Here is a 57,671-nt window from a genome sequence, read left to right as displayed (position 1 = left end):
GTCTGAGGATGAGCAGTCGCCAGACGGTTCCAAGCCGCGTGAGGAATCCGAGCCACCCGGTCGAGCCCACCCGCCCGATCCCGGTTGGCCCACGGAGCCGCCCGCAGACAGAGGGCCTTCAGCACCACCGACCGACCGGTCGTCGGATGGGTCCGGCGAATCGGACCGGTCAGGCGTGTCCGACCGCGGCAGGGAGCCGAATGAGCCGGGCGACAGCAGTGCCGATGCCGCCGAGCCTGCGGATCCTGGAACTTCCACACATATTGTGGCTCAAGGCGAGAGCCTGTGGTCGATCGCTGCCGATCTGGCCGAGACCCATGAAGAGATCCCGCAGCTCGTCGCGCACGTCTATGCTGCCAACGAGGACACCATCGGCCCCGATCCGAGCCTCATCATCGCTGGTCAGAGATTGGAGATCCAGAAATGACCGCCCCACTAACCCTCACCCGACCGCAGGCGTCGGCACCGCCTCGGCGAAAGGTCGCACCGTCGTCCACGGCACCGCCCCCTCGCCGGGTCGACGGGCAGGTCCGGGGCCAGCACGTCGTGGACGACCGGGCGCGGATCGCGGCCACGGCCACCTCGTTGGCGGTAGCCTGCCTCGAAGTCCTCTCGGGCGCCAGACGCAGTGAGACGATCGCCCGATGGGTCCAACCGGAGCTGCTGGCGAAGATCGACCACCGCAGTCAGCTGCGCGCCGAGGTGGCTCCCCACAGGGCGACCGTGCCCGGAGCTCGGACGGTGAGGCCGGGAAAGGCGCACGTCTGCCAGATCAGCCCCGAGATCGCCGAAGTCACAGTCATCGTCGCCGCCGCAAATCGCGTCCGGGCGGTGGCAGTCCGTTTGGAACTGCTCACCACCCGGTGGACGCTGACTGCGCTGCAGACGATGTGAGCCGCTGAGGGCTCGGAGTCAGCTCTTGGCCTTCTTCTTCGCGCGACGTTCGGCGCGATTGGCCGGAGCCGACTCGTCTTCGTCCTCAGTTTCGGAAACCGATGCGGAACCGCCCTCGGACGGCGCCGACAGCTGCATCTTGGGAGTCTTGTGACGCAGCTCCTCAGCGTCGACCTCGACCTCGGGTTCGTCACTATCGGAGCCGGCCGACGAGGTCACCTGAACCTGCAGAGTGTTGGTCAGACGGACGACGTCCTCCTTGATCCCGTCCTGCATGGTGGTGAACATCTCGAACCCCTCACGCTGGTACTCCACCAGCGGATCGCGCTGGGCCATCGCCCGCAGTCCGATGCCGTTTTTGAGGTAGTCCATCTCGTAGAGGTGCTCACGCCAGCGCTTGTCGATGACGGAGAGCACCACGCGGCGCTCGAGTTCGCGGGTGGCGTCCTCTCCGAGTTCCTCTTCGCGCTGGGAGTAGAACAGTGCGATGTCGGACTGGATCTCCTGGTTGAGGCGGTTCTTCGTCAGGTTGCCGAGGCCACCGAGTTCCTCTGCGAGGTCGTCGGGGGTGATCGACGGTGAGTAGATCTTTCCGAGAGCCTCGAAGAGCTCGTCGACCTGCCATTCCTCGACCGGTCCCGTCGTCGCCTGGGCGACATAGGCGTCGATGACCTCTTCACGGAAGTTCGCGACCTGATCTTCGAGGTCGGCGCCGTCGAGCACACGGCGGCGCTCATCATAGATCACAGTGCGCTGACGGTTGAGCACATCATCGTATTTGAGCACGTTCTTGCGCTGCTCGGCATTGCGCTGTTCGATCTGCGACTGGGCCGAGAGGATGGCACGGGAGACCATCTTCGATTCCAGCGGCACATCATCGGGGACGTTCGCTGTGGCCATGATCCGTTCGGCAGCCCCCGAGCCGAAGAGCCGCATGAGGTCATCGGTCAGGGACAGGTAGAACCGGGATTCGCCGGGGTCTCCCTGGCGGCCGGAGCGTCCGCGCAGCTGATTGTCGATGCGGCGGGATTCGTGGCGTTCGGTGCCGAGCACATAGAGTCCTCCGAGCTCGACGACCTCTTCGGCCTCTTCCTTGACTTTGTCTTCGGCGGCCTTGAGCACCTCCGGCCATTCGGCCTCGTACTGGTCCTCGTTCTCGGCGGGGTCGAGGCCTCGACGTTCCATTTCCGCGACCGCGAGGAACTCGGCGTTTCCGCCGAGCATGATATCGGTACCGCGTCCGGCCATATTCGTGGCCACAGTGACGGCGTTCTTGCGTCCGGCCATCGCCACGATCGACGCCTCACGGGCGTGGTTCTTCGCGTTGAGGACCTCATGCTTGACGCCGCGTTTGGCCAGATGCTTCGACAGGTATTCGCTCTTCTCGACGCTCGTCGTGCCGACGAGGACGGGCTGTCCGGTCTCGTGACGTTCGACGATATCGTCGACGACGGCGTCGAACTTCGCGACCTCGTTCTTGTAGACGAAGTCGGACTGGTCGACTCGCTGCATCGGCTTGTTCGTCGGAATCGGGACGACACCGAGCTTGTAGGTCGACATGAATTCCGCGGCTTCGGTCTCGGCCGTACCGGTCATTCCCGAGAGCTTTTCGTAGAGGCGGAAGAAGTTCTGCAGAGTGATCGTCGCCAGGGTCTGGTTCTCTGCCTGGACCTTCACCCCTTCCTTCGCCTCGATGGCCTGGTGCAGGCCCTCGTTGTAGCGGCGGCCCTTGAGCACACGCCCCGTGTGCTCGTCGACGATGAGGACTTCGCCGTCGAGGACGACGTAGTCCTTGTCCTTCTTGAACAGCTCCTTGGCGCGGATGGCGTTGTTGAGGAAGCTGATGAGCGGGGTGTTCTCCGCATCGTAGAGGTTGCCGATGCCCAGGTAGTCCTCGACGCGTTCGATTCCGGGTTCGAGGACGCCGACGGTGCGCTTCTTCTCATCGACTTCGTAGTCGCGATCGGTCTTCAGGCGCTTGACGACCTTGGCGAATTCGCCGTACCAGCGGTTCGCATCGCCTTCGGCAGGACCGGAGATGATGAGCGGGGTGCGGGCCTCGTCGATGAGGATCGAGTCGACCTCGTCGACGATGGCGAAGGCATGACCGCGCTGGACGAGCTCGTCCGCCGACCAGGCCATGTTGTCGCGCAGGTAGTCGAAGCCGAACTCGTTGTTCGTGCCGTATGTGATGTCTGCGGCGTACTGCTTGCGGCGCAGATCCGAGGGCATATTCGCCTGGATGCAGCCGGTCTCCATGCCGAGGAAGCGGAATACGCGGCCCATCAGTTCGGACTGGTAGGTAGCCAGGTAGTCGTTGACCGTGATGATGTGGACCGGATCGCCGGTGAGCGCGTTGAGGTAGGCCGGGGCCGTGGCGACGAGAGTCTTGCCCTCACCGGTCTTCATCTCGGCGATGTTGCCCAGGTGCAGGGCGGCGCCGCCCATGAGCTGGACGTCGAAGTGCCGCAGACCGAGGGTCCGGCTCGATGCCTCGCGAACGGTGGCGAAGGCTTCGGGAAGCAGGGAGTCGAGGCTCTCTCCGTCCTTGTAGCGCTCCTTGAACCGGCCGGTTTCCTCCCGCAGTTCGGTGTCCGTCATCTCGCTGAACTCATCGGACAGCTGATTGATGGCATCCGTGTATCGGCGGAGCTTCTTCAGAGTTCTGCCTTCACCTGTGCGCAGAAGCTTCTCGAGGAAATTAGCCACTTTTCTCCTAATCGGCATGTCTGCCGGACAACGACTCGAACGACTGTATAGCCCCTAGCTTAATGGCAGGTGAGTACCTTCGCGGTCCACGGCAGTCAGTCCCAGCCACTCAGCCATCGTCGTGAGCTCTTCGGCCAGTTCGGTGGTGTGCTCCTCCCCTGGCTCCCATGTCACCCGGTGAGCACGCAGGATGCCCGCCGCCCGGTCCCTGTGCAGGTCGGCTCGCCCGACGAGGCGATCGCCGAGAAGGAACGGAGTGACGTAGTAGCCGTGCACACGCTTGGCGGCCGGGGTGTAGATCTCGATGCGGTAGTGGAAGTCGAAGAGCCATTCGATGCGCGGCCGGTAGAAGACCAATGGGTCGAACGGTGCCAGCAGCGCTCGGGCATTCACGGTGCGCGGGGTCCGAGCCTCATGCCATTTCAGGGCGGCGACACCTTCGACATCGACTTCGCGCAGCTCGCCTGAGGCGATGAGTTCGGTGATGGCGGCGTCGGTCGGTGCCCGCCGTTGCCGAAAGTAGTCGGCGATGTCCTCGGGCCGGGAGATGCCCAGGGCACGTGCCGCGATCCGGGTGAGTTCGAAGACATTGTTCTCGACCCCGGATATTCCGCGTGGCAGCTCCGCATTCGGGTCCAGCCCCAGCCGAGGATCATCCGGCGGCCCGTAGTTCAGCGGCAGCTGCGGCAGCTCGGGTGAGACGTCTCGGGCCAGAGCATAGATGCGTTCGAAGTGGTCATTGCGTCCGGAGGCGCTGATGACTCCGCCGGCGAACAGCGCTTCGAGGGCGACTTTCACCTGGCTGGGATTCCAGCCCCAGTGCCCGCGGTGGATCTCCGGCAGGTCGTGGTCGACCACCTCGGCGACTTCCCGTGCCGTCATCGGCCGGGTGGACAGGGCGGTGAGGACGCGAGTCTGGAGGTTTCGGAACTCCTCGCCGGTCTCCGGGTGGCGCTGTCCGAAGTCGTTGCGCCACCATTCGCTGTGGGCGCGGGCGAAGTGCTTCCATGTCTGCGGCGGCACGAAGGCCGCGGCGTGTGCCCAGTACTCGACACCCATGCGCGGAGAAGAGTAGAAGAGACGGTCGAGGGTCTCCCGCCGGTAGGGACCCAGGCGAGAGTAGAAAGGCAGATAGTGGGATCGGACGACTCGGGCGACCGAGTCGATCTGGGTCAGTCCCATGGTGGCGAAGACATTCTTGAGGTGTCGGGCGGTGACCTTCGCCGGTCGCGGCCTGTCCAGCCCCGTCGCTGCGATCGCCGTTCTGCGAGCCGCAGCCCGTGTCATCCTCTGCATATTCCCCACGCTATCCCCCAATTACTACCTGACGGCGGCCCAGCAACCTCGCGCGAGGTTGCTGGGCCGCCGTCAGGTAGTAATTGGTCAGTCGATGGCTTCTTCGAGGTCGTGGTCAAGGGCGATGACTCCGTAGCTCCAGCCCTTACGGCGATAGACGACGGACGGCTTGCTCGACTCCTCGTCGATGAACAGGTAGAAGTCGTGCCCGACGAGTTCCATTCTGTTCAGCGCCTCTTCGATGCCGATGGGTGAGGCGGTGAAGGTCTTCTCTCGCAGCACCACCGGCGAATCGCCTTCGGCCTTGATACGACCGTTCGTCTGATCGACGCTCTGGTCCGCTGCAGACCTCGCATCATCGGCGTCCGCATCGGGAACCATCGGTTCGGCCACCGGCATCTTCGCCAGCACCTCGGCGGTGGATTCCTTGCGGTGGTGTCCCGACCGCGGCACCTTGTGCCGGTCCCTCGCTCGCCTCAGTCTTTCGACGAGCTTCGCCCATGCCAGATCGAGTGCCGCATATTTGTCGCTTGCCATGGCCTCTGCCCGAATTGCCGGCCCTTTCGCCACTACCGTGAGCTCGACTCGCTCGCTCGTCTCGGGCTGGCGGGAGTTCTTCTCGTGTGTGACATGCACTTCGACACGCTGAGCGCGAGGGGCAAGCTGCTCGACCTTGGCGATCTTGTCCTCGATGTGGGCTCGAAAGCTGTCGGAGATGGTCAGTTGACGGCCGTTGACAACAATGTCCATGATGTGTCCTTAGCGACTCGCTCGTCGGATTCATCCGATCCCATGCCCTTGGATGGGTAAACACCGTTATACAGTAAAGGGAGAGACAAATCGAGTGCCCCCGCGACCGAGACCGAGAACTGCGCCTACAGCGGGTCTGATCTGCACCGATGCTAACAGACGTGCGCTTTCTGCCAAGGTTGCGCCGGTGGTGGAGAAGTCATCGATGAGCAGGTCCGTCGGCGCGGATTCGGTGCCCGACACGGAACCTGCTTCTGAGATCTCAGCGATTCTCCTCCGGTCGAGATATTGGGTCCGCTGAGCATTCTCAGCCCGTTCGATCGCCCCGAGTCCGACCTGGTCACGCGATCGTTTCGCCGCGAGCACATCGTGGACTTCCAGGGGCAGCTCCGGCGACAGTTCCTTCGCCCGATTCGCCAGGGCAGCCGTATGCGATCCGCCTCGACGACGTCTGGCCCGATCCGAACTGGGCGCCGGAAACAATCGGATCGCCCCACCCGAGTAGCCGATGAGGTCGAGGGCGGCGACGATCGAACGGGTCAGAGCCAGGGCCAAGGGGTCGAGGATGTCCCGGCGTCCGTCGTCCTTGAAGCCGACGACCATCTTCGAGATCTGAGAGTTGTATTCGCAGACCCCGACGATCGGAATCGTGCCGTAGCGCGGTTCCATCGCCCGTGGGATCCCACCGAGCAGCTGCAGGCAGCGGGTGCACAGGGACACGTTCTCCCGCCCGCAGCCGGCGCACCGGCGAGGCAGGAGCAGTTCGCCGAACTCCCCGAGCAGCCCCATGGGAGCAATCTACTCCATGCCCAGCTCGGGGTGTCGGCGATGAGCCGCCTTCCAGAACAGCCGCGCACCGCCGCCCGACGGCCCATCCGGGGAGGAAAAGGCTCCATGGCTCAGCCGGGAAGGGAAAGGCTCCGGGGCCTGCTGGGACAGGCAATGCTGTGCGGGTCAACCGGGATAGGAGGGATCCTTCGCTTCGACGTCGACGAGTTTCTGCCAGGCGTTCGAATTGTAGCTGTACAGCGCCCCATCGGCACCGGTGACCAGGATCGAGCGTCCGTCCACTCCACCGGCGATGCGACTTCCGTCCGAGACCTCGCCGAGCTGTTCAGCAGGGCCGGTGACTCCGATGCGGAACGGCTGCGCTGATTCGCCTTCCTCTGCGGCCAGAGCCACGAGAGACGTCGACCCTGCCCATGAGACGTCCTTGATCTCGTGGAAGTTCGCACCCACTTCGATCGGTGTTTCGGAAACATGACCGGACGGATTGCCCGCCTTGTCCCTGGGGATGCCGACCACATCGAGGCGATCCGGTTCCCCTTTGTGGCGACTGAGCAGCACGATACGAGTGCCGTCTCGGGAGACCTCGATATCGATGAGCTGTCGACCGTTGAGGAAATCGGCGGCGACGGTGGAGGATTTGCCGTCACGACCGATGGCCTTGAGCTCGCCTTTGTTCTCAGCCTCACCCGTCCATGTCGTGTTGAAGCGATCGATGCTGGGGCGCACGAGCTTCGTGCCTTTGAGGATCGGAGTGGCGTCGACGGCGTCGGACTTCAACCGCATGAGCTGCTTGCCGTCGTCGGCCAGATAGACGTAGAGAGAGTCATCCAATGACACCGCGGGATCGCTCGCCTTCGCCTTCTTCAGATTCGGGCTGTTCTCGACCTTGGCCACGGTGGTGCCCGAGACCCGAGAGAGGTGATCGTCGGCGAGAACCACGGGTGGCCCGTCCACCTGGACGGACGTATCGGTCTTCGGCTGCAGACTGGCCGGAACCGTCTGCCCGCCGATGCTCAGATCGATTGCCGAGATCGAGGGAATGACCTGCAGGGTGGTGGCGATCTGCTGACGGATCAGTCCCTTTTCGCGGTCGGACGGGGCCGGGTTCTGCGGTCCCAGGGCCACATTGGCGACGCCGTTCTCGATCGTCACCACGTTCGAATCCGAATCGCTGAGCTTGGCACCATCGGGAATCGACGTGATCACCGCTCCCGAAAGGTAGGGGGCGGGTCCGCTGAGCAGCTCGTTCATCAGCACCGTCGGGGTCGAGGAAGACCGGAGGAACCAGCGGGAGTCAGGGACGAGATACGAATAGTCGGAGGTGAAGAACTGCAGCGAATAGTTGAGGAAGATCGTCTGGAAGTCGGTCTGGCTGATGAGCAGCCCGTCCGGCGCCGAGGAGATCCTCCACTCCCCGTTCTCCTGCCGCAGCGAGAATTCCATCGTGGACCGAGTGCCCGGTTCGGTCGAGTTGTACACTCCGGAAGAGTCGACGAGACCGACGACCGGGGGCGAGATGCTCATCGTCTTCTGGTCGGAGGTGGTTCCGACGTTCAAGGAGTCGGGATCTGTGCCGTTGGGCAGGACCGATACCGATTCCTGTGGACTCCATTTCTGTGCCTCACCCTCAGTGAGGAATGACCGGGCGACGGAGAAGTTGTTGCCGGCGCCCGCTCCTGCCCGGAGGAACCCGCGCACGATGTCCGATGGGCTGTCCCCGGGTTCGGGACCGTCGGGGATCCGCGCATTGTTCGCACCCGCATCGCCCGAGTCGTCTTCGATATGGCCGACAGGCGATGACGTCGGGATCGACGAGCAGCCGACGAGGGTCAAGGCGGTGAACACGGAGACCAACATGGTCTTCACTCGCAGAGCTCTGGGCTTCGTGCGCATCATGACCGTCCTCCTTCTCCGTCGTCCATACCGTCACCGTCCAGGTCCGGATCGCCGACGTCCGTGGACCGGGGCCCAGTCTCGGCGGTGCCTGTCTCGGAGCCGTCGGCAGCGGGGCTGTCCGACTCGTCGGCGGCGGCCTCACCGTCCGAGACCGACTCAAAGGCAGTCGTGGTCGTCTCCGGCGATGATGACTGCGGGGCCGCCTCGGCGATGGATTCGTGGTCATCCCCGAGCATCTCCGGCTCGGTTTCGACGACGATCGGTATCGATCCGGTCTGGATGCGGACGGAGCCGTCCGAGGACAGCGGTCCCGCCACGAGCGCGGAACCGCGGATCTGCGCATCCCGCGGCGGCAGAGGCAGGGGCGAGGAGGTGATCTCCTGATCGGGGCGCCTGGGAATCGTCAGCCGGAAGCACGACCCCTCGCCGAGTTTGCCCCAGACCTGCAGCCAGCCATTGTGCAGGTGCGCGTCCTCGAGCGAGATCGCCAGGCCCAGACCCGACCCGCCGAGGGTACGCTTGCGTGCCGGATCGGCACGCCAGAACCGGTCGAAGACGTGCTCGACCTGCTCTTCGTTCATGCCGACTCCGTGGTCGCGCACGCTCACAGCCACCGCCTCGGCGTTGGAAGCGACATAGACGTCGACGGGGTTGTTCTCGCCGTGTTCGATGGCGTTGACGACGAGGTTGCGCACGATCCGGGTGATCCGCACTCGGTCGACCTCGGCCATGACCGGTGAGGACGGAGCGTGGACGACGATGGGGGTCGACATCTGTTCGGCCACCATCGACACGGTCTCGATCACCGAGGTCACGATCGCGCCGATATCGACGGGCTTGGGCACCAGCGCCGCGGCACCGGCATCGTAGCGGGAGATCTCCAGCAGGTCGGAGAGCAGGTTGTCGAACCGCTCTGCCTGCGAGTTGAGCAGTTCCGCGCTGCGCGCGGTGACGGGGTCGAGGTCGTCACGGGAATCGTAGATGAGGTCCGCGGCGGCGCGGATCGTCGTCAGGGGTGTCCGCAGTTCGTGAGAGACGTCGGAGACGAACTGCCTCTGCAGCACCGACAGCCGTTCCATCTGCTCGATCTGGTGCTGGAGGGTGTCGGCCATATCGTTGAAGCTCTCACCTAGGACGGCGATCTCATCGTTGCCGTGGACGGGCATGCGTTCGTCGAGGTCACCATCGGCGATGAGCCGGGCCACCTCGGCCCCGGTGCGCACCGGGGTGACGACGAGTCGGGTGACGATCCAGGCCACGGCACCGACGAGGACGACGAGGACGAGGGCGGCGACGAACATCGACCGTTGCACGAAGTTGAGCGTGTCCTGCTGTTCGCTGAGGTCGCCGAGGTAGTAGAGCTGGAACTGGCCGGCGCCCGGGATCTGCAGCTCCTGGGTGATGAGCAGACCCGGTCCGGTCCCGTCGGGCAGGCTCACCGACTGGTAGAGCTTGTCGTCGGTCGGGGCCTTGCGGATGGCCTCGCGGAGTTCATCGGAGACGGGCACCTGCGTGGCCTCACCGTCTTCGTTCGACCCACCGGCGGTGATCGTCGAGAAGGAGGAGTTCGGGTCCTTCGGCTGCAGGGTCAGCGAATACACCGACCCGGCGGAACGGTTGTAGATCGAGGACAGCTGCGAACTCAGCGTGTCTTGGGTGACCGCCTGCCCGTCGACGGGTGCCAGGGAGCGCAGTTCGGCCAGGATCGACCGAGTCTGAGAGGACAGGGAATCCAGGCGGGTGTCGAAGAGTCCGCGGGCGATCTGCTGGGACATATAGGTTCCGACGCCGAAGATCGCCACCGAAGTGAGCACGATCGTGAGAACGACGATGCGGACCTGCAGGGAGTGGCTGAACGATCGGAGTATGAAGTTCCAGAACGTCTTCAGTGCCGAGGCCGCGGTGCGGACGGGTCCGTCCGCGGCTGACTCGGAGGTCACGCGGCTCGGCCGGCCTTATAGCCGACGCCGCGGACGGTGACGATGATGTCCGGCTTCTCCGGATCGCGTTCGATCTTCGACCGCAGACGCTGCACGTGGACGTTGACCAGTCGGGTGTCGGCGGCATGACGGTAGCCCCACACCTCTTCGAGCAGGGTCTCGCGGGAGAACACCTGCCACGGTTTGCGAGCCAGGGCGACGAGGAGGTCGAATTCGAGAGGGGTCAGCGACACCGGGGATCCGCCCTTGGTCACCGTGTGGCCGGCGACGTCGACGACGACATCGCCGACAGTCAGCAGCTCAGGAGCCTGCGGTTCGGAGATCCGCAGCCGAGCGCGGACACGGGCGATGAGCTCCTTGGGTTTGAACGGCTTCGGCACATAGTCGTCGGCACCGGATTCGAGGCCGAGGACGACATCGACGGTGTCGGACTTCGCCGTGAGCATGATGATCGGCACCGAGGAGATCTCACGGATCTCCCGGCACACTTCGAGTCCGTCCTTGCCGGGCAGCATGAGGTCGAGGAGCACGAGGTCCGGATTGACCTTCTGGAATTCTTCGAAGGCCTGGTCTCCGGTGGCGCAGAAGAAGGGCTCGAAGCCTTCGCTTTTGAGCACAATTCCGATCATTTCGGCCAAAGCCGTGTCATCATCAACTACAAGGATTCGAGCGTTCATGCTCCCATTGTCCCTTATGTTCGCGTGTTCTTCGGTTCTCGACACTCCTAGCCTATCGGGCGTTGTCGACTGCCTCATGCACCGGATCCGCCGACATCGGTGGCCGACGCTTCGGCCACCGCCCCGCACGGCCCCCTGCACCGGGCCGATCACGGCCCGAGGCCGACTGCCGAAACGGCCTCTCAACCTCCCTGCAGACCGTCCCTCAGACCGTCCCTCAGACCGTCCCTCGGACCGACCCCAGACCGCCCCTCAGACCAACCCCGAACCGTCCCCGGGCCGTTACCCCAACGGCCGGGATCGACACGGCCGACGCGCACCGAATCCGACAGGGAGGCCTCTCGGCACTCGCCGGCGAATCATGGCAGGATTGGCGTGATGGGACAGACGAATGCATGGACCTCGGAGGTCGACTGGCACACCGGCCGGTGGCAGCGGCGTTCACCGTCCCCGCCCTCACGCGGATGGCAGCCGCCTCCCCCACGCGGGCTCCTGCCCAAACGTCCGCTGACATTCATCGAGGCGCTGGATTCGGGCTTCCGCCTGCTGCGATTCGTCCCGACTCTGTCCATCGGCTCCTCTCTCATCGTCTTCTCCCTCTGGAGCCTGCTGCTCACCGCGATCGGTGCCCTCATCGCAGTGCAGTTCCTGCCGTTCTTCAACGACCTCAGCGGCAACGAGGATGCCGCCTCCGGTTTCATCGCCCTGGCCCAACTCGGGTCGGTGGCACTCAGCCTGCTCAGCCTCGGTTTGGCCCATCTGCTCTCCGGCATCATCGCCACCGGCACCCGCGCCTCCTTCGGCGCCCGCAGGACCACTCTGTCGATGGCGTGGAAGTCCCTGTCCGGTCGCCGCCTGCGCCTCATCCTGGCCACACTGCTGATGAGTGGAATCAACCTCGGCCTGCTGCTGGCCCTCACCGCCCCGACGCTGCTGTTCCTGGGCGCCGATTCGGCGATCCTCGCCTTCGTATGGGCCGCATTGGCCGCTCTGCTGTGGTTCGTCGCGCTCATCTGGGTCAACCTGCGCCTGGCGTTCCTCGGTTCGGCGATCGCGGTCGAGGACCTGAGCGTCCGTGCCGGAATCCGCCGCTCTTGGAAACTCACCGCGCGCGGCTTCTGGCGAATGCTCGGCCAGCTGGCGCTCGGTTACTTCCTGTCCAATCAGCTCGTCCAGCTCATCATCACCCCGATCGTCTTCGTCATCTCGGTTCTCCTGGGCGTCGGCATGACGACGACAGCCGAGTCGACGACGGCGCAGGCGGCCATCGCCATCGTCTCCGTGGGTCTGCTGCTCGCACTCACGCTCATCTCCTCCGCCGTCCTCTTCGCCTATTTCGCCTGCCTGGTCACGGTCTGCTTCTTCGATCAGCAGATGCGCTCGGAGGGGCTCGACCTCGTCCTCATCCGCGCCGAGGAGGACCGATGATCCTCTCCCCCATCACCGAGGCGGCCGGCCACCTCCACACCGCCGCGGCCTCCCTGCCGGGCGCGGCACAGCTTCGCGCCGCCTCGGCGAACATCGACCGGGACACCGGCCGCGAATGGGTCGAGCACGAACTCTCGAAACCGGAATACGCCGCCAACGACCTCACCCCCTTGGAACGGATCGGCCGGTGGCTGTCCTCCCTGTGGGATTCGCTCGTCCACGCCGCCCTGGGCGCGAACTCCCCGTGGCTGCTCATCGTCGTCGTCCTCGGTCTCGCCGCGATCATCGCCCTCATCGTCTGGCGAGTGCGTCGGGCCGCATTCCACCGCGTCGGCGTCCCGCTGTCCGCATTCGATCCTGTCGTCTCCCAGCCAGAACCGGGCCCGTGGCGCGAGAGCGCGGCCCGCGCCGCACAGGCCGGGGACTTCGAAACCGCGGTCATCGACGGATCCCGAGCGATCTTCGCGGTCCTGTCCGTCAAGCAGATCGTCTCGCTCGAGTCCTCGGCCACAGCGAGTGAGATCGCCCGTTCCGCCGAGGCGGCCCTGCCCGAGCACGGACCCGCCGTCCACGGGGTGGCCGAGGTCTTCAACGACCTCCGCTACGGGGAGGAGACCGCGGCGAAGACACGCGCCGACCGCAGCCTCGGCGAGGTCTATGCGGATCTGTGCGCTCTCGACCGGGCGCTGAGCGCACTTCCGGTCCGCCGGGAGGCAGCTGTATGAGCGCACAGTTGGATGTCGCCGCCCGCGGCACCCGGTCGACCTCGCGGGTTCCGCTGCGCGCTCGGCTGCGCTCGGCTGCGGTGTGGATCGTCGCGGCCTTCGTCATCCTCGTCACCGTGATCGTGCTCGTGCTGCTGACCGGCGACGAGGAGTCCGCAGAGCCCCTGCACTATGACTCGACAGAGCGTACCGGCACGAAGGCCCTCGTCGAGACCCTGCGCGACCACGACGTCGATGTCACCACCACCGAGGATCAGGAGCAGGCCCGCTCGGCCGCCGCCCGACCCGACACCACCCTGCTCATTCCAGCGAACACCGCGGCTCTGTCCCCCGGGGACATCGCCGGTCTCGAGTACGCTCTGCGCACCCACGGCAACCGGCTCGTCCTCGTCGATCCGGGTCCGACGGTGTCGGAGTTCACCGACCGGATCACCGTCAACGACAGCCTCAGCGCGTTGGCCGATCCGGAGGCCACGTCCGCACCGGCCTGCGACTCCCCGATCGCCCGCAGCGCCGGTGCCGTGTCCACCGGAGAGGTCGAATACGCGGGGACGAAGAAGGGCACCGAGGGGATCACCGCCTGCTACCCATTCACCGGCCCCGGGGTCGCTGAGATCGACGGCACCGAGGTGGCCCCCGGGTCTGCGCGCGGACAGTTCGTCACCGATTCGGGCGGTTCCGTCCCGCTGACCGTGCTCGGCAACCCGGACTGGGTGACCAATGAGAACATCGACGAAGAGGGCAATGCCTCGCTCGTGCTCTCGCAGCTGTCCCAGACGCAGAACCTCGTCGTCTACTATCCGACCGTCGACGATTCGGGGCAGGAGCAGTCGCCTCCGTCGACGATCGATTACGTGCCCGGCTGGTTCCTCGCCGGAGTCCTGTGGCTGGTCCCGTGTCTGCTCGTCCTGCTGCTCGTCATCGGGCGCCGGTTCGGGCCGCTGGCTCTCGAACGACTGCCGGTCATCGTGCCGGCCGTGGAGACCGTGCACGGTCGGGCCGCCCTGAGTTCGCGCAGCCACGATCGGGACGGGGCGCTGCACACTCTGCGGGCCGGAGCACTGCTGCGCATCGCCAAACGACTGGGCCTCAGCCCCGATGCCCGCACCCCCGACATCATCGCTCGCATCGCGGCCGTCACGGGGACCGATCCGGGCCGTCTCCACCATGTCTTCGTCTCTGCGCCGGCTCGCACCGACGCCGAACTCACCGAACTCGTCCATCAGCTCACCCAGATCGAAAGTGAGATCCCATGACCCAGCCGCCCCAGGGCCCCACGAATCCTCAGGAACCGGGTGCCGCTCAGCCGCCGGCCGCCCCGCGGCCCCAGGAGCCGGTCGCGCCGCAGCCCCCCGCTGCGGACAGCGCGCAGGCTCCGCAAGCTGAACCGGACCCGGTCCGAGAGGCGTTCACCGGTGTGCGCACCGAGATCGCCAAGGCCGTCGTCGGCCAGGAACAGGCAGTGACGGGAATGCTCATCGCACTGCTGTGCCAAGGTCACGTGCTTCTCGAAGGGGTTCCCGGAGTGGCGAAGACTCTGCTCGTGCGCAGCTTCGCCGCCGCGGTCAGCCTGGACAGCTCCCGTGTGCAGTTCACTCCCGACCTCATGCCCAGCGATGTCACCGGTTCGCTGGTCTACGACGCGTCCGCCTCGGACTTCTCATTCCGTCCCGGCCCGGTGTTCACGAACATCCTCATCGCCGATGAGATCAACCGCACCCCGCCGAAGACCCAGTCGGCCCTGCTCGAGGCGATGGAGGAGCATCAGGTGTCCGTCGGGGGACGGTCACGGAAGCTGCCCGAACCGTTCCTCGTCGCAGCCACACAGAACCCCGTCGAGTACGAAGGCACCTATCCGCTCCCGGAAGCTCAGCTCGACCGGTTCCTCTTCAAGCTCGTCCTCGACCTGCCCGAACGGGATCACGAATTCGAGATCCTCGACCGCCATGCCCGAGGCTTCGACGCAGGGTCCCTGGCCGCGGCAGGTCTGCGTCCGGTCGCCGATGCCGAACTCATCGGCCGGGCCCGCGAAGCCATCGCGAAGATCTACATTGCCCCGCAGATCATCACCTACATCGTCGACCTCGCCCGAGCCACCCGCCAGACCCCGTCCCTGGCCTTGGGCGTCTCACCTCGCGGAGCGACGAGGATCCTCGGAGCCGCCCGCGCTCATGCGTGGCTGAGCGGTCGGCACTATGTGACCCCCGACGATGTCAAGGCTCTGGCCCATATGTCGCTGTCGCACCGGGTCATCCTGCGCCCCGAGGCGCAGATGGACGGTCTGGATGTCGGTCAGGTCCTCGACTCGATCATCGCCACGACCGAAGTGCCCCGCTGAATGACCACCCGACTGTTCCTGCTCACCCTTCTCGGCCTCGTGCCCGTCATGCTGGTGCCCACATGGCCGACGGCCCTGGTCGTGGCCGGTGTGATCGTCCTGGCAGCGGTCCTCGACTTCTTCGTCGTCCCCCGGATCCACGGTTTGGAAGTCCAGCGCACACCGGGACCGATGGTCCGCCTCGGCGACAGCACCCACAGCACGCTGACTCTCATCAATGGGACCAACCGCCGGTTGCGCCTCCACGTCCGCGACGCCTGGGCACCAAGTGCCGGGGCGGTCGAGACCCGTTCTCGTCACGTGCTGGAACCGGGCGAGCAGACAGAGGTGATCACCGAGCTGGAGCCGATGCGACGCGGCGCGCTGCCTGGCGATCTGGTGACCGTGCGCAGTCGCAGCAAGCTCGGGCTGACCCATCGGCAGAAGAGCATCGATGTTCCCGCCTCTGTGCGTGTTCTGCCACCTTTCGTGTCCCGGAGGGAGCTGCCGTCGAAGACGCAGAAGCTGCGGGAGCTCGAGGGGCGGTCCGCGGTGATGATACGCGGAATGGGCACGGAATTCGATTCGCTGCGCGACTACGTCGACGGTGACGATGTCCGGTCGATCGACTGGCGAGCCAGCGCCCGCGCGCAGAATCTCGTTGTCAAAACCTGGCGGCCGGAGAAGGATCGTCGCGTCGTCATCGTCGTCGACTCCTCCCGGTTCGCCGCCCGTCGCTGTGGTGAGGGAACGGTCTTCGACGCCGCGCTCGAGGCGTCGCTGCTGCTGACGGCCCTGGCCACGGGTGCCGGCGATCGGGTCGATGTCATCGTCGCCGATGCCCGGGTGCGGGCCGTCGCATCGAGCCACCGGGCTCATGATCCGGTCCATGACCTGTCGGTGGCGCTGACGCCTGTGTACCCGGAGCTCTACGAGGCGAACTGGGAGTCGATCGCCGCTGCGGTTCTGCAGACCTCCCGGCAGCAGGCGCTCGTCGTCTTGGTCACTCAGCTCGATGAGGCGACCATCGCCGAGGACATCCTGCCGGTGCTGCCGACTCTCACGGCACACCACCGGGTCGTCGTCGCCGGAGTCGAAGATCCCGCACTTGAGGACCTGGCTGCCCGGCGCGGCGACGCCGACGACGTCTATACGGCGGCGGCCGCCGAGGCCGAGATGCTCGCGACGGCGTCGCTGCAGTCTCGGCTGCGCGGACTCGGCATCTCCTCCGTCCAGGCTCTGCCGGAGAAGCTTCCCGGAGCGTTGGCCGATCTCTACATCCGGCTCAAAGTCTCCGGCGGGCTGTGACCGCGACCCCGCTCAGCGGCGAACTGTCAGCGACAATTTGATCAGCGGTCGGTGGAGATGACCGAGTATCCGGCCTGATGCTCGTCGAGATCGGCGCTGAGTCCGGCTGCGGCGGCGCGCTTGCCGAAGTACCACGCGTAGACGACGACAGCCACGGTATAGGCCACGCCGATGGCAATCTTGACCGCCGGCGGAATCGGGTTCGGGGTCACGAAACCCTCGATGAGTCCCGAACCGAACAGCAGCAGCACGAGACCGCCGGCGACGACGAGCAGCGACCGAGCTTCGGAGGCGAGCTTGTCGCGGCGCAGCCTGGGGCCCGGCACCACCCAGGCGAAGAAGAGACGCAGACCCGCGGCAGCGGCGAGGATGACGCAGCTGATCTCCGGGATCCCGTGGGGCAGGATGTAGAGGAAGAAGTCGGAGGCCCGGTCGAACTCGAACATCATCGCTCCGGAGAAGCCGACGTTGACGGCATTCGAGACCAGCCCGACGATGACATAGCCGCCGGTGATGCCGAGGAGGACGAACTGGACGGCGATCCAAGCGTTGTTCGTCCACACGCCGACGGCGAAGAAGCCGTTCGGATTCTCTTTGTAGTAGTCGACGAAATCATGTTCGGCGAACTGTCGTCGGAACTCTCGATCCCCGAAGGTCTCGAGCACTTCCGGGTGCGTTCCTGCCCAGATGCCCGACAGGACGGCGACGGCGAGGAATCCGGCGGCCACGATGACGAAGTCCCATCGCAGCCGGTACAGCGACAGCGGCAGACTGATGACGAAGAACCGTGCGAGCCCGGACAGTCCTCCGCTGGGCACGGACGAGAGATGATTGCGGGAGCGGTGGACGATCGCCGACAGCCGAGCGGCTTCGAGAGAGTCGGGAGCCACCGTCGTGATCCGCGACAGATCCTTCGACGCGGTCCGGTAGAGCTCGAGGAAATGGGTCGTCTGCTCGGGTGTCAGCGTGTTCTTCTTCGCCAATGCCGAGAGCTCCAGCCAGTCATCGCCGTGCAGCTGGGCCAGCAGGTTCGGATCCATCCCTCCACCCTATCGGAGACGACGCCTCGGGACCGCCGACTCAGCGGGAGGCACACGGCAAGCTCTCGGCGAAACGACCACCTCGGAACGCGGCGATATGACACGATGGTCGGGTGAGTACTCTGATCACCGGTGAAGCCGTCGAACTCAACGTCCAACCGGCCGCTCTCGCGGCGCGGGCATTGAGCTGTCTCATCGACTACATCGTCTATTCGCTGGTGAATATCGGTCTGCTCATCGCCATGTTCTGGCTCATGCTCAAGGTGCTCGATCTCAACGGACTGCTTCTCGGCGCACTCATGACCGTGATGACGATCTTCGTGTTCGTGCTGCTGCCGATGCTCGTCGAAGTGCTCAGTCACGGTCGTTCGCTGGGCAAGCTCATCCTCGGGCTGCGCGTTGTTCGCGACGACGGCGGTGCGGTGCGGCTGCGCCATTCCTTCATCCGCGCTCTGCTGTGGCCGTTCGAGATCGTGTCCAGCGGCGGCGGCATCGCGGCTCTGTCCGGTCTGCTCTCACCGCAGGCCAAGCGCCTCGGCGACTATCTGGCCGGGACCATCGCCGTCAGCGAACGCAGCCGACCTCTGCCGCCCATGCACACCCATGTGGCTCCTCATCTGCACGAATGGCTGAACCGCACAGACGTGACAGCGATCCCCGATGGTCTGCATCGGCGCATCGTCGCGTTCCTCGCAATGGCGCCCCAGCTCGGTGCGGAGTCGAGGTGGCAGCGAGCGATCGAGCTCGCCACCGAGCTCAATCCCTATGTGGCTCCGGCCCCGCCGGAGGGAACGTTTCCCGAACAGTTCCTGTCAGCGGTCATCCATCGGCAGCGCATCGCCGAAGTCGAGAAACAGCGCCGTCGGAGCGACCGTGCGGACGCTTTCCGGTCCGAAGTCGACACGCTTCCCCACGGCCTCAGCCTCACCCGCCGCTGACGACGCAGTCTGACTGTCCGGCGCTGACGCCGCGGTCCCGGCCTGCGACCGGGTTCGCCCGCTCCGCCGCCGGACCGGACCGGCATTGCTCGATCAGTACCGGTAGTGCTCGGGTTTGAACGGTCCTGCCACGTCGACGCCGATGTACTCGGCCTGTTCCTTGCTCAGTTCGGACAGCTTCGCCCCGAGCGCCGGCAGATGGAGGCGCGCCACCTTCTCGTCGAGTTCCTTCGCCAGCCGGTGCACCGAGTTGCCGTAGTCATCGTGGGCGTTCCACAGCTCGATCTGGGCGAGCACCTGATTGCTGAATGACGCGCTCATCACGAACGACGGATGGCCGGTGGCGTTGCCCAGGTTGAGCAGGCGCCCTTCGGAGAGGACGAGGAAGTCCGTACGGTCACGACCGAGTCCCGCCTCGGCGGGCACGGGCACGCTCCACTCGTGGACCTGCGGTTTGATCTCGATCTTCTCCACTCCGGGCAGGCGGGACAGCCCTGCCAGATCGATCTCCTCGTCGAAGTGGCCGACGTTGCCGACGATGGCCCCGGGTTTGAGCGTCTGCAGCACGTCGACGTCGAGGACCCGGGTGTTTCCGGTCGTGGTGATGATGATGTCGGCCTGGGGAGCCACCTCGGCGGGGAGATCGACCTGGTAGCCGTCCATCGTGGCCTGCAGCGCACAGATCGGATCGATCTCGGTGACGATGACGCGCGCACCCTGCCCGCGCAGCGCTTCGGCGGCACCCTTGCCGACGTCGCCGTAGCCGATGACGACGGCGATCTTTCCGCCGATGAGGACATCGGTGGCACGGTTGAGCCCGTCGGGCAGCGAATGGCGGATGCCGTAGCGATTGTCGAACTTCGACTTCGTCACCGAATCGTTGACGTTGATGGCAGGGAACGGCAGAGTCCCCTGTTCGGCGAGGCGGTAGAGGCGGTTGACTCCTGTAGTCGTCTCCTCGCTCACGCCCTTGATTCCGGCGGCCAGACGGGCGAAGCGTCCGGGGGCCGATTCGATGGACGCGGCGATCTGTTTGAGCAGGACTTTGAACTCCTTCGAATCCTCGGCGCCGGCGGTGGGCACTCCCCCGGCGGCTTCGAATTCGGTGCCCTTGAGCACGTACATGGTGGCGTCGCCGCCGTCGTCGAGGATGAGGTTCGGTCCATCCGCGAAGTCGAAGATCTTGTCCGCGGCCCACCAGTACTCTTCGAGGGTCTCGCCCTTCCATGCGAAGACGGGGACGCCGGCCGGGGCTTCGGGGGTGCCGGAGCCGACGACGACGGCCGCTGCGGCCTCGTCCTGGGTGGAGAAGATATTGCAGCTGGCCCACCGGACGTCTGCACCGAGTGCGACCAGGGTTTCGATGAGGACCGCGGTCTGCACGGTCATGTGCAGGCTGCCGGCGATGCGGGCCCCGGCCAGCGGAGCCGTCGAGGCGTATTCCTCACGCAGCGCCATGAGGCCGGGCATCTCCCTTTCGGCGAGGCGGATCTGGTGTCGGCCGGCCTCGGCCAAGCTGAGATCGGCGACCTTGAAGTCAGTGGAATCGAGCACGGTACCTCCCATACGGCGGGCTGTCTGATCGGCTTCGAGTCTATTGCCGGGCAGGCGGCTTGTCGCGTCATGCTCGCTCTGCGGACAGCGAAGACCGGCAGCGAGCGGTCATATCCCTGCTGCCCTACTGCCGAGAAACGGAAGCAGAGAAGCGGCTGTCGTCGATCCGGCTTCAGGCGTGAGCGTTGACGAAGTCCGTGACCCGGTGGGTAAGCGCGTCCACCTGCGCCGAATCGGCGGCTTCGACGTTGAGTCGGACGAGGGGTTCGGTATTGGACTTGCGCAGGTTCACCCACCAGTCCGCACCCTGCAGGCCGATACCGTCGAGGTCGTCGACGGTGTTCTCTGGGAAGTCTCCGGCATGTGCGGCGAAGTCGGCGAGCACAGCGTCGGGGTCGGCGACGGTGAAGTTGATCTCCCCCGACTGCACGAACCGGTCATAGTCGGCAACCAGACGGGAGGCGGGAGCGCGTGATTCGGCGAGGGCGGCGATGAGGTGACAGGCGGCAAGCATTCCCGAGTCGGCCCCGAAGAACTCGTCGAAGTAGAAGTGCGCGGAGTGTTCGCAGGCGAAGACGGCTCCAGTTTCGCGCATGAGCGTCTTGATTCCCGAATGGCCGACCTTCGACCGCAGTGGGTGTCCGCCGGCGGCGGTGATCGTCTCGGCCACGCTGCGGGAGGTGATGAGGTTGTGGATGACGGTGGGTCGGTCGTCGCCGAGTGCCCGGGCCCGTGCGATCTCGCGTTCGGCGACGAGTGCGCCGACGGCCGAGGCCGACATCGTCGCGCCTGTCTCGTCGATGAAGAAGCAGCGGTCGGCATCCCCGTCGAAGACGAGTCCGAGATCGGCGCCGTTGTCGACGACAGCGCGTGCCGCGTCCACGAGGTTCTCGGGTTTGAGCGGGTTCGCCTCGTGGTTGGGGAACGTCCCATCGAGTTCGGTGAAGAGGCCGATGACGTCGAAGGGCACCGAGGCGGCTCCCGCGTCCGTGCCGAAGACCTCCCCGAGGAGACGCCCGGCCATGCCGTTTCCGGCGTCAAGCACGATCGACAGTCCCGTGACCTCATCGACATGGGTGAGTTCGCGGATCCGTGCCGCGTACTGCTCCCGCATCCGGGATGCTGCGCTCTCATCTTCGGCGATGGTCCGGCCGTCGGTCTGCGGTGCGGTGATCGCGAGTTCCCTGACTCGCGAGAGTCCGGAGGCCAGGCTGACTCCGGCGGCGCGAGGTCCGCAGATCTTGATCCCGTTGTAGTCGGCGGGATTGTGGCTGGCCGTGATCATAGCGCCGGGCAGATCGAAGATTCCCGAGGCGAAGTAGAGCTGATCGGTCGAGCACAGCCCGAGCAGGACGGCCGTCGAGCCGGCAGCGTCGACTCCCGCGGCGAAGGAGTGGGCGAATCCGGGAGAGCTCGGTCGCATATCGTGCCCGATGACCACCTCGGTGGCGGTGTGGATCTCTGCCATGGCTCGGGCCGTCGCCCAGCCGAGGGCGAACAGGATGTCGTCGTCGAGCTGGGCGGGAATGCGACCGCGGATGTCGTAGGCTCCGACGGCGGCGTCGAGGGCAGCCGTCCGGGCTCGTCCGAGTTCGGAGTCAGTCAGGATCTGCTGGGCGGGATCGATCCGGGTCGAGCTCGGCTCGCGGTGGCTCATGAGTCGCCGATGATGCGCAGGTGACCGTGTCGACGTCCCGAAGCGGCCGGATCGTCGGCCGGTCCCGGTGTGGTCCGCGCAGGGGTCTGATCGACCCGATCGGCGGCCTCGCGCACGGCGTCGGCGATCGCCAGCAGGTCGTCATGGCTGCGTTCGGGCACGGCCTGCCCGGAGTCGATGCGGATGAGCTGCCAATCCACAGGCGGGGTCAGCTTCGCCGCATGTTCGGCGCACAGGTCATGAGCGCCCGGTTCGGCTCGCCTGCCCAGAGGTCCGATGACGACGGTCGCATCGGCGTGCACGTACGTCATGGTGGCGGCGGCGGGGCGCGAGCAGCTGACTTTTGAACACATTCTCACGGCTGACACAGTCCCACACTCTACACGCCGCGCCCCGCCGATTCGCTCAGGCACGGCGGCACCGCACGTAGAATGAAGTGCTATGAGACCAAGGCGACATCGCGACCGACATGGGCGGGGTCTGCGGTCTCCGCTGCACCGGGCCGAGGTGCCCGCGCGGCTGAGTCGGGCGGAGAGTTTTGCGAAGGTCGCGGCCGCTGAGTTCGCCCGCATGCGCAGGCACGAGCCCGTCCTCCTCGCCGAGGTGGTGCTGGCCGTCGATTCCGTCCCACCGGCGAGTTCGACCGAACCGAGCTTCGGCCGTGTGTTCCCGGCGGCCGGGGACCGTCCCACTCATATCGTCCTCTATCGGCGGGTGATCGAACATCATGCCGGCAGTGACGCCCGGGATGCGCTCATCGCCGAGGTGGTGGCGGACCAGGTCGATATCCTTCGTCGCACCTGAGATCCGCAGTCACCGCAGGATCCTGGTTCGCGAGACCTCAGCCGAGCCGGATATCCCGGTAGGCCACACCTGCCGGGGCGGGCGCCGGGACGACCGTGGAGATTCCGTCCTCGGTGGTCACGACGAGGGTCGCATGCACCCCATCGGCCTGTGAGCCCGAGGCTTGGGATCCTTTGAGGACGAGTGCGCGCACCGACTCCTCGGAGACGTCGCTCGGATTGAGCACGGTCGTTCCCGTCGGGTTGAGGTCGATCGATTGAGGATCGGTAAGCGTTCCGTCGTCGAGCATTCCCTGCACCTGCACATGTCCCTGACCGGGCGAGAGATTCAGGGAGGACTCACCGGTGCGAGGAAGCGCCAGAATCTGGGTCTCGGCGAGGGAGTCGGTCGACGGGATGCTGCCGAAGTCGGCGGCTCCCTGCTCTCCGTCTTTGCCGATGAAGGCTCCGGCCTGGACGCGCTGAGAGGATTCGACGACGAGGCTCGTGGCGTCGAGGTCCCCGAGGTCGGCCTCGGCAACACCGCGGCCGACAACGGTCATCGATGAACGGGGAATGTCGATCTCTCCGTCCGGCCCGTACGCCTTCAGGGATACCTCGGCGAGGTCGCTGCTCGGGTTCGCGACCCGGACTCGCACGTCCTTGCCGCCGAGACCGGTGAGCACCTGCTGGCGATCGGCCCCCGCCCCACCGGATGCGAGGTCGATGCCCTGCGGCTTGAGTCCGTCGAGGACGGTCTCCTGGACGGAACCGGCCAGGACTCCGCCGTCGACGGTGACGTCGACGGCGAGGGCCTCGGCACCTCCTGCCAGACCGCCCAGCGGGACGGCACGCTGCTGACCGGCCTTGATGCTGAGTTCGGTCGGTTCGGCGGATTCGCCGCCCGGGGTCATGAGCGCAACCGTCGCCTGGACGGGAACGTCTCCCGGGTTGCTCAGCAGCAGCTGCGAGTTCGAGCCGGTGGCTCCGGATCCGGCGACGATCCGGAAGCTGCTCGATGCCTGGGCACAGGTGAGGGTGGCGAGGCCCGTGAGGTCACCGGAGCTGCCTTCGACGGTTTCGAGGCCGGTTGTCAGGGCTGGAGCCCCGGGGCGGGCGAAACCGGTGACGAGCTTCGTCGAGTCGATGCTGTCGTCTCCGGAGACGAAGCCCTGGCCGGATGGATTGTCGAAGTCGATCGAACCGCCGAGATCGGCGACCTGGAGTCGAGCTGAGGAGGTCGAACCGTCTGCGGCGCCGATCGGCGCGGAGGCGGAGACGACACGGGTCGAGACCTTCGAGTCGTCGACGAATTCGGCGTCGGTGCCTTCGGCTTCTCCTGCTGTGAGCAGGGGGCCGGGGCAGACTACGCGGGTGTCCGCGGTGGGCATGCGCACCTGTTCCGGACTGCGGTCCAGCGTGCCCGGGGTCAGCGGGGTGAGGAACGAGGTCATGGCCACAAGCACCCCGGGCATGGCGATGGCCGTGAAGGTGACGATGCTGCGCTGGTGCTTCATGCCTGCTGCTCCTCACGGCCGGTCGTCCGCGTCACATTCCCCGCCCGGCCGAAGGGGATGGCGACGATGAGGCTGAGCAGTCCGAGCACCCATCCGACGATGACACCGATCGGGTACAGCGGTGAGTTCAGCGAGATCTCGACCGTTCCCCCGGCTGCAGGAAGGTCGAATTCGCTTGCCCACGCCTCTTCGCCGGGTTTCGGCTGCGGCAGCGGCTCGCCGTCGATGCTCGCGGTGATTCCGTGCGCTGCATCGGCGATGGTCAAGGTGCGCCCCTCCTGACCGGCCGGCACCGTCGCGGTGGTGCCCTTCATCGCCGCCGTCGACACCTGGCCTTCGGCGTCGCGGATGAGAAAACGGCCGCTGTAGGGTTTGTCGACGCGCCACAGCTGCCCGGAGGAGGTGGGCCCGACTGGCAGGAGCCCCTCGGAGACGGATACCGAGTTGGTCAGTCCGCCGGCCTCGGGGCCGACGAGGACGAAATCGACTCCGAGTTCGCCGAGGATGCTGCCGAGGTCACCGGCGTCATCGGCCGAGAGCGCGGACGCGGCCTGAGCCACGAGCACCTGATCGGGGGTGATCGGCAGCGGCCGGCGCTGCCACGGCCACCCTCCGACGGTTTCTGCCGAGGCCACCGTCGATGTGCCCAGCACCGTGCCGTCGGCGGAGGCGATGAGGGTGGCCAGAACCTCTCCGTCGACATTGTCCAGGCGGAGGGTGCGCGCTTGGGTCTCCCCCGCTGCGCGGTCAGCGGCCAGCGCGGGGACGTTGCTGTCGGAGGTCGCGGTGACCGCTTCGGGCGAGGACGTGGCCCGGCCGGCGCCGATGGCGATGAGCCCGATGGCCGCTACGGTCACGAGCCCGACAAGGCCGCGCATCGGCAGCCGGCCGGATGCCGCGGAGGCTCCCTTGGCCGCACTCTTCGCAGAAGACGAACCGGTGTCTCGGCTGCGCCCAGGTCGGCGACCGACGGTGCGGTCGGCGCCGAGGGACAGCAGCAGGATCGACCCCAGGCTGACCAGGGTCAGTCCCGCTGCGGGGTATGAGGCGATGAGGTGGAACGGTCCCGTCTCCGCGGGCAGATGCACCTGGATCGCGGCGAGGATGAGACCGCCGACGTAGAGTCCGACCGCCCAGGTCAGGCGGGAGAGTTCGAGCCGGGCTTCGATGAGGGTGAAGAAGGCCAGGACGAGCATCGGCAGCATCAGGACCGGCACCCAGAGCCCGAGTGTGTCGGCAGCGACCCCGCCGAAGCCGAGATCAGAGATCAGCTTCGCCAGCCAGGACATGTCGAGCGGAGCAGGGAACCCGACGGCAAGCAGATAGGTCGGCGCGGACTCGGTGGCCGTGGTCTGTCCGGGCATCGTGAGAAGAGTTCCCGGCTCGCGGACGACGGCCCACAGCCACGGCCAGCCCAGGAACACGGTCGGGGCGAGCAGCCACAGATGGCGCAGGCCGCGACCTGCCACGAGAAGCACCGCGGTGCCGAGGACCGTGACCAGCAGGAGCAGTGGAATGCCCGCGGTGATAACGAACAGCAGCAGGCCGGTGCCCGCTGCCGCAGCGATCGATCCGCTCCTCAGGCTGCGGCGCAGAGTCAGCACCGCCAGCGGGGCACAGATCCAGACGAGGATCACACCGAGGCGGCCGTCCGACAGTGCGGCCGTGAACAGCGGAGAGGCGATCCACAGCAGTGCTGCGAAGCTGCGCACCCATCGCCGTGCCAGCAAACTCCCCGCGCCCGCGTATGCGGTGATGGCGGACAGGATCGGTGCGGCGAACAGCAGGGAGCGGACCATGACATCGACATGGCCGAAGAAGAGCAGGGAGAGGACACCGAGGACAAGGTGGTAGGGGTCGGCCGGCACCGCCGCACCGGTCGAGACGTCGAGGTGACGTCCGAGGAGACGGTCGACGATCTCACCGAAGCCGATGTCGGTCGAACCCAGTGCGCCGCCGTCGAGGTGGCCGGGGCCGAAAAGTCGGAAGCTGATGACCCCGCTCATCACCACGGCGGCGAGGATCACATAGGTCAGGGGTGCGCGCAGCAGACTGGAACCGCCGGAGATCTCCAGCCGGGAGAAGGAGTCGATGGCTTCTTCGGTGTCGCCGACCGGGTTGAGTTCGGCATCGGCGTCGGGACCGCCGGTGGGAACCTCAGCTGGGCGAGAGTCATCGCTCTCACCGCTCATCGTCCGGCGTTGGACGGCGAGTTCTTCGTCATCGGCGTAGAGAGCGGCGACATGTCCGGTGTTCGATCGTCTGGCCACACGGTTGCGACGGGCGTTGGCGCGTCTCAGCGGGGCGGTGGTCGACACATCTGCGGGAAGGCCGATGAGCGCACCGAGGTGCCACCCGGCAGAACGCAAGTTATTCGACAGCAACCCGCTGATGACGCGGCCGAGGTGGCCGAGAGCAAGGAGACAGAACAGTGAGACCAGCCCCTGGCCGGCGAGGCTGAGACGGTAGCGCTGCTCCGTCCGGATCTGGGACTTCGACCTCGGCGGGTGGGGCGAGGAGCCGAGTCGGGCAGCGGACGCAGCGGAGATCTCCATCCGCGCTCGCGGGGCCAGCAGCACGCGGGCGCCGAGGTCGCGCAGACGACGGGAGTATTCGAGACCGGAATAGGCGGGACCGAGCACACGGGAGGGTGCCCCGATACGCTCGAGTTCGGTGGTGGCCATGAGCAGGCCCGGCAGGTCGAGACCCAGAGTCTCGATCTGACTGTCGCGCTGGCCCTGGTCGATTTCCCCGGAGCCGACGGGGTTGAAACGCTCCCCCGCTGAGGTGGTGCTCACTCCGGCGGAGACGATGCGGCCGGAGCATATGAGCTTCGGTCCGACGGCGGCGATCGATTCCGTCTCCCCTATGGCGTCGAGCAGCTCATCGAGGCAGTCTGGTTCGGGACGGGAGTCAGGGGTGAGGAACCACAGGAAATCCGACTCCGCGATCTCCGGCATCTCACCGGCTTCGCGGACCGTCCGCCCCCCGAGATCCACCACGGGGATCGCGGGGTAGTGCGGACGAAGAGCTGTTTCGAGCTCGACCTTGCTGGCATCGTCGCCGGAGACGACGACGATGGTGACGGCTTGACTCACACGACCTTTTTCTTGAGCCGGCGGCGTTCGCGTTCGGACATTCCGCCCCAGATGCCGAAGCGCTCATCGTTGGCGAGAGCATATTCGAGGCATTCGGAACGGACGTCGCAGGAGGCGCAGACCCGCTTGGCTTCACGAGTCGATCCGCCCTTCTCCGGGAAGAACGCCTCGGGGTCGGTCTGAGCGCAGAGGGCCTGGTCCTGCCAGGACAGTTCACCGTCGTCTGCGGCTCCCAGCAGCAGGGACAGCGGAGAGACGGCGGAGTTGTCCGGCGGCAGCGGCGTCAGATCGCTCGGATCGACGGCCAGCGGATCCGGCAGCGTCTCGGGTGTACGTGCTCCCGGTTCGATGAACCAGTCTTCGGCACGGCGGGAGGTGACTCCCGGTGCGGCGGTGAAGTCTTCTCTCTCCCGCCATTCTCTCTGTGCACTTTGCACGGTTTTCCCCTTTCTCACGCTCGAGCAGGTCCAGTACCGTGACTGAGGCAATCAGTCCGATGTACGGTCGAATCCTGAAGGATCCCTGCTCGGCGCGTTCCCCTTAGGTATAAATTACACGCGTGTCATTACCGCCCCGTCAAGCCCTTATGGAGTATCGAGACACCCCGTGAGACCCTATTCGAACACGCGTTCACATGCACACGCGCCTGCAACCCCATATATAGGTCACGGCCCAGTCATCGGGCACAACCTGTGGGATTCCCCTGAGCAAACCTGGAGAATTTAGAAAGTGCGCACCCACAGTGGGATTATGGAGAGATGAGAGTGGAATCACCGGTGGCTTGGCATGAATGACCGTCTGCTCACCGTCTACGCGCCTCCCGTCGAGGAAGAGATCGCGTCGGGCTCCGACCTCTCCGCGATCCTCATCAACGCCCTCCGGCGCAACCGCATCGACCTCAAGGACGGCGATATCCTAGTCGTCGCCTCGAAAGTCGTCTCCAAGGCCGAGGGACGCCTGCGCACGGTCTCGGATCGTGCCGAGTTCGAGAAGCTCGTCGCGGAGACCGGCACCCACCTGGTCGCTGAACGCTCCTATCGCTCCGGCACCACCGTGCAGATCGTGCGCACCCCGGCGGGCACCGTTCAGGCCGCAGCGGGTCTCGACCAGTCGAACTCCGGCGGCGCCGTCGTTCTCCACCCACTCGACAGCGACCGGTCCGCCGACGGACTGCGCCGACGGGTCGAGCAGGCCTTCGAGGTGCGCATCGGTCTGGTCATCTCGGATACGAGCTCACGGCCGTGGCGGGTCGGGGTCGGCGATATCGCCATCGGCCTGTCCGGGTTCTCCGGTCTCGACGACCAGCGTGGTCGCCCCGACGACGACGGGCGCGTCCAGACCGTGACGGTACGCGCGATCGCCGATGAGATCGCGGCAGCCGCCGACTTGGTCAAGGGCTCCTCCCGCGGACTGCCCATGGCGTTGGTCCGCGGAGCCGGCGGCTACCTCGACAACGGCAGCGAAGGCGCCCGTGCACTCTCCCGCGAACTCGGCGAGGACTGGTTCCGACACGGCCATGTCGAAGCCATTCAGCGCGGTCTGGGAGTCACCGACCTGCCCGGCAGCGCCCCTGCCGGCGACAACAGCGACGACATCCTCGAAAGAGTGTCTCGAGCGATCCGCGTCGTCCGCGCCGGGCAGTCGCGGACTCCCGGCCATGCGGCGTGGCGGATGCGCATCGAGGGGTCGGGATCGCGGATCACGCTCAGCCCTTCTGACTCGCCGGCGACCGCCCAATCGGGCGGCCCTCCGCTGCTCGAGGCGATGGTCGGGCTCGGATCTCTCGTCGAACGCCTCCATACAGCTCTCTTCGCCGAGGATCTCAGCGCGTCCACGCGCTATCACTGGGTCGATGGTGAGCTCGGGGCCTTCCCCCGCGGGGTGACGATCGACATCGGCCTCATCGTTCACTGACCCACCCGACAGGCTGCACTCGAAACACGATCATGGAAGCGGATATGGATCTCTCAGTCATCGCGCGCACCGGCGGGCCCGTCCTCATCTGGCGCGGACCCGATTTCGATCGACTCGACCTCACCGGTCCGGTCGTCTCGAACTGGGTGAATAAAGGAGTCGGCCTCTTCAGCGACTACGACCTCGGACCGGACTTCACTCTCTTCGCTCCTCTGCCTGAGGGCCTGCACTGGCGCGAACTCGTCGCTGTCCTCAGCGTCCTGCTGGCCGGGGGCCGCGTCGTCATCGCGCACGAGGCACCGGACGAGGACTTCATGGCCCTCGTTCCCTTCGGCCACGAGGATGATGACCAGGTGGCCGATGCCGACGAGGTCTTCGTCTTCAATCCCCCGGCCCTGGCGCTGAGCACCCCGGTCGATGCCGACTTCATCGACGTCAATTCCGCCATCCGCGCCTACCCCGATGTCACTGCTCGCCGCCTCGGTGCTTCGGGAATCCTCGAAGTGGACGATCAGGTCATCGACTGGACGAGTTCCGAGTCGACCGACGCCGCCCGACCGCAGGGACTGCTCGCCTCGAACTCGACCCCGCTGCCCGGGGAATGGCCGCGCTTTCTGCAGCACCTCCTCGGCGGTGGTGAGGTCCTGCTCACCAGCAGATTCGACGATGCTCGCATCACGGACCTGGCCGCCGGGCTGGGCGTGGTCCATGGCACACTGGGCACATGGACAAAGTAGTTGATACCCCCGCAGCAGCGGTGGCCGACATTGCAGATGGATCATCGATCGCCGTGGGCGGCTTCGGTGTCGTGGGCGTGCCCGAATTCCTCATTCGGGCCCTCCAGGACCAGGGAGCCAAAGACCTCGAGGTGATCTCGAACAACGCCGGCGTCGACGGCCGCGGACTGGGCATTCTGCTCGCCGACGGACGACTCCGCCGCATCATCGCCTCGTATGTCGGCGAGAACAAGGAATTCGCCCGTCAGTACCTCTCCGGTGAACTCGAGGTCGAACTCACCCCGCAGGGCACTCTGGCGGAGAAGCTGCGCGCAGGAGGCGCCGGCATCCCGGGCTTCTACACCATCACGGGCGCCGGGACGCAGGTCGCCGAGGGCGGCATGCCCTGGAAGTACGACTCTGACGGCAACGTCGTCAAGGAATCTCCGGCCAAGGAGACGAAGGTCTTCGACACCTTCGGAGAAGACAAGGAATACGTCCTCGAGAAGTCCCTGGCTCCCGACTACGCTCTTGTGCGCGCCGCGATCGGCGACCGGCACGGCAACCTTGTGTTCCATTCCTCGGCACGGAACTTCAATCCCCCGGCCGCACAGTCGGCTCGCATCACCATCGCCGAGGTCGAAAAGCTCGTCGAACCCGGAGAGATCGATCCGGACATGGTCCACGTGCCAGGCGTCTTCGTCCACCGCGTGGTGCCGCTGACGCCCGAACAGGTGGCGGACAAGCCCATCGAGAAGCGCACCGTACGAGAAGCCTGAGGAGACACAGAAATGTCATTGACACGCAATCAGATGGCGGCCCGTGCCGCCCAGGAGCTCGAAGACGGCAGCTACGTCAACCTCGGCATCGGCATGCCGACCCTGGTGCCCAATTTTCTGCCCGAGGGTGTCCACCTCGTGCTCCAGTCGGAGAACGGCCTGCTCGGCGTCGGCCCGTACCCGACCGAGGATGAGATCGACCCCGACCTCATCAACGCAGGCAAGGAGATCGTCACGATGAACCCGGGCGCCGCGTACTTCGACTCAGCGGCGAGCTTCGGGATGATCCGCGGCGGCAAGATCAACGCCGCAATCCTCGGCGCCATGCAGGTAGCCACGAACGGAGACATCGCGAACTGGATGATCCCGGGCAAGATGGTCAAGGGCATGGGCGGCGCCATGGACCTCGTGCACGGTGCCCAGCGCGTCATCGTCATCATGGACCACGTCGCCAAGGACGGTTCGCACAAACTGCTGAAGTCGTGCGAACTGCCGCTGACCGGAAAGGGCGTCGTCGAGCGCATCATCACCGATATCGCCGTACTCGACGTCAGCGGTGACGCGTTCACCCTCGTCGAACTCGCCCCGGGCGTGACCGTCGACGAAGTCAAGGAGAAGACCGGCGCCGAGGTGATCGTCCCCGAGGACGTCCCCACCATCGAGGTCGCCGCCTGAGTTCCGAGTGACCGGCCCAGGCCTCACGCGTGTAGTGTCCGAACGAGGACACTTGGTGATCGAACAGTGGTCACGTTCGGATGCTCTGATCGCTCAGAAATATCCGAACGTGACCGCTGTTCTGTGTTCTGCCGCCAGCGCACGGCAGTCCTGACCGCCCACGCGCTGGCGTCGACCGCCGCCGAACACCGGCTTCGTCCGTCAGGGCCGTCGGACGTTGCTCGACACCGTTGGAAGCGCAGATTGTTGGGTCGATCCACGGTGGTTACGTTGAAGAAATCACCGTGGATCGACCCAACAATCACTCTGCAGGGGCCCTGCACACCGGTCAGCAGGGGTGTGTAAGCATTCGCAGGGGTGAGTTGAGCAGACGAGCTCAGCCGCCGGTGGTGGCGGACAGCGCGTGCTCAGCGGCCGGCAGCTCCGGAGTTCAGTCCGGTGGTCGCCACGAACAGGTCGCCGTGGCCATCAGCCGTCACCGTCGGTTCGTTTGCCGCAATGAACGCGCTCTGCCCACGCTCGAGGGTGAGCGTCGAGCCGAGCGAGCTGAGTGTGACAGTTCCCGCGGTGCACAGCACAATCGCCGCGCCGCGCCGTTCCACCGTCGTCATGCGCGGGCACCGCAGTGCCTGCAGAGCGAAATCATCGGTGGGTCCCAGCAGCATTCCCGAGTGATCGGGCTCGACCATCCGAGGTGCACCGGCATGGAAGTCCGTGATCTTCGACAGCTGTTCGATGTCGACGTGCTTCGAGGTCAGCCCGCCGCGCACGACGTTGTCGCTCGAGGCCATGATCTCGATGCCTGTGCCGAAGAGGTAGGCATGCAGCACTCCGGCGTCCATGGTCAGCGCTTCACCCGGCTGCAGGTGGACCCGGTTGAGCATGAGTCCGACTAGCGCACCGGGGTCATGGGGATAGTCGGTGACGAGCTCGCAGAACGTCTGCGCCGGATCGACCGCACTGCCTGACCGGCTGATGTGTCCGACCGGCAGTTCGTCGATTCCGCGGGCGGCCACCTCGTCGACGAGCCCAGGTGTCCGCGGATCGCTGAGGATGATTTCGACGGCTCGAGACAGCGCCTTGGACTCGCTGAAGGACTTCAGCGCTGCGATGATCGCTCCGAGCACGTCCAAGGACGGCGGAGTCAGCGGCTGGGAGAGCATCCGTTCGAACGTGGCTCGCACGGCCTTGCGCGGACGGAATCCCGTGAGCGCGTGGAAGTCGGTGAGTGCGTAGATGAGCTCCGGTTTCGCCGAGGCGTCTTTGAAGTTCCGGTCGGGAGCGTCCAGTGCCGGTCCGGCCGCTTCCTCGGCGGCGAATCCGGCCCGGGCCTGTTCGCGGTTCGGGTGCACCTGGATCGACAGGGCCTTCCTCGCCGAGAGCACCTTGAGCAGGAACGGCAGTCGCGCTCCGAAGGACTCGAGGGAGTCATGGCCGAGCAGACCTTCAGGGTCCCCCGCCAGGTACTCGATGAGGTTGGGTCCGAGCCGCGGCTCGGCCTCGGTCGCCACGCCGCCCGTTGCCTGCTGCCCGCCGAGGCGGTTCTGCCGTTCCAGCGGAGCCTGAGCCCGCGTGTGCCCTACATCGAGTCGAGAGGGGCTGACCGGATGTGCTCCGAGCCAGAGTTCCGCGCAGGGGGTGCCGTCCGGGACTGTGCCGAGGATCGCGGGAATCGCGTCGGTGCTGCCCCATTCGAACTTCTTGACCGTATTGTGCAGACGATGCACTGCGGGCCCCCTTTGACAGGATCGAGTCGGAGTCACATCCGGTGACTTCCGGTTGTGCTCAGTCCAGCCTAGCCCCGCTGTCGTGGCCGGAGTCGGCACTTCACTGACTGTTCAGCCGAAGTCACAATCTATTCACCGCTTGTCACCTGCGCAGATACATATGGCCCGGTCACTGCCGCGACCGGAATCGTCTGGGAAACCAGACAGTGCCCCGAGGGAGATCCACAATGGGGTCCTCCTCGGGGCACTGGCCGGCAGGCGCTGTACGCCCCTGTCCTCGATGCCTGGTGTCAGCCGACTACGCGGATGACCTTGGCTCCACGGTTCAGCATCCAGCTGTAGCTGCGCTTCGTTGTGTTCGTCCGCGTCGAGCCGGCATCGTACATCTGGCCCTTGGTCTCGGAGATGATTCCGATATGACCGGGGATCCAGATCAGGTCGCCGGCCTTGGCGTCCTTGAGCGAGATCTCCTTGCCGGCGTAACGCTGCTGACTGGTTGTGCGCGGCAGTTTGATGCCGTTCTTGCCATAGACGTACTGGGTGTAGCCCGAGCAGTCCCAACCGGACTTCGGCGAGGTGCCGCCCCAGACGTATTTGACGCCGAGGTTGGCCTTCGCATCCTTGATGATGGACGCACGCTGGGCTGCGATCTTCTCGGCCTTGGACGGCTTGTCCTTCTTCTTGTCGTCGTCCTTCTTCTTATCGTCCTTGGACTTGTCATCCTTCTTGGAATCGTCCTTCTTGGAGTCGTCCTTGGACTTATCGTCCTTCTTGGAGTCGTCCTTGGACTTATCGTCCTTCTTGGAGTCGTCCTTGGACTTATCGTCTTTCGAGCCCTTGTCGTCTGCAGAACCTTCCCCGGAGTCTGCAGGCGACTTGTCATCGGTGGAATCGTCTCCCGGCGGCGTCGTGCCGCCCGGAGCATTGTCGTCGCTGACTCCGCCGGCGATCGAACCCTTGGCAGAGAACTCGGTGGTCCCGTAGCCTTCGGCCCAGACCAGACGTGCGCCTTGGAAGAGCTGCTCACCGCGGCCCTTCTTGTAGACCACGTCCGACTTGGGGTAACCGAGGTGACCCTTGACGGTCCCCTTGTCACCCCAGTACTTCATGATCGTGCCGGACGTGTAGTGAGCGCCGGTGGTCTTCGACCAGTAGAACGAGCCCTTCTCGAAGCGCTGCGCGACGCCCCCGCCCTTGAGGCCGCCCTTCTCCGCGGAGGTGGGCAGCCCCAAGTCGGTGACTGCATTGCCCTTGTACGCCGAAGCGATCGCTCCGGACAGGTGGTAGGCGCCGGTCTTCTTGGACCAGTAGACGGTGCCCTTCTCGAACTTCTGTGCCTTGGCACCAGCGACGCCCGTGACGTCGTACTCCTTGCCGAGAGCTTTGCCGAGCTTGTTCTTCTCGGCGTACTTCTCGATCGAGGTCTTCGCCTTCGGCTTCTCGGTCTTCTTGTCGTCGTCCTTCTTGGAGTCATCCTTGGACTTGTCGTCGTCCTTCTTGGAGTCATCCTTGGACTTGTCGTCGTCCTTCTTGGAATCGTCCTTGCTGTCGCTGGGCTGTTCGCCGGTCTTCAGGATCGAGTTGACCGTCGAGCGCATCTCACCCAGCTTGGCGTAGAAAGCGTCACCCGGGCAGTCGGTCTGTCCCAGATCGCGGTGGCCGACCAGGTTCGACTTCGTCGCCTTGGAGATTCCGTTGATCGAGAACTTCCAGGCGATCGCCGAGGCGACGGCGTCGCGGGTCTTCTTCGGCGGAGCCGCGCTGTTGTAGGTACCCAGCACGGAGATGCCGAAGGTTCCGGTGTTGTGTCCGGCAACGTGAGCGCCGATGACGGCCTTCGAGACGTCACCGCCCCGAGCGTGCCAGAGACGGCCGTACTTGTCTGCGACGACGTTGTATCCGATGTCGTTCCAGCCGCGACCCTGCTGGTGGTAGGCCTGAATACCACGGATGATTCCGGGAACGTCGGCAGCAGAGTAGCTGTTCGAGCCGGAGGTGTGGTGAACGACGGCCTGCTTGATGCCGCTGGCGTAGTCGGGGCTGCCGCGGTAGGCCTTGGCACCCCACGAGCTGCGCGAACCGATCTTCGGCTTCGACACCTTCTTCGCCACGGTGTCCACCGTCGACGATCCGGGTACGTAGTTCTGGTTGGTCACCGTCGCACCGGCCGCCGCGTCGACGTTCTCTGCGGATGCCGCCTCGGCGTCGGTCGCGTCCTCGGTCGACTGCTCCGGCGCGGTTTCAGCACCGGCGGAGTCGCCGCCGACCTGATCGTCGAGCTCGACGGGATCGTTCTCGGCGACGGCCTGAGCGTCGCCGGCGTCCCGCTTCGGATCGACGAGCACGAGTTCGGCCTCGCTCGGTGCGGAGTCACCGAGGATGCGCATCTGCACAGCGGAAGCGTTCGACACCGTCATCGGCTCCGAACCCTTGTTCTGGGCTTCTTCCTGCTGCTCTTCGTCCAGGGTGTCCCAATTGCCCCATTCCGACCCCTGCTTGGTGCGGACCTGGATGCGGATATTGGACTTCGACTCGGAGAAGGTGAAGCCGACAAGGCTCGGGTTGTTCGCGGGAACATCGAGGACATCGGAGATGAGCGCGATGTTCACTCCGTCTTCGGTCTTCTGACGGACCGAACCGGAGATGTCGTCTTCGCCCTCGGCCTTCGACTCGTCGGACGAATCCTTCGCGTCCTCGTCCTCGGACTTCGGGGTCTCGGTCTCTGCGCCCTCGGCAGGAGCCTGCTCGGTCTCGGACGGAGCCGATCCCTCAGACGGTGCGGCCTCGTCGGCTCCAGATGTCAGTCCGGCGGAGACGTTGTTGACCGAGCCCGCAGACGCCGACGCCGACGCGTTGACGATATCGGGCACCTTGGCCGAGGCCAGGGCGGTCTGCGACTTGAAGATATTCGGCAGATTGCTCGTGGCGCTCTGGTTGGCGGCAGTGGCGGTGGAATCACTGGAATCGCGGGCGCCGGGGACGTTGAGTCCCTCTTTGCTGACGTTCAGCGCCTCTTTGGACACATCAGGCGACGTCGTGGCTGCGGAAGCCGACGGTGCCGTGACCGCTAAGGTGCCGACCAGCGCAATAGAAGCGCAGCCCGCAACTGTGGGCAATAGATATTTCATCGTTACAGCCTTTTCGAGGAAGACAGGGAAGTTCAGGCCTCGAGGTCCCCTTCACCGTTGGCAGAACGGTGGGCAACCCCAACATCTCAAAATTGTTACACATTTTCGGCGTGTCAGACTAGCCACAGAGCAGAATATTCTAATTACACGAGTGTGGTTCCCAGCATTGGCAGGGGACACACCGAGCAAAAGATTTTCCCGGAATCGTCATGGGATCGACTGATTCGGTCATTGGTCTCATCACGACCGACCCCACAGCGGCGCCTTACGGCACGTAGCAGATCGCCTTCGCGTCGGCGTCTTCGCCGTTGTCAGCAGAGGTGTCGCCGGCACCCTGTGCCAGCAGCTGCGGCCCTGAACCGGGGTTCGGATCGAGTCCCGCATCGACTCCGGCAGCGGCTGACAGGTCGCTTCCGGGAACCGAGAACGCGCCTTTGTCCTCTTCCGAGGACTTCGACGACTCCTCGATCTTATCGGCTACCAGCTGATGTGCCACATCGAAGTCGGGCTGTGACGGAGTAATGCGCGGCGGAGTGAGGTCGACGGATTCGATCTTCTGCGACTTCACTTTGAGCGCGAGGTCGACGAACGAGTCCACCTGAGACGATGGGATGTCCGTCGACACGGCCCCCGGAGTGGCTTTCGCGATCGACTGGTAACGGGTGAGCACGGTGGCCGGATCGAGCTGTTTGACCATCGCCGTCTGCACACAGCGCTGGCGGACCATCCGCTCGTAGTCGCTGGAGAACTCTCGGGAGCGGGCGAACCACAGCGCGTGGAAGCCGTCGAGCTTCTGTTTGCCCGGTTCGATCCATCCCTTGACCGGCCCATGCTCGCCCGTGGTCGGATCGACCTTCGACGAAATCGGCACTCGCTTGCCGGAGACGAGGGTGATTCCGCCGAGGGAGTCGATGAGGTTCTCGAATCCCTTGAGATTGATCATCGCGTAGTACTGGACCTCGAGTCCGGTGGCGCCCGAAACGGCGTCCATCGTCGCCTGCTCGCCGGCAGTCTTCGGGTCCTCGAACTCATCCTTGTGCTGTTCGCCCTGCTGGAAGACGGCGTTGAGCAGACATTCGTCCCCGCAGCTGTATCCCTGCGGGTAATGCTTGTGCAGCGGAGAGTCGTCCGGGAACGGCACGTTCTCCATATTCCGAGGCAGGCCGATGATGACGGATTTGCCGGTCTTCGCATCGATCGAGACCAGCGACAGCGAGTCCGGTCGGATTCCCGTCCGCCCTTTTCCGGCGTCCGAACCGAGCAGCAGGATGTTGTATCGGCCGTCGACGGGCTTGAGTGCCTTGCCCGAGGCGAACAGGTCGCTCATCAGTCCGCGCTGCGAGTTGAGAATCGTCGTCCCCCAAGCCAAGGGGCCCACGACGATGAGCAGGAGGGCACAGAAGGCCGCCACGAAGCGTTTGCGGGCCCTTCTGGAGATCGTGACGATCCGGATGCGGCGCAGGGTGTCGAACAGGCACACCGCCCAGTTGATCGCGATGACGGGCACCCAGATGGTCAGAAATGTGAGAATGAACGGGTTCGTGCCGATGGTGAAGAGGAACGTCCGGCTGATGAGGACGATCACACCGGCGATCAGGGCAAGGATCCAGCTGATGGCGGTGATCGACAGAGAGATCTTCGCCCAGCGGCGGTGGCCGAAGAGCAGCTGCACTCCCCCGGGCACGAGAGCCGTGACGAGCAGCAGAAGCCACGCCCGCACATCACGCGTCGGCTGCGAAGCATACGACGGGTGGCGGATCGGGTCCACATATCTCGTTTCGGCCACTGACTTCCCTTCGCTTCGGGCTCTGCTCACGGACTGCTTCCGGCATCGACATCCGTGGGTGGCCACGCACAGGTCGCATCGCCCCAGAGGATGTCCACAGCTGACAACTGTGCCAAAGAGACTTCAGAGTCCACTGTGTTCACCTATTGTGTCGCGTGAGAACCATCGATTCCGGCACATCCGCGCCGCGCATGTCGGATTCGTCGCGTGTGCGATTTGACACAGACAGAAGATTTGACACAAACAGAAGAACGGGCGCTGCAGACTCCCGTCCGGGGGAATCCGCAGCGCCCGTTCGACACGGACCGGCCGGCACCGAGCGGCCATGACCATGTGCGGCCAGCAGCTCAGATCTCGAGCCCGGTTCAGGCGAGGAGCTTGCGTCCCATCACCATGCGCTGGATCTGGTTGGTGCCTTCGTAGATCTGCGTGATCTTCGCATCGCGCATCATCCGCTCGACCGGGTGGTCGACGACGTAGCCGGCACCGCCGAGCAGCTGCACGGCGTCAGTGGTGATCTCCATCGCGGCATCGGAGGCGAAAGCCTTCGCCGCGGCGCCGAAGTACGTGAGGTCGTCGTCGCCGCGTTCGCTCTTGGCGGCGGCGGTGTAGGTCAGCTGGCGTGCAGCCTCGAGCTTCATGCCCATATCGGCGAGCATGAACTGGATCGCCTGATTATCGGCGATCGACTTGCCGAACTGCTGCCGATCCTTGACGTAGGCCAGGGCATAGTCGAGCGCGCCCTGGGCGACGCCGACGGCCTGCGCTGCGATCGTGACTCGAGTGTGGTCGAGGGTGCGCAGGGCGATCTTGAGACCTTCCCCGGGCTCACCGACGATGCGGTCGCCGGGCAGGCGGACATTGTCGAAGAGGAGCTCGCGGGTGGGCGAGCCCTTGATGCCGAGCTTGCGCTCCTTCTCTCCGAAGGTGAACCCCTCATCGGACTTCTCGACGACGAAGGCGGAGATATTGCGTCCACGGGCTCCGTCGGGGTCGGTCACGGCCATGACCGTGTAGTACTCGGATTCTCCGGCGTTGGTGATCCAGGTCTTGACACCATTGAGGATCCAGTCGTCGCCGTCCCGTTCGGCGCGGGTCTTCATCGATGCGGTGTCGGATCCGGCTTCGCGCTCGGACAGCCCGTAGGAGAATCCTGCTTCTCCGGCGGCCACGGACGGGAAGTACTTCTTCTTGATCTCTTCGCTGCCTCCGAGCTGGACGGGCATGCTGCCGAGTTTGTTCACAGCCGGAATCAGCGAGGACGAGACGCAGCCGCGTGCGACCTCTTCGATGATGATCGCCACTGCCAGCGCATCAGCGCCCATGCCCCCGTACTCTTCGGGGATGTGCGCGGCGAAGAAATCCGTCTCGACGAGGGCGTCGTGCGCCTCCTGCGGGTAGCGGGAGTCCGCGTCGACCTCGGCCGCGAACGGCGCGATCTTCTTCTCGACGACATTGCGGACCGCGGCACGGATCTCTTCGTGCTCTTCGCTGGGCTGGTACAGGTCGAACATCATTCTCCTCAGACTTATCAAACGTTCAGCAAGCCCTATTATTCCTGCAGCGCCCGGCCTTTGTCGAGAGCGACCTGCCGCAGCTGGCTGCGATAGTCGTCGAGACGTGTGCGCACAGCCTCGGCTTCGGCGCCCTGCCCGGCCCCGAGAATGCGCGCCGCCAGCAGGCCGGCGTTCTTGGCGCCGCCGATCGAAACGGTGGCCACGGGAACCCCTCCGGGCATCTGCACGATGGACAGCAGCGAATCCATTCCGTCGAGGTACTTCAGCGGCACGGGGACTCCGATGACCGGAAGCGAGGTCATCGATGCGATCATTCCGGGCAGATGGGCCGCTCCCCCGGCTCCGGCGATGATCACTCGGAGGCCGCGATCGGCCGCGGACTTGGCCCACTCGACCATGTCCTCGGGCATGCGGTGGGCAGAGACCACCTCGGCGCTCGATTCGATGCCGAGTTCGTCAAGGGCGTCGGCGGCGGCTTTCATCGTCGGCCAGTCCGAGTCCGAACCCATGACGATGCCGACCGGAGCCGCCGCGTCAGTGGAGCGTTCATTCGCTGTGGTCATGGGGGCTTCCTTCGTTGCAGGCGGTTGATATCTGCGGATCGGTGCCGGGTGGGTCCGGGGTGCAGTCGGCGCCGGGACTCAGCGTGTGCCGGATTCGCTCTCGGCCCGGAGGTTCTCCGGAGTGGGCATCTGCGGATGCGGATCGACGTCGACGCCGGCGATGAAATCGGCGGCATGCCGCGCTCGAGCGAGCACGAGCTGCCGATCCTCGCCGTAGGCATTCACGTGGCCGACTTTCCGACCCGGGCGCACCCCCTTGCCGTAGAGGTGGACCTTGACCGCCGGGTCGTGAGCCATGACGTGCAGGTACGGCTGATAGAGATCCTCGTGATCAGCGCCGAGGATGTTGACCATCACGGACACGTCCTCCCGTGCTGCGGGGCTGCCGAGGGGAAGGTCGAGAACTGCGCGGAGGTGCTGTTCGAATTGGCTCGTCACCGCTCCGTCCTGGGTCCAGTGCCCAGTATTGTGTGGGCGCATTGCGAATTCGTTGATGAGGAACCCCTCGTCAGTCTCGAACATCTCCATCGCCATGACGCCGGTGACCTCGAGTGTGCCGGCGACAGTGAGGATCGCTTCGGTGATGGCCCGCGCCTTCTCATCACGCAGATCGGGAGCCGGGGCGATGGCCTCCTTGCACACGCCGTTCTGCTGCCAGGTCTCGACGACCGGCCACACTGCGGTCTGCCCCATCGGGGACCTCCCGACCATGACGGCGAGCTCCCGGGTGAAGTCGACCTTCTCCTCGGCGAGCAGCTGGGGAACCTCGTTCAGCCACTCGACGGCCTCGTCGAGGCTGTCGATGACGCGCACGCCCTTGCCGTCATAGCCTCCGCGGGGCGTCTTGAGGATGAAGGGGTATCCGACGCGAGCGGCGAACGCTTCGACATCGGCGACCGAGGTGATCTCCGCCCATGCGGGGTTGGGCAGACCGAGCTCGTCCATCTTCGTGCGCATCCGGATCTTGTCCTGGGCGAAGATGAGGGCATCGGGCCCGGGACGCACTGCGTGTCCGGCCTCGACGAGGGCCTGCAGATGCTCCGGTGGGACGTGTTCGTGGTCGAAGGTGATGACGTCGACGGTCTCGGCGAAGGCCTTGAGCGTCGGATAGTCCGTATAGTCACCGACGGTCACCTCGTTGATGACCTGTGTGGCGGGGGCGTCGGCGGTCTCCGCAAGAACGGAGAAGCGGACGCCGAGAGCTTCTGCGGCGGGGGCGAGCATGCGTGCCAGTTGACCGCCGCCAATGACACCGATTCGAGGAAAAGTCACGTTTTCCATCCTATCTTCCGCGGCTGTCGCGGATCGACTGCGGTCATATCGTGGATCGGCCGAGCGGTCGGCAGCTCATCTCAGTCCCAGTCGCCACAGTGAGGTCACTTCGGCGCTGCGGGCAGCGTGGAGCGCCTCGGCGGCATCAGCGGCGCGGGGATGGCGGGGCACCGTGTCGATGCGTTCGAGCACGCGCAGTCCTGCCGCCTCGATGCGTTCGCGGAGCTCACCTGAGGGCCTGAGGCCCAATCGTTCGGCGAGGTCGGAGATGATCAGCCATCCCTCCCCAGCCGGTGTGAGGTGGTCGGTCAGCCTCTCGATGAAGCGATGGAGGACAGCGGAGTCCGGATCGTAGATGCCGATCTCGAGTGCCGAGGTCGGCTGGGCCGGCAGCCACGGCGGATTGCACACGATGAGGTCGGCACGACCAGGCGGAAACAGGTCGGTCTCGATCACGCTCACATCGGCACCCGGACAGAGACGGTCGAGGTTCTCACTGGCGCAGGCGACGGCGCGCGGGTTGATGTCGGTGGCCACCACTGTCGCAGCGCCGCGCCGCAGCAGGATCGCGGCGAGGACTCCGGTCCCCGTTCCGAGGTCGAATGCGGTGCCGGTCGGCTGCGCGGAATCCGTGCCGGGCGAAACCGAACCGGCCTGCCTGCCCCACGGCAGGGGCGTCTGCGCGACGAGATCGAGGTACTCTCCCCGCACAGGCGAGAAGACGCCGTAGCGCGGATGGACGGAATCGCCCAGAGCCGGGATCTCGACTCCTCGCAGCTGCCATTCATAAGCGCTGAGCACTCCGCCGAGTTCGGTCAGCGACACGCAGACCGGTCCGGCGGCCGGGCCGTAGGCGGCGCGGCAGGCCGCGGCGACGTCGGGGGCACGGCGCAGCGCGAGGTCGAAGTTAGGGCCGAGCTCGACGACGACTCTGCCGAGCAGCCGGGCCCGCTGCTCGATGGCGTCACGTTCCGCGAAGAATGACAGAGCGGGGTCGAGAGCAGGGCCATCACTGTCCCCGGATCCCACGAATTGGTCTCTGCCCCGTCTGTCGCGGGATCGGCCCCGGCCGCCGCGACGGCCGCCGGAACGTCGACCCCCGGCGGCTTCACGGTTTCCGCCTCGGTCGCCCCTGAGCCGACGGCTCATCGCCTGCACGAGTTGACGGCCATTGTGGAAGTCTCCGCGCCACAGCAGTCCCACTCCGGCGCGTGCCGATCGGCAGGCTTCGTCGGCGGTTGTCTCGTCTCCGATGATCTGCACAGTCGCGGGAGGCGGCGCCCCGTTCTCCGAATGCCAGTCGGCTGCGCGGCCGAAGCCGTCCTCGGTCCAGCGGATCGTCGTCAACGGGTGCTCCCAGAAGGTCGGTGGTGGGTCATCTCGGCTGCAGTCTGCACCGCTCACACGACGAGCAGCGGGATCTGCAGCTCCTGCTCCGTGGTGGAACCATGGTGACCGATGAGGGCCAGCGCCGAGGCGGATTCCACGTCCGAATCGACCACGGCGAAGCCATCGGTGCAGATGACGAGGAAATCCCCGATCCGCGGATAGACGTGCGGGGCGACTGGACCGAAATAGCCGCGGTCGATCGCCGAGGCCTTCGGCAGGATGAGCCCGCGGTCGCCGAGCGTCTCGTGCCAGACCGAGAGCACGTCCGCCTCCGCGCCCTCAGCGGCGTAGAGATGCAGTGCGCGCGGCTCTCCGCCGACGTGGCGCAGGCCGGCCTTGAGCTCAGGGAGTTCAGCGAGGTCGAAACGGCGTTCGTGGTCGACGTCGACCATGCCGTGGTCGGCGGTGATGAGCATGGTCGCGTCGTGCGGCAGGTCGGAGGCGAGTCGGGACAGGGCGAGATCGACGCGTTCGAGTTCTTCTGTCCAAGCGGCGGAGTCCGCACCGTGCACATGACCGGTCTTGTCGAGATTGCCCCAATAGAGGTAGACGAGGCGGCGGCCCGGAGCCCTCGCCTCGGCGAGAGCCTGGGCACAGCGCTCTTCCAGGGTCTTCGAGTCCCGGAATCTGCCGCCGCGCAGCGAGGCCCGGTTGAGGCCGCGTCCGGCGAACTTCTTCTCTCCGAGGCTGACCACATCGATTCCGGCATCGGCGAGGCGTTCGAAGAGCGTCGCATCGGGGACCCAGGCGACGGGGTCGACGTCGAGGTTCCACGTCAGCTGGTTGAACACCGCGTCCTTCTCCGGGTCGAGGACGCGGTAGCCGACCACGCCGTGGGCGCCGGGCAGGCGGCCCGTGGCCAACGACGACAGAGAGTTCGCCGTCGTCGACGGGAATCCGGCGGACAGGGTACGGCGTGTTCCGGCCTGCGAGCGGAAGAAGGGAGTGTATCCGCTGTAGCGGCGCAGCTGCTGCTCCCCGAGACCGTCGATGAGCACGACGATCGTCGCCCGGGACTCCCGGTCGAGTCCGAGCGTTCGTGCACGATCGGACATCGGCGCGTCGAGGGCGTCGGCCGCACCGAGGCTCAGCGCCGCGGCGGGAACGACATCGGAGAGCATGGGACCCGCATAGTCCGGGGGCCCCAGGGGCTCAGCACCGGATGGGTCCTGCTGCTTTTGACTCGTCGAGTCCTCGCTCATCAGCGGCGCGACCGCAGCCGGGCATGGAAGACTGCGGCGCGCAGCTTCCCGGCGAAGTCGGCCATTCGGTCGACGGCGGCCTGCCCTTCGGCTTCGGCCGAGACCCGGAGCATGACATCCTCGGCGAAGATCGATCCGCCGTATCCGTGATCGCCCATGCAGTTGGGATCTCCGCAGGTCTCGGGGAAGGCCTCGATGCGCTTCGACGCACCCCACGACATGGTCAGCGAAACTTCGACGGGCTTGTCACCGGGCTTGTAGGCGGCCGGATCGGCGAAGGTGCGGCCGACCATCACGGTGCCCAGGCGATCGAGTTCGATGTCCTCGCTGCTCGTGACGGCGCGGGGTTTGGCGCCGGGTTCCGCGTTCGGATCGTCATCGACGTGAGCCAGCAGGAGGCGGGTCTCGGTGAGAACGAAGGCGGTGACATGCCGGTGGATGGATTCGATGTCGACATGTGTGTCGATGTGGACGAAGTGGGCCAAGACCGGTTCGTCGTAGAGCGAGTCGGCGAGGATGCCCTGAGTGAGCTGGGGATAGTAGCCGGCCGACTGCAGATCGTGAACGAGAACTTCGGGTAATGCCATGCCCACCATTGTGCCCCACTCCTCTGACTTGTCCCAGCGAGGTCGGCCATATCCGGACGCCCGACGCATATGCTGGGACCATGGAAGACTATCCTGCCGGGTGGGAAGCCGATGTCGTCCTCCGCGACGGCGGCACCGCCCACCTTCGCCCGATCACCCCTGACGATTCCGCTGCTCTGGCCCGCATGCACGAGGCCCAATCGCCGGAGTCCGTCTATCTGCGCTTCTTCGCTCCGCTGCCCCGGCTTCCCAAACGCGACCTCGACCGCTTCGTCAACGTCGACCACCACGACCGAGTTGCGCTGATCATGCTCATCGGCGACGACATCATCGGCGTCGGCCGCTTCGATCGGATCAGCGACACCGACGCCGAGGTGGCGTTCAACATCGCCGACGCCCACCAGGGTCGCGGGGTCGGTTCGATCCTGCTGGAGCACCTGGCCGCGGCCGCGCGCGAATCGGGGATCCAGCGATTCACCGCCGAGGTGCTGCCCCAGAACCGGTCGATGCTGCAGGTCTTCCAGGCCGCCGGCTACGAGGTCTCCCGCGGGTTCGATGACGGTGTCGTGGCCGTGGAGTTCGACATCGATCCCACGGCGCGGTCCATCGAAGTGCAGGCCTCCAGGGAACACAGAGCCGAGGCCCTGAGCGTGCGCACGGTCCTCCACCCCGCCTCGGTGGCGGTGATCGGCGCCAGCCGCAAACGCAACTCCACCGGCCATCTGCTCATCCGCAACATCACGGCCGCGAAGTTCACCGGCGACCTGTGGGTCGTCCACCCCGAAGCCGATCAGATCGCCGGCGTCCAGGCCTATCCGAGCCTCGCCGATCTGCCGGGCAAGGCCGACCTCGCGGTCATCGCCGTGCCCGCCGAATCCGTCACCGAGGTGGTCAAGGACTGTGCCGTGCACGGGGTCAAAGCCGTGCTCGTCATCTCCTCCGGATTCGCCGAGACCGGTCCCGAAGGTGCCGAACTCCAGCGCCGCATGGTCGCAACCTCCCGCGCCTACGGAATGCGCGTGGTCGGGCCGAACTCCTTCGGACTGGTCAACGAGGCCGCCGAGATCTCGCTCAACGCCTCTCTGGCCCCGTTCCTCCCGGCTTCCGGAACGCTCGGGCTCTTCAGTCAGTCCGGAGCCCTCGGCACCGCCCTGCTCGCGGCGGCGAAGACCCGCGGACTGGGCATCTCCACCTTCGTCTCCGCAGGCAACCGCGCCGACCTCTCAGGCAACGACCTCCTCCAGTACTGGGAGGAGGATCCGGCCACGCAGACCGTCGGCCTCTACCTCGAATCCATCGGCAACCCGCGCAAGTTCTCGCGCATCGCCCGTCGAGTCTCCCGCGTCAAACCCGTCGTCGTCATCAAGTCCGACCTCACGGGGCGGGAGCTGCCGCCCGGGCATATCGTGCGCACCTCGTCCCTGGCGCCGAACACCCTCGACCAGGTGCTCGAGCAGGCGGGAGTGATCCGCGCGGATACGATCCACCAGCTCTTCGACCTCACCCAGGTGTTCTCGACCCAGAAGCTGCCGGCGGGCCGCCGGGTCGGTGTCATCGGCAATTCCGCGGCGATGAGCACCCTGATCATGCAGCGCGCCCGTTCCGAAGGTCTGCGCGTCGACACCGAGCCCGTGTCCCTGCACCCCGAGGTCGATGCGGAGACCTTCCGGACCGAACTCGATGCGATGTATGCCCGCGACGACGTCGACTCGGTCATCGTCACCTTCACCCCGTCGGCGGGAGCCGAGGAGTCGGAGATCGCCGCGCTGCTGTCCGAGGCCGCCGCACAGTCGGAGAAGACCACTGTGGCCTGCTTCCTCGGCATTCAAGGTGTCCGCGACGAACTGACCAGCTACCTCAAGGACCAGGACGGCAACCGCGTCTCCCGCACGGTGCCCAGCTACATCGGCCCGGAGGATGCCGTGTGGGCGCTGGCCAGGGCGACAGACTACTCGCGTTGGCGCGCCGCCGACCACGGTCGGTACGTCGAACTCGACGACATCGACGACAAAGCGGTGCGTTCGATCATCGATTCGGCTCTCGACGGGGCGCCGCTGGGCACACCGGTTCGCCTCGAACGCGATGCCACGAGAGACCTGCTCCGCGCCTACGGGATCGAGGTCCTGCCTTATATCGCTGCTTCCTCGGTCGACGAGGGGCTCGCCGCCGCCGAGAAGATCGGCTATCCCGTGGCGCTGAAGGCGGTGACGAACGTGCTCCGGCACCGCATGGAGCTCGGCGGGGTGCGCCTGAACATCGATTCGCCCGAAGAACTGGCCGAGGACTTCGCTGCCGTGCAGCGGATCATCACCCAGGTGATCGGCGACGACGAGCCCCTCGTCGACGTTCAGGCCATGGCCCCCCACGGTGTCCCGTGTGTCATCCGCGCCGGTGAGGACCCCCTCCTCGGACCGCTGCTGTCCTTCTCTCTGGCCGGGGACACGACCGAGCTGCTCGGCGACGTCTCGCACCGGGTCGCGCCGCTGACGGATCGGGAGGCCGACGACATGATCCGCACGGTCAAGGCCTCCCCGCGCCTGTTCGGCTACCGCGGTCTTCCGCCGATGAACATCGACCCGCTCATCGACGTCCTCGAAAGGCTCTCGGTGCTCGTCGAACGTCATCCGCAGATCCTCGAACTCGTCATCCATCCGATGATCGCTACGGAGACCGAGGGGCATGTGCTCAGCGCCCGTGTCGATCTGCTGCCCGACCCCACCCGCATCGACAGCACCCGTCGCCTGCTGAGCTGAGACGGTTCGGTGCGGAGACGCTCCCAGCTGAAAGGAGAATCCACACCCGCCGCAGGCCGTCTTCGAATTTCACTGTCACAGCGGCATATTGGCGCGTCCTATACCAATTCGCAGACTTGACAGGTAGTGTCTGTATCCGTTCACCACGAAATGTTATGAATTCGTGTTTTAATGAGTGGCCGCTCCGTCGGCCATTGTCTGTGACCAGTCACTGGTCATCCACCGTCCCAGGCATTCGCGGTCAGCGGGTGTCCCATGAGAGCGAGGCCTCACAGTCATGATTTCGCGCAGAGACGTCGTCACCGACTCCGCGATCGCCGTAGTCGCCGAACAAGGAGTCCGCGGGCTCACCCATCGGGCAGTCGATGCACTGGCCGAACTGCCGGTGGGGTCGACTTCGAATGTCTACCGCACCCGCGATGCCCTGATCACCGGAATCATGGAGCGCATCGGAGAACTCAACTCCCAGCAGCTCGAGCGTCTGCCGGAGCTGATGCGCGCTCCGGGCGCGGACGCGATCGAGGTCGCCATCGACTTCTGCATGAACTGGCTGACAACGGATCGCAATCGGTTCTACACGATGATGATGCTCAGCCTGGATCCGGCGCTGCCGCCGGAGGCAGTGATCGCCAAGGAGAAGAACCTCCGTGCGATCAGGGAATTCATCATGCGCTTCGCCGGCATCGACGCCGAGTACGCGGAGCGGGTCAACAGCTCGGTCGCGGGCATGATGGTCAGCGAACTCGTCGCTGGCACGGCTGATCGTGCACATGTCGAGGCCTACATGAGGGAGTTCTTCCAGTGGCTGCGTGGCAGCCGCGAAAGCGCCTGAACTTCGACACGGACCCTCCGGGAATGCTCGATTGAGCCGGAGAGCCCAAATCGAACGCTAGAATCGACGGGTGCCCTCCCCCGCTGAGGTCAGGCCTCGGCGCAGGCGGGTGTTCGAATCGAACAGTTCGTGTGTCAAAGGAGTTCCATGCCCGAAGGCAGAGTCATCGAAGTCGACGTCTCCTCAGAGATGGAGAGTTCGTTCCTCGAATATGCGGTCTCGGTCATCCACTCCCGCGCACTGCCCGACGCCAGGGACGGTCTCAAACCCGTCCAGCGTCGCATCGTCTACCAGATGGGCGATATGGGGCTGCGCCCCGACCGCGGACATGTGAAGTCCTCCCGCATCGTCGGCGATGTCATGGGCAAGCTCCACCCGCACGGCGACACTGCGATCTACGACGCCCTCGTGCGCCTCAGCCAGGGCTTCATCATGCGTGTTCCCTTGGTCGACGGCCACGGCAACTTCGGCTCCCTCGACGATGGTCCCGCTGCCCCGCGCTACACCGAGGCTCGACTGACGACCGCGTCGATGCACATGATCGCCGGGCTCGACGAAGACGTCGTCGACTTCGTACCGAACTACGACAACACGCTCACTCAGCCCGAGGTCCTGCCCAGCGCCTTCCCGAATCTGCTCATCAACGGCGCCTCGGGCATCGCCGTCGGCATGGCCACGAACATGGCCCCGCACAATCCCGGCGAAGTCATCGCCGCCTGCGCCCACCTCATCCGCAATCCCGATGCCGGACTCTCGGAGCTCATGCGCTTCATCCCCGGCCCGGATCTGCCCACCGGCGGGCGGATCATCGGCCTCGACGGAGTGCGCGAAGCCTATGAGATCGGTCGCGGTACGTTCCGCACCCGAGCCACTGTGTCCATCGAGAACATCAGTGCCCGCCGCAAGGGAATCATCGTCACCGAGCTGCCCTACCTCGTGGGACCGGAGAAGGTCGTGTCGAAGGTCAAAGACGCGGTCGGGGCGAAGAAGCTGTCCGGAATCGCCTCGATCGATGACTATTCGGATCGCAAGAACGGCATGCGTCTGGTCATCGGTGTGAAGAACGGTTTCAACCCCGATGCCGTGCTGGCCGAGCTCTACCGCCAGACCCCCCTCGAGGAATCGTTCAGCATCAACAACGTCTGCCTCGTCGAGGGGCAGCCGCGGACCTTGGGACTGCGCGAGCTGCTTATGGTCTACCTCTCCCATCGCATCGACGTGGTGCGCAGGCGCACGGTTTTCCAGCTGCGCAAGGCCAAGGACCGGCTCCACCTCGTCGAAGGTCTGCTCATTGCGATCCTCGACATCGATGAGGTCATCCAGCTCATCCGTTCCTCGGACGATGCAGCTACGGCCCGCACCCGCCTCATGGACGTCTTCGAGCTCTCCGAGCTGCAAGCGACCTACATCCTCGATCTGCAGCTGCGTCGGCTCACGAAGTTCTCGCGTCTCGAACTCGAGGCCGAACGCGACGAGCTGAGGAAGACGATCGACTACCTCGAATCGCTGCTCGCCGATGAGGCGAAGCTGCGGGAGCTCGTCGCCTCGGAACTGGAGTCCGCGGCCGAGGTCATCGGCTCTCCGCGACGCACCGTTCTCATCGAGGGCTCGATGAAGGAGCTGACGGCCAAGGGCAAGAAGGCTCCTGCGAACCTCAAGATCGCCGATTCTCCCTGTCGAGTGCTGCTGTCGACCTCCGGACGCATTGCGCGCACCTCGGATGCCGCTCCGCTGGCACGTGAGGGTCGCCGCTCGAGCCATGATGCGCTGGTCTCGGAGATCGTCACCACCACTCAGGGCAAGGTCGGCGCCATCACCACCACCGGTCGACTGCATATGGTCGACGTCGTCGATCTGCCTGCCCTGCCGCCGGCCGCGGCACGGCCCAATGTCGCCGGCGGTGTGAAGATCGCCGAATATGCGGCGCTGGAGAAGAACGAGAAGATCATCGGTCTGATCGACCTCGACCGGGAATTCGTCCTCGGCACCGCCGACGGCATCGTCAAACGCGTGTCGGTGGCCAGCCGGCCGAACAAGAACGAGTGGGAAGCCATCACCCTCAAGGGCAAGGACTCCGTCGTCGGGGTCGCCCAACCCGAGGACATCGACGATTCCCTCTCCGTATTCGTGACCTCGAATGCTCAGCTGCTCGCCTTCGACGCCTCCGGTCTGCGTGCACAGGGCTGGAACGCCTCGGGCGTGGCCGGAATCAAGGTGGCCGCCGAGGCGAAGGTGATCTTCTTCGGAATGACTCCGAAGGCGGCGAAGACCGACGAGGACGGTGCCGCGGATGCCGAGCTCGGCAGCTTCGCGGTCGTCACGATCGCCAGCGGTGAGAACTTCTACGGCGCCCCATCGTCGTCGATCAAGGTCAGCGAATTCTCCGAGTTCCCGACCAAAGGGCGAGGCACCTCCGGGGTGCGCGCCCACAAGTTCCTCAAGGGTGAGACCGAACTGTCGCTGGCCTGGGTCGGCGACTCTCCGCAGGCTGCCGCCACCGCCGGCGGTGCACGCACGCTTCCGGCCGAGCTGTCCCGTCGCGACGGGACGGGATCGCCGTTGGAGTCGAAGATCGATGTCATCGGCACCCTGCCCCGCCTCGGCGGCGCCGAATCCCACGACCAGTCCCCGGAGGCCGGCGATGACGAATCGGCTGAGGCTTCAGCCGACACCGAAGCTGACGCGGATTCCGCGTCCGGCACCGGCGAAAAGAAGCCGAAGTCCGGAGGAAAGCGATCCGCGGGCGAGAAGCAGCGGGGACAGCAGGGACTGGCGACCAGTTTCGATGAGCTCGATCTCGACCTCGACGAGGCCAAGGACGAGATCGCGCGGTCGAAGTTCGACACCGAAGGCGCCGTGATCGTCTCCCATGACGAGGACGACGAGGACGACGACTCCGCCCTGTTCTGAGCTCGGGGCCGACTCAACGGCGGGGCCAGGCCGCACCGGTCGGCACAGCGGCTGGGCCCACCACCTCGGTGTCGGGCTCAGCCGTCGGTCACTGGTCTGAGTTCTCGGGATCGTCGTCGAGGTCGAGGTGCATCTTGGCTGCGGTGCCGCGCTTCATCTCGCCGATGGCGGTCTCGCCGAGTCCGTGGAGCGAAATCGAATCGCGCGGTTCGAAGACGTAGTCGTCCGAGGCCGAGAGCACTCGTGCGGTCTCCTCGTCGGTGAAGATCGTCCCGGGATCGGCCACGGCCGTCAGGCGGGCGGCGAGGTTGACGCTGGAGCCGAAGATATCGCCGAGGCGGGAGAGCACCCGTCCCCAGACGAAGCCGACGCGCGCCTGGGGCAGGTCCTCGGCGGCGGTCACGCGCTCCATCAGCGTCATGGCGATCTCGGCCCCGGCCAGCGGAGTCGAGGCGGCGAAGAACACTTCATCGCCGACGGTCTTGATGACCCGTCCGCCGCCGGTGGCGACGATGTTGTAGGCCATGCCCTGGAACTCCTGGACCATGTCCGCCAGCTGCCGTGGCTCCATCTTCTGCGACAGGCGGGTGAAGGAGACGAGGTCGATGAATCCGACGGCGCGGGCCAACGGCATCGAGGAGTCGTACCAGCCCTGCCTGTTGTCCATGGCCAGCCCGTCGGAGACGTTGACGTTGAGACGGCCCATGACGTCGGCGAGGTTCCGCCGCCAGGAATAGGTGAGCATCTTCTGCAGCGGGTCGATCATCTCTTCGACGACGGCCAGGGCATCCCGGCGCGCTTCCGGATCGGTCAGTCCCTTCTCCTCGGTGAGGAATTCGACGAGGGTCTCCATCTGCCAGACGACGAGGCGGTCCGTCGTCTGCCCGATCGCTCGGGCCAGGGACAGCGCGGTGGTCTGGTCGATGAGCCCGTCGGCGACGGGCTTGGCCCAAATCCGCAGGGCGTGCGCATCGCTGACGGTGTAGGCCTTATCCGTCGGCTTCGCCTGGGACATGCCGAGGGCCCGCCACATCTTCCGGGCCGAGACCGTGGAGATTCCACCGAGCTTCGCGGCCTCCCGTCGGTCGAGGACGCGCTTGCCCTCGAGCAGGATCTCTTCGAGTCGCTCGGCCGCGGTTCGGGTCTCATAGATCGTGTCGTCGAAGTCGGGACCGTCCGCGTCGAGAGCTCCGTCGGCGTCGTCCTCATCGATGATCGGCAGCGCTGTGGTGCGCGGATCCTCGCGCAATCCGCTGAAGAAGTCCTCATCGACATCGATGTCCGGGTCGGCGTCGGCGGCCCCCACGTCCGTGGTGGCTGTGTCCGGATCAGCGGTCAACTCGTCGGCGAGCTCGTCGCCGACCTCTCCTGCCTGAGGAGCGGATCCGGTCAGGCCGCCGACAGGTTCGTCGTCACCACCGACATCGCTGACGACTCCGCCGTCATCGAACCGATCGTCCGCGTTCGCCTCGACGTCCTCGGCGGCGACGGTGTCAGTGGAACGGTCGTCCGCCTCGGCGCGGGATCGCGTCTCACCCTCCCCCTCCGGGACTGCCCTCATCGGAGCGGCGGGATCCGTGCGACTCGCCGCATCACTATTCGCCGCACCACTATTCGCTGAACTCGTCTGAGAGCCTGGATCGGCCTGGGCCTGGGCAGCCGTCTGCGGATCACGACCGGTCTGCGGTGTTTCACGGTCCGACTGAGTTCTGTCGTCAGACTGGTGGCCGTTCGTGGAGGAGCCGTCGGCGTCTGCCACCTCGGGTGTGCCCACACCTTCCGATTCGACGATGTCGAAACCGGCGGTGAAGTCCGAAACCGCCATCAGTCTTCGCTCCTCTCCGCAGCGGTCGGGGCCGCGGCCGGACGCAGATGGTGAACATCTCCGGCGCTTAAGCACACATGATCGTCGATGATGAGGTCGGCTCCGGCGTCCAGCCCCGTGGCGGTGCCGATGATGTCGGAACCATCGGGCTTTTCCACCCGAACCCGCGACCCGAGCGTCACCATATGATCACGCACTCTCCGCGCTGTGCGGCTGTCGCGGAAATCCTCATCTCCATAGTCGATCAGCTCTCTGTAGCAGGGGATCAGTGTGCCGAGAATCGAGACTAGCAATGCTTCATGATCAATTTCTGAACCGTCGACTCCGGTTTCGATCGCCAGCGAGCTCGCGTCTTCGCGCGGCAGATCAGCGGGCTCCAACCGCGTGTTCAGCCCCATCCCCAACACGATCTGCGGTCCGCTGACCAGGGGTTCGACGCGTGCGAGGATCCCGCACAGCTTCCTGCCCTCGGCGGTGAGCACATCGTTGGGCCATTTGATCGCGGCCGGCACCCCCGCCTCGGTGACGGCAGAATGCACGGCCTCACCGGCGATGAGCGGGATCCACCCCCATTGGGAGAACCCCGCCGGGGGTGTGAGCAGAATCGACCACGTGAGCGACCGGCGGGCGGGCACCGTCCAGGTCCGGCCCAGACGACCGTGTCCGGCGTTCTGGAAGTCGGTGCCGCGGATGGTGAATTCGGCCACGGGCGAACCGGCGTCGGCTCCTTCTCGGACCACTCGCGCAAGTTCGTCATTCGTCGAAGTGCAGCTATCGTCCCAGATCAGCGGCGGAAGCGAGAGACCACGGTCGGCAGCGTTGCGGCGCACTGAGTCGACGTCGACGAGGAGGGAATTGTGTTGGCTGTTCACCAGTCCACTCTAGATTCTTTTGGTGAGAGTGCACAACGAAGTCTCACGTCATCGTTATTGTGGAGACATGACGGATACTCCACGGACCACAGCCGAGCGCATCGACGCATTCACCCAGCGCCGAGAAGCAGCCCACACGGGCAATCAGCGCTCGGTGGACAACCAGCACAAGCGCGGCAAACAGACCGCCCGTGAACGCATCGACGCCCTCCTCGACGCCGACTCCTTCCAGGAGATCGACGAATTCGCCCGCCATCACAATCACCAGTTCGGGATGCAGGACAACCGCCCCGACGGTGACGGAGTCGTCTGCGGACTGGGCACGATCGAAAGCAAGACCGTCGCGGTCTTCGCTCACGACTTCACCGTCCTCGGCGGATCCCTGGCCGAAGCCAACGGCCGCAAGATCGTCAAGGTGCAGAAACTTGCTCTCAAGCTCGGCTGCCCGATCATCGGCATCAACGACTCGGGAGGCGCCCGGATCCAGGAAGGCGTCGGATCGATTGCGCTGTTCGCCGAGATCTTCCGCCTCAATGTCGCCTCGTCGGGAGTGATCCCCCAGATCTCGCTCATCATGGGTCCCTCGGCCGGCGGCGCCGTGTACTCCCCTGCCCTGACCGACGTCACGATCATGGTCGATCAGATCAGCCACATGTACATCACCGGCCCCGATGTCATCAAGACCGTTACGGGAGAGTCCGTCGGCCATGAGGAGCTCGGCGGCGGACGGACGAACAACACCGTGTCCGGAAACGCCCACTACCTGGCCTCGGACGAGGACGATGCGCTCAACTATGTGCGCGATCTGCTCTCGTTCCTGCCGCAGAACAACCTCGACCCGGCCGATGCCGACGAGTTCGAGTCCGATCTGTCGGTGACTCCCGAAGACGAGGCGCTGGATACGCTCATGCCGGATTCGCCTTCGCAGCCCTACGACATCCTCGACGTCGTCACCGCGATCCTCGACGACGGCGATTTCCTGCAGGTCTCTGAGCTCTTCGCTCCGAACGTCGTCACCGGTTTCGGCCGCGTCGAGGGTGTGAGCGTCGGTGTCATCGCCAACCAGCCCATGCAGCTGGCCGGCACCCTCGACATCGACGCCTCGGAGAAGGCCGCACGCTTCGTGCGCCTCTGCGATGCCTTCAACCTGCCGATCCTCACCTTCGTCGATGTGCCCGGGTTCCTGCCGGGCACCGACCAGGAGTACGGCGGCATCATCCGCCGCGGCGCCAAGCTCATCTACGCCTACGGCGAGGCCACCGTTCCGCTCGTCACCCTCATCACCCGCAAGGCCTACGGCGGCGCGTACTGCGTGATGGGGTCGAAGCAGCTCGGTGCCGATATCAATCTCGCCTGGCCGAGCGCGCAGATCGCGGTCATGGGTGCCCAGGGTGCGGCGAACATCGTCTATCGTCGGAAGCTCAAGGCCGCCGAAGAGGCCGGCGAGGATGTCGAAGCGGCACGTGCCGAACTCATCCAGGACTACGAGGATGCGCTGCTCAACCCGTACCTGGCCGCCGAGGAAGGCTACATCGACGCCGTCATCAAGCCGAGCGAGACCCGCAGCCGGATCGTGCGTTCCCTGCGTGCCCTGAAGAACAAGCACGTCGACGCTCCCGCGCGCAAGCACGGTAACATCCCCCTATGAGCGATGATCTGCAGACCGACGCTGAGCCGAACCTGCCCGGCGGAGTCGACGCCGAGGTGACCGTCACCGGTGAGGATCCCGCCGCCGAGGAGGGCGGGGCCACAGCCTCAGTCGGGGCGTTGCGGGTGCCCTCTGTGGAGGGACGTTCACAGGTGCGCGCCGATGACGGCGAACCGATCAGCGACGAGATGGCCAGTGCGGCGGCTGTGGCCGCGGTCGTGGCGATCCGTCAGGTGGCGATCGCCTATGCGGCCCAGCAGGCCAGCGCGGAGGCCGAGTCCGAGACCCGCAAGGGCGATCGGGCGGGTTTCCGGGCTCCACGCCGCAATGTGCGCAAGCGTCTCCCACAGACCTGGGACCAGCACCTGGGTCGGTGAGGCCCTGCCGGCCCCGACCTTCGTCGGACTCCCGTAGTGGGGTCGGGCTCCCGTGCCTACTGTCGCCTCAAGCGGCAGCGGCGACCGACGGTCGTCTGTTCCCGTCTGCTGTTTCTCTAGTCGGCTTCTTCGCGGAAGAGCGCACGCAGTTCGTCGAAGAGTCTGTCGATCACTGGTCCCGGATCTCCGTCGACCCGTCGCATCCGGGTGAATGTCGCCTTGAGCGCCATCATCGCCAAGGCGGCGACGGCTTCGGCTCGCGGGGAGACTTCGATATCGTCGTCGGCATAGTCACCGGAGTGAGCCCCCATGACGTCCACCGGCGCCGAGGAGGTCCCGTCGAGTCGGCGTTGGATGATCTGCCGGAAGAGCCGTTCGTTGTTGCCCATCCGCGACATCTGCAGCGGGATCAGCGACGGGTCCTTTTTCAGCATGAGATGGTACTGGTGCATATCATCGCGCTTCTCCATCCGAGTGGCGACGATGAATGCGAGCAGATGTTCGAGGTCGGCGACGAGGCGCCCATGGGGCCCCCCGGCTTCGAATTCCTCGATGGCCGGTTGGTCCTCTTCGTCGAAGACGGTGTCCGCGCGACCGAGCAGCGCCTCGTCCTTCGATGAGTAGTAGTTGAAGAAGGTCCGTCGGGAGACTCCGCAGCGCTCACAGATGTCTTCGACGGTGACGTTGTGATAGCCCTTCTCCAGGGCCAGGTCGATGGCGGCACGGCGCAGAGCCTGCCCGCGCTCACGCTTCTTGCGTTCGCGCAGTCCCTCGACCGGCGGTGACGCTTGGACTTCTGAACCAGAACTCATGAGAACAGTATTGCAGTCGCTGCATTTTCACCGGAAATGCGCTGAGCGCCCGTCTCGAGCTCAGTACCCGAGTTTCGCGTTCGTGAGCACCGGAACCGTCTCCGCTGCGGTATCGGCGGCGCTGAGGTCGATCTCGACGATCTCGAGTCGTTCGGCACCGTCGAGTGAGTTCAGCACCTTCCCGAGGGGGTCGGAGACCAGACTGTGGCCGACCCCGGTCGGCCCTTTCTTCGGAACCGGGACGCCGGTCACTTCGGGATCGGCTTGGCCGAGGGCGGTGATGAACATATTCGAGTCCAGGGCACGGGCGCGGGCGAGGATCTCCCATTGTTCGGCCTTGCGCGGTCCCGCCCCCCAGGAAGCGGCGACGAGGGTCAGGCGTGCGCCCCGCCGACTGAGTTCGGCGAAGAGCTTCGGGAACCGGATGTCGTAGCACAGGGCCAGACCGATGTCCTCGCCGTCGACGGTGAAGAGCACCGGCTCCTCCCCCGCCTCGACAGTGTCGGATTCCTTGAAGCCGAAGGCGTCGTAGAGGTGGATCTTCGCATAGTCGCTGCGCTGGCCGTCAGGGGAATAGACGGCGAGCAGGTTGATGACCTTGTCGTTCGTGGCCGCGAATTCGCCGACGACGACGGTGATGCCGGTCTCGGCGGCGAGCTCGCTCAGCGCCCTTCTCCACGACTCGGAGTGCTCCTCGGCGATGGTGCGCAGGCCAGATCCGAACGCCGACATCGTCGCTTCTGGGAAGAGGACGAACCGAGCGCCTGCCGCGGCGGCTCGGCGGGAATAGGAACGGACCTTCTCAAGGTTATCGGCCACCTCGGTGGTGGTGTTGATCTGAGCGAGCGCGAACTTCATTCTCATCCTCCAGTCTGTTATGTCCAGCCTATCGCGCCCACCCCTCCCCAATTACTACCTGACGGGCGCCCAGCAACCTGGCGTGGACTGGGCCGATCCTTCTATGTCTGTCAAGCCGACGTGGGAATTGTTTCTAGCCCGTTGAGAACCTTGAAAACTCGACGCGCGAGATACCATTTGAGCTTGCGCTTGAGCTCCCTCTTCGACTTCTTCG

Annotated in this window: 44 protein-coding genes and 1 pseudogene (1 of these 45 running past the window's edge); 18 read left to right on the top strand and 27 right to left on the bottom strand. The window is 65.6% G+C overall.

Annotation, left to right across the window (positions count from 1 at the left end; genetic code table 11):
- Together BI49514_RS10915 and BI49514_RS10910 are read left to right on the top strand one after the other, a co-directional pair.
- Nucleotides 1–427, top strand: the 3' end of a protein-coding gene (locus tag BI49514_RS10915) for a LysM peptidoglycan-binding domain-containing protein (RefSeq protein ID WP_145996210.1). 467 nt of this gene lie to the left of the window's left edge; only the last 427 of its 894 coding nucleotides appear in the window; its start codon lies beyond the left edge, outside the window; its stop codon occupies nucleotides 425–427.
- Nucleotides 424–894, top strand: coding sequence for an Rv3235 family protein (locus BI49514_RS10910; RefSeq protein ID WP_101546564.1), 471 nt, complete (start codon nucleotides 424–426; stop codon nucleotides 892–894). Before BI49514_RS10915 ends, BI49514_RS10910 begins: the two co-directional genes overlap by 4 nt.
- 18 nt (nucleotides 895–912) lie before the next feature.
- Here the strand turns inward: BI49514_RS10910 and secA are convergent, their stop codons facing one another.
- The 7 genes from secA to mtrA form a co-directional block, all read right to left on the bottom strand.
- Nucleotides 913–3,603 carry a preprotein translocase subunit SecA gene (gene secA, locus BI49514_RS10905; protein ID WP_101546563.1) on the bottom strand — a complete coding sequence of 897 codons (2,691 nt, stop codon included), beginning with the start codon at nucleotides 3,601–3,603 and terminating at the stop codon, nucleotides 913–915.
- A 54-nt stretch (nucleotides 3,604–3,657) separates the two neighbouring features.
- Nucleotides 3,658–4,899 carry a winged helix-turn-helix domain-containing protein gene (locus tag BI49514_RS10900; RefSeq protein WP_101546562.1) on the bottom strand — a complete coding sequence of 414 codons (1,242 nt, stop codon included), beginning with the start codon at nucleotides 4,897–4,899 and terminating at the stop codon, nucleotides 3,658–3,660.
- 87 nt (nucleotides 4,900–4,986) lie between these two features.
- A complete protein-coding gene (gene hpf, locus BI49514_RS10895) occupies nucleotides 4,987–5,649 on the bottom strand; it encodes a ribosome hibernation-promoting factor, HPF/YfiA family (protein ID WP_101546561.1) in 663 nt (220 codons plus the stop codon).
- A 66-nt stretch (nucleotides 5,650–5,715) separates the two neighbouring features.
- Nucleotides 5,716–6,438, bottom strand: a complete 723-nt coding sequence (locus tag BI49514_RS10890) for a ComF family protein (RefSeq protein WP_101546560.1) — start codon at nucleotides 6,436–6,438, stop codon at nucleotides 5,716–5,718.
- Between the two features lie 165 nt (nucleotides 6,439–6,603).
- Nucleotides 6,604–8,334: an LpqB family beta-propeller domain-containing protein gene (locus BI49514_RS10885; protein WP_244195064.1), complete on the bottom strand. Its 1,731-nt coding sequence runs from the start codon at nucleotides 8,332–8,334 to the stop codon at nucleotides 6,604–6,606.
- On the bottom strand, nucleotides 8,331–10,274 hold the full coding sequence (gene mtrB / locus BI49514_RS10880; protein WP_101546559.1) for an MtrAB system histidine kinase MtrB: 1,944 nt from the start codon (nucleotides 10,272–10,274) through the stop codon (nucleotides 8,331–8,333). The genes BI49514_RS10885 and mtrB overlap by 4 nt, the downstream gene beginning before the upstream one ends.
- On the bottom strand, nucleotides 10,271–10,951 hold the full coding sequence (mtrA, locus tag BI49514_RS10875) for an MtrAB system response regulator MtrA (RefSeq protein WP_062861422.1): 681 nt from the start codon (nucleotides 10,949–10,951) through the stop codon (nucleotides 10,271–10,273). The genes mtrB and mtrA overlap by 4 nt, the downstream gene beginning before the upstream one ends.
- Before the next feature lie 378 nt (nucleotides 10,952–11,329).
- On the opposite strand from mtrA, the gene BI49514_RS10870 reads away from it, so the two are divergent.
- The 5 genes from BI49514_RS10870 to BI49514_RS10850 are packed head-to-tail and all read left to right on the top strand — an operon-like array spanning nucleotide 11,330 to nucleotide 16,729.
- The gene (locus BI49514_RS10870) at nucleotides 11,330–12,379 is read left to right on the top strand and encodes a DUF7847 domain-containing protein (RefSeq protein ID WP_101546558.1); all 1,050 of its coding nucleotides are present in this window, start codon (nucleotides 11,330–11,332) and stop codon (nucleotides 12,377–12,379) included.
- Nucleotides 12,376–13,104 (top strand): DUF4129 domain-containing protein, encoded by a 729-nt coding sequence (locus BI49514_RS10865; protein ID WP_115614045.1) that lies wholly within the window; start codon nucleotides 12,376–12,378, stop codon nucleotides 13,102–13,104. The genes BI49514_RS10870 and BI49514_RS10865 overlap by 4 nt, the downstream gene beginning before the upstream one ends.
- Complete coding sequence (locus tag BI49514_RS10860; RefSeq protein ID WP_101546557.1) at nucleotides 13,101–14,360, top strand: DUF4350 domain-containing protein; 1,260 nt, start codon at nucleotides 13,101–13,103, stop codon at nucleotides 14,358–14,360. The genes BI49514_RS10865 and BI49514_RS10860 overlap by 4 nt, the downstream gene beginning before the upstream one ends.
- Nucleotides 14,357–15,442, top strand: coding sequence for an AAA family ATPase (locus BI49514_RS10855; RefSeq protein ID WP_101546556.1), 1,086 nt, complete (start codon nucleotides 14,357–14,359; stop codon nucleotides 15,440–15,442). The genes BI49514_RS10860 and BI49514_RS10855 overlap by 4 nt, the downstream gene beginning before the upstream one ends.
- Complete coding sequence (locus tag BI49514_RS10850; RefSeq protein ID WP_101546555.1) at nucleotides 15,443–16,729, top strand: DUF58 domain-containing protein; 1,287 nt, start codon at nucleotides 15,443–15,445, stop codon at nucleotides 16,727–16,729. It begins immediately after the preceding gene.
- Nucleotides 16,730–16,770: 41 nt separating this feature from the next.
- Here the strand turns inward: BI49514_RS10850 and BI49514_RS10845 are convergent, their stop codons facing one another.
- The gene (locus BI49514_RS10845; RefSeq protein ID WP_101546554.1) at nucleotides 16,771–17,769 is read right to left on the bottom strand and encodes a stage II sporulation protein M; all 999 of its coding nucleotides are present in this window, start codon (nucleotides 17,767–17,769) and stop codon (nucleotides 16,771–16,773) included.
- A gap of 113 nt (nucleotides 17,770–17,882) precedes the next feature.
- On the opposite strand from BI49514_RS10845, the gene BI49514_RS10840 reads away from it, so the two are divergent.
- A complete protein-coding gene (locus BI49514_RS10840; RefSeq protein WP_244195063.1) occupies nucleotides 17,883–18,707 on the top strand; it encodes an RDD family protein in 825 nt (274 codons plus the stop codon).
- Between the two features lie 93 nt (nucleotides 18,708–18,800).
- On the opposite strand, the gene ahcY is transcribed toward BI49514_RS10840, so the two are convergent.
- The 3 genes from ahcY to BI49514_RS10825 form a co-directional block, all read right to left on the bottom strand.
- Nucleotides 18,801–20,273: an adenosylhomocysteinase gene (gene ahcY, locus BI49514_RS10835; RefSeq protein ID WP_101546553.1), complete on the bottom strand. Its 1,473-nt coding sequence runs from the start codon at nucleotides 20,271–20,273 to the stop codon at nucleotides 18,801–18,803.
- Nucleotides 20,274–20,433: 160 nt separating this feature from the next.
- Entirely contained in the window at nucleotides 20,434–21,918 is a 1,485-nt protein-coding gene (locus BI49514_RS10830) for a phosphohexomutase domain-containing protein (protein ID WP_101546552.1), read from the bottom strand.
- A complete protein-coding gene (locus BI49514_RS10825) occupies nucleotides 21,915–22,271 on the bottom strand; it encodes a DUF3499 domain-containing protein (protein ID WP_101546551.1) in 357 nt (118 codons plus the stop codon). The genes BI49514_RS10830 and BI49514_RS10825 overlap by 4 nt, the downstream gene beginning before the upstream one ends.
- Nucleotides 22,272–22,359: 88 nt before the next feature.
- Between BI49514_RS10825 and BI49514_RS10820 the strand changes: the two genes are divergently transcribed.
- A complete protein-coding gene (locus tag BI49514_RS10820; protein ID WP_101546550.1) occupies nucleotides 22,360–22,722 on the top strand; it encodes a metallopeptidase family protein in 363 nt (120 codons plus the stop codon).
- A gap of 37 nt (nucleotides 22,723–22,759) precedes the next feature.
- Here BI49514_RS10820 and BI49514_RS10815 read toward each other — a convergent pair whose 3' ends face one another.
- The 3 genes from BI49514_RS10815 to BI49514_RS17160 are packed head-to-tail and all read right to left on the bottom strand — an operon-like array spanning nucleotide 22,760 to nucleotide 27,752.
- Nucleotides 22,760–24,217, bottom strand: a complete 1,458-nt coding sequence (locus BI49514_RS10815) for a DUF5719 family protein (RefSeq protein WP_101546549.1) — start codon at nucleotides 24,215–24,217, stop codon at nucleotides 22,760–22,762.
- Nucleotides 24,214–27,315, bottom strand: coding sequence for a glycosyltransferase family 2 protein (locus BI49514_RS10810; RefSeq protein WP_101546548.1), 3,102 nt, complete (start codon nucleotides 27,313–27,315; stop codon nucleotides 24,214–24,216). Before BI49514_RS10810 ends, BI49514_RS10815 begins: the two co-directional genes overlap by 4 nt.
- Nucleotides 27,312–27,752 carry a WhiB family transcriptional regulator gene (locus BI49514_RS17160; protein ID WP_276330045.1) on the bottom strand — a complete coding sequence of 147 codons (441 nt, stop codon included), beginning with the start codon at nucleotides 27,750–27,752 and terminating at the stop codon, nucleotides 27,312–27,314. Before BI49514_RS17160 ends, BI49514_RS10810 begins: the two co-directional genes overlap by 4 nt.
- Nucleotides 27,753–28,101: 349 nt before the next feature.
- On the opposite strand from BI49514_RS17160, the gene BI49514_RS10800 reads away from it, so the two are divergent.
- Genes BI49514_RS10800 through BI49514_RS10785 form a run of 4 tightly spaced genes read left to right on the top strand, consistent with a single transcriptional unit; the run spans nucleotide 28,102 to nucleotide 31,399 of the window.
- The gene (locus BI49514_RS10800) at nucleotides 28,102–29,229 is read left to right on the top strand and encodes a coenzyme F420-0:L-glutamate ligase (protein ID WP_101546547.1); all 1,128 of its coding nucleotides are present in this window, start codon (nucleotides 28,102–28,104) and stop codon (nucleotides 29,227–29,229) included.
- 44 nt (nucleotides 29,230–29,273) lie between these two features.
- The gene (locus tag BI49514_RS10795) at nucleotides 29,274–29,966 is read left to right on the top strand and encodes a hypothetical protein (protein WP_101546546.1); all 693 of its coding nucleotides are present in this window, start codon (nucleotides 29,274–29,276) and stop codon (nucleotides 29,964–29,966) included.
- Nucleotides 29,954–30,724 (top strand): CoA transferase subunit A, encoded by a 771-nt coding sequence (locus tag BI49514_RS10790; RefSeq protein ID WP_101546545.1) that lies wholly within the window; start codon nucleotides 29,954–29,956, stop codon nucleotides 30,722–30,724. Before BI49514_RS10795 ends, BI49514_RS10790 begins: the two co-directional genes overlap by 13 nt.
- 12 nt (nucleotides 30,725–30,736) lie before the next feature.
- A complete protein-coding gene (locus BI49514_RS10785) occupies nucleotides 30,737–31,399 on the top strand; it encodes a CoA transferase subunit B (RefSeq protein ID WP_101546544.1) in 663 nt (220 codons plus the stop codon).
- Between the two features lie 407 nt (nucleotides 31,400–31,806).
- Here BI49514_RS10785 and manA read toward each other — a convergent pair whose 3' ends face one another.
- The 9 genes and pseudogenes from manA to BI49514_RS10740 form a co-directional block, all read right to left on the bottom strand.
- Nucleotides 31,807–33,126, bottom strand: coding sequence for a mannose-6-phosphate isomerase, class I (manA, locus tag BI49514_RS10780; RefSeq protein ID WP_101546543.1), 1,320 nt, complete (start codon nucleotides 33,124–33,126; stop codon nucleotides 31,807–31,809).
- A 290-nt stretch (nucleotides 33,127–33,416) separates the two neighbouring features.
- Complete coding sequence (locus tag BI49514_RS10775; RefSeq protein ID WP_167443933.1) at nucleotides 33,417–36,254, bottom strand: NlpC/P60 family protein; 2,838 nt, start codon at nucleotides 36,252–36,254, stop codon at nucleotides 33,417–33,419.
- 265 nt (nucleotides 36,255–36,519) lie between these two features.
- Complete coding sequence (locus tag BI49514_RS10770; protein WP_101546541.1) at nucleotides 36,520–38,040, bottom strand: LCP family protein; 1,521 nt, start codon at nucleotides 38,038–38,040, stop codon at nucleotides 36,520–36,522.
- Nucleotides 38,041–38,405: 365 nt separating this feature from the next.
- Nucleotides 38,406–39,557, bottom strand: coding sequence for an acyl-CoA dehydrogenase family protein (locus BI49514_RS10765; protein WP_173153318.1), 1,152 nt, complete (start codon nucleotides 39,555–39,557; stop codon nucleotides 38,406–38,408).
- Between the two features lie 35 nt (nucleotides 39,558–39,592).
- On the bottom strand, nucleotides 39,593–40,120 hold the full coding sequence (purE, locus tag BI49514_RS10760; protein WP_101546539.1) for a 5-(carboxyamino)imidazole ribonucleotide mutase: 528 nt from the start codon (nucleotides 40,118–40,120) through the stop codon (nucleotides 39,593–39,595).
- A 78-nt stretch (nucleotides 40,121–40,198) separates the two neighbouring features.
- Nucleotides 40,199–41,404 (bottom strand): annotated as a pseudogene (locus BI49514_RS10755) (5-(carboxyamino)imidazole ribonucleotide synthase); the annotation flags it as partial.
- A gap of 63 nt (nucleotides 41,405–41,467) precedes the next feature.
- Nucleotides 41,468–42,739, bottom strand: a complete 1,272-nt coding sequence (locus BI49514_RS10750) for a methyltransferase (RefSeq protein WP_180954378.1) — start codon at nucleotides 42,737–42,739, stop codon at nucleotides 41,468–41,470.
- Nucleotides 42,740–42,792: 53 nt separating this feature from the next.
- The gene (locus BI49514_RS10745; protein WP_244195060.1) at nucleotides 42,793–43,902 is read right to left on the bottom strand and encodes an alkaline phosphatase family protein; all 1,110 of its coding nucleotides are present in this window, start codon (nucleotides 43,900–43,902) and stop codon (nucleotides 42,793–42,795) included.
- 80 nt (nucleotides 43,903–43,982) lie between these two features.
- Nucleotides 43,983–44,570 (bottom strand): DUF5998 family protein, encoded by a 588-nt coding sequence (locus BI49514_RS10740; RefSeq protein ID WP_101546592.1) that lies wholly within the window; start codon nucleotides 44,568–44,570, stop codon nucleotides 43,983–43,985.
- A gap of 80 nt (nucleotides 44,571–44,650) precedes the next feature.
- On the opposite strand from BI49514_RS10740, the gene BI49514_RS10735 reads away from it, so the two are divergent.
- The 3 genes from BI49514_RS10735 (at nucleotide 44,651) to BI49514_RS10725 (ending at nucleotide 51,065) form a co-directional block, all read left to right on the top strand.
- Nucleotides 44,651–47,323 carry a bifunctional acetate--CoA ligase family protein/GNAT family N-acetyltransferase gene (locus tag BI49514_RS10735; protein ID WP_101546536.1) on the top strand — a complete coding sequence of 891 codons (2,673 nt, stop codon included), beginning with the start codon at nucleotides 44,651–44,653 and terminating at the stop codon, nucleotides 47,321–47,323.
- A gap of 277 nt (nucleotides 47,324–47,600) precedes the next feature.
- Nucleotides 47,601–48,155 (top strand): TetR/AcrR family transcriptional regulator, encoded by a 555-nt coding sequence (locus BI49514_RS10730; RefSeq protein WP_101546535.1) that lies wholly within the window; start codon nucleotides 47,601–47,603, stop codon nucleotides 48,153–48,155.
- A gap of 147 nt (nucleotides 48,156–48,302) precedes the next feature.
- Entirely contained in the window at nucleotides 48,303–51,065 is a 2,763-nt protein-coding gene (locus BI49514_RS10725; protein ID WP_101546534.1) for a DNA gyrase/topoisomerase IV subunit A, read from the top strand.
- Nucleotides 51,066–51,153: 88 nt separating this feature from the next.
- Here BI49514_RS10725 and BI49514_RS16990 read toward each other — a convergent pair whose 3' ends face one another.
- Together BI49514_RS16990 and BI49514_RS10715 are read right to left on the bottom strand one after the other, a co-directional pair.
- Nucleotides 51,154–52,890 (bottom strand): adenylate/guanylate cyclase domain-containing protein, encoded by a 1,737-nt coding sequence (locus BI49514_RS16990; protein ID WP_244195059.1) that lies wholly within the window; start codon nucleotides 52,888–52,890, stop codon nucleotides 51,154–51,156.
- Nucleotides 52,890–53,762 (bottom strand): biotin--[acetyl-CoA-carboxylase] ligase, encoded by an 873-nt coding sequence (locus tag BI49514_RS10715; RefSeq protein WP_101546533.1) that lies wholly within the window; start codon nucleotides 53,760–53,762, stop codon nucleotides 52,890–52,892. The genes BI49514_RS16990 and BI49514_RS10715 overlap by 1 nt, the downstream gene beginning before the upstream one ends.
- Before the next feature lie 67 nt (nucleotides 53,763–53,829).
- On the opposite strand from BI49514_RS10715, the gene BI49514_RS10710 reads away from it, so the two are divergent.
- The gene (locus tag BI49514_RS10710) at nucleotides 53,830–55,410 is read left to right on the top strand and encodes an acyl-CoA carboxylase subunit beta (protein WP_101546532.1); all 1,581 of its coding nucleotides are present in this window, start codon (nucleotides 53,830–53,832) and stop codon (nucleotides 55,408–55,410) included.
- Nucleotides 55,407–55,787 (top strand): hypothetical protein, encoded by a 381-nt coding sequence (locus tag BI49514_RS10705; RefSeq protein ID WP_244195058.1) that lies wholly within the window; start codon nucleotides 55,407–55,409, stop codon nucleotides 55,785–55,787. The genes BI49514_RS10710 and BI49514_RS10705 overlap by 4 nt, the downstream gene beginning before the upstream one ends.
- A 116-nt stretch (nucleotides 55,788–55,903) precedes the next feature.
- Here BI49514_RS10705 and BI49514_RS10700 read toward each other — a convergent pair whose 3' ends face one another.
- Both BI49514_RS10700 and BI49514_RS10695 read right to left on the bottom strand, forming a co-directional pair.
- A complete protein-coding gene (locus tag BI49514_RS10700; protein ID WP_101546531.1) occupies nucleotides 55,904–56,599 on the bottom strand; it encodes a TetR/AcrR family transcriptional regulator in 696 nt (231 codons plus the stop codon).
- A gap of 60 nt (nucleotides 56,600–56,659) precedes the next feature.
- A complete protein-coding gene (locus BI49514_RS10695; RefSeq protein ID WP_101546530.1) occupies nucleotides 56,660–57,457 on the bottom strand; it encodes a nitrilase-related carbon-nitrogen hydrolase in 798 nt (265 codons plus the stop codon).
- Nucleotides 57,458–57,671 lie beyond the last annotated feature (214 nt).

Origin of the sequence: Brevibacterium iodinum ATCC 49514 (assembly GCF_900169265.1) — a bacterium.
Classification (GTDB): Bacteria; Actinomycetota; Actinomycetes; order Actinomycetales; family Brevibacteriaceae; genus Brevibacterium; species Brevibacterium iodinum.
Note: the sequence above shows the minus strand (reverse complement) of the source record. Positions and strands in the feature narration are given on the sequence as shown.

Coding starts and splice junctions, on each gene's coding strand:
- BI49514_RS10910 (WP_101546564.1), top strand. CDS start 424: ATGACCGCCCCACTAACCCTCACCCGACCGCAGGCGTCGGCACCGCCT.
- BI49514_RS10900 (WP_101546562.1), bottom strand. CDS start 4,899: ATGCAGAGGATGACACGGGCTGCGGCTCGCAGAACGGCGATCGCAGCG.
- hpf (WP_101546561.1), bottom strand. CDS start 5,649: ATGGACATTGTTGTCAACGGCCGTCAACTGACCATCTCCGACAGCTTT.
- BI49514_RS10890 (WP_101546560.1), bottom strand. CDS start 6,438: ATGGGGCTGCTCGGGGAGTTCGGCGAACTGCTCCTGCCTCGCCGGTGC.
- BI49514_RS10885 (WP_244195064.1), bottom strand. CDS start 8,334: ATGATGCGCACGAAGCCCAGAGCTCTGCGAGTGAAGACCATGTTGGTC.
- mtrA (WP_062861422.1), bottom strand. CDS start 10,951: ATGAACGCTCGAATCCTTGTAGTTGATGATGACACGGCTTTGGCCGAA.
- BI49514_RS10870 (WP_101546558.1), top strand. CDS start 11,330: ATGGGACAGACGAATGCATGGACCTCGGAGGTCGACTGGCACACCGGC.
- BI49514_RS10865 (WP_115614045.1), top strand. CDS start 12,376: ATGATCCTCTCCCCCATCACCGAGGCGGCCGGCCACCTCCACACCGCC.
- BI49514_RS10860 (WP_101546557.1), top strand. CDS start 13,101: ATGAGCGCACAGTTGGATGTCGCCGCCCGCGGCACCCGGTCGACCTCG.
- BI49514_RS10855 (WP_101546556.1), top strand. CDS start 14,357: ATGACCCAGCCGCCCCAGGGCCCCACGAATCCTCAGGAACCGGGTGCC.
- BI49514_RS10850 (WP_101546555.1), top strand. CDS start 15,443: ATGACCACCCGACTGTTCCTGCTCACCCTTCTCGGCCTCGTGCCCGTC.
- BI49514_RS10845 (WP_101546554.1), bottom strand. CDS start 17,769: ATGGATCCGAACCTGCTGGCCCAGCTGCACGGCGATGACTGGCTGGAG.
- ahcY (WP_101546553.1), bottom strand. CDS start 20,273: ATGGGAGGTACCGTGCTCGATTCCACTGACTTCAAGGTCGCCGATCTC.
- BI49514_RS10830 (WP_101546552.1), bottom strand. CDS start 21,918: ATGAGCCACCGCGAGCCGAGCTCGACCCGGATCGATCCCGCCCAGCAG.
- BI49514_RS10825 (WP_101546551.1), bottom strand. CDS start 22,271: ATGTGTTCAAAAGTCAGCTGCTCGCGCCCCGCCGCCGCCACCATGACG.
- BI49514_RS10820 (WP_101546550.1), top strand. CDS start 22,360: ATGAGACCAAGGCGACATCGCGACCGACATGGGCGGGGTCTGCGGTCT.
- BI49514_RS10815 (WP_101546549.1), bottom strand. CDS start 24,217: ATGAAGCACCAGCGCAGCATCGTCACCTTCACGGCCATCGCCATGCCC.
- BI49514_RS10800 (WP_101546547.1), top strand. CDS start 28,102: ATGAATGACCGTCTGCTCACCGTCTACGCGCCTCCCGTCGAGGAAGAG.
- BI49514_RS10795 (WP_101546546.1), top strand. CDS start 29,274: ATGGATCTCTCAGTCATCGCGCGCACCGGCGGGCCCGTCCTCATCTGG.
- BI49514_RS10790 (WP_101546545.1), top strand. CDS start 29,954: ATGGACAAAGTAGTTGATACCCCCGCAGCAGCGGTGGCCGACATTGCA.
- BI49514_RS10785 (WP_101546544.1), top strand. CDS start 30,737: ATGTCATTGACACGCAATCAGATGGCGGCCCGTGCCGCCCAGGAGCTC.
- BI49514_RS10775 (WP_167443933.1), bottom strand. CDS start 36,254: ATGAAATATCTATTGCCCACAGTTGCGGGCTGCGCTTCTATTGCGCTG.
- BI49514_RS10765 (WP_173153318.1), bottom strand. CDS start 39,557: ATGATGTTCGACCTGTACCAGCCCAGCGAAGAGCACGAAGAGATCCGT.
- purE (WP_101546539.1), bottom strand. CDS start 40,120: ATGACCACAGCGAATGAACGCTCCACTGACGCGGCGGCTCCGGTCGGC.
- BI49514_RS10745 (WP_244195060.1), bottom strand. CDS start 43,902: ATGCTCTCCGATGTCGTTCCCGCCGCGGCGCTGAGCCTCGGTGCGGCC.
- BI49514_RS10740 (WP_101546592.1), bottom strand. CDS start 44,570: ATGGCATTACCCGAAGTTCTCGTTCACGATCTGCAGTCGGCCGGCTAC.
- BI49514_RS10735 (WP_101546536.1), top strand. CDS start 44,651: ATGGAAGACTATCCTGCCGGGTGGGAAGCCGATGTCGTCCTCCGCGAC.
- BI49514_RS10730 (WP_101546535.1), top strand. CDS start 47,601: ATGATTTCGCGCAGAGACGTCGTCACCGACTCCGCGATCGCCGTAGTC.
- BI49514_RS10725 (WP_101546534.1), top strand. CDS start 48,303: ATGCCCGAAGGCAGAGTCATCGAAGTCGACGTCTCCTCAGAGATGGAG.
- BI49514_RS16990 (WP_244195059.1), bottom strand. CDS start 52,890: ATGGCGGTTTCGGACTTCACCGCCGGTTTCGACATCGTCGAATCGGAA.
- BI49514_RS10710 (WP_101546532.1), top strand. CDS start 53,830: ATGACGGATACTCCACGGACCACAGCCGAGCGCATCGACGCATTCACC.
- BI49514_RS10705 (WP_244195058.1), top strand. CDS start 55,407: ATGAGCGATGATCTGCAGACCGACGCTGAGCCGAACCTGCCCGGCGGA.
- BI49514_RS10700 (WP_101546531.1), bottom strand. CDS start 56,599: ATGAGTTCTGGTTCAGAAGTCCAAGCGTCACCGCCGGTCGAGGGACTG.
- BI49514_RS10695 (WP_101546530.1), bottom strand. CDS start 57,457: ATGAAGTTCGCGCTCGCTCAGATCAACACCACCACCGAGGTGGCCGAT.